At 37.9% G+C, this 57,523-nt stretch carries 55 protein-coding genes, 6 pseudogenes and 1 other annotated feature (2 of these 62 running past the window's edge); of the genes and pseudogenes, 45 read left to right on the top strand and 16 right to left on the bottom strand.

Features of this window, described 5'->3' with window-relative positions; translation table 11 throughout:
- The 8 genes and pseudogenes from hflX to recJ all read left to right on the top strand — a co-directional run.
- On the top strand, positions 1–545 hold the 3' portion of the coding sequence (hflX, locus tag HMPREF1514_RS03535; protein ID WP_037597225.1) for a GTPase HflX. 694 nt of this gene lie to the left of the window's left edge; 545 of the gene's 1,239 nt are visible here — the last part of the coding sequence; the start codon falls outside the window, past its left edge; the stop codon is at positions 543–545.
- Entirely contained in the window at positions 538–1,167 is a 630-nt protein-coding gene (locus HMPREF1514_RS03530) for a cystathionine beta-lyase (RefSeq protein WP_037597223.1), read from the top strand. The genes hflX and HMPREF1514_RS03530 overlap by 8 nt, the downstream gene beginning before the upstream one ends.
- Positions 1,168–1,177: 10 nt before the next feature.
- The gene (gene rnz / locus HMPREF1514_RS03525) at positions 1,178–2,107 is read left to right on the top strand and encodes a ribonuclease Z (RefSeq protein WP_037597222.1); all 930 of its coding nucleotides are present in this window, start codon (positions 1,178–1,180) and stop codon (positions 2,105–2,107) included.
- A 32-nt stretch (positions 2,108–2,139) separates the two neighbouring features.
- Positions 2,140–2,748: pseudogene (locus HMPREF1514_RS03520) on the top strand (histidine phosphatase family protein).
- A 9-nt stretch (positions 2,749–2,757) separates the two neighbouring features.
- Entirely contained in the window at positions 2,758–3,513 is a 756-nt protein-coding gene (locus HMPREF1514_RS03515; RefSeq protein ID WP_037597220.1) for an SDR family NAD(P)-dependent oxidoreductase, read from the top strand.
- A gap of 9 nt (positions 3,514–3,522) precedes the next feature.
- Positions 3,523–4,254: a class I SAM-dependent methyltransferase gene (locus tag HMPREF1514_RS03510; RefSeq protein ID WP_037597218.1), complete on the top strand. Its 732-nt coding sequence runs from the start codon at positions 3,523–3,525 to the stop codon at positions 4,252–4,254.
- Positions 4,238–4,645 carry a GNAT family N-acetyltransferase gene (locus HMPREF1514_RS03505; RefSeq protein WP_037597216.1) on the top strand — a complete coding sequence of 136 codons (408 nt, stop codon included), beginning with the start codon at positions 4,238–4,240 and terminating at the stop codon, positions 4,643–4,645. The genes HMPREF1514_RS03510 and HMPREF1514_RS03505 overlap by 17 nt, the downstream gene beginning before the upstream one ends.
- A 98-nt stretch (positions 4,646–4,743) precedes the next feature.
- Positions 4,744–6,978, top strand: coding sequence for a single-stranded-DNA-specific exonuclease RecJ (gene recJ / locus HMPREF1514_RS03500; RefSeq protein WP_037597214.1), 2,235 nt, complete (start codon positions 4,744–4,746; stop codon positions 6,976–6,978).
- A gap of 146 nt (positions 6,979–7,124) precedes the next feature.
- Here the strand turns inward: recJ and HMPREF1514_RS03495 are convergent, their stop codons facing one another.
- From HMPREF1514_RS03495 to HMPREF1514_RS03485, 3 genes are read right to left on the bottom strand one after another with little or no spacing between them, the layout of a single operon-like run.
- Positions 7,125–7,919 carry an ABC transporter ATP-binding protein gene (locus tag HMPREF1514_RS03495; RefSeq protein WP_037597213.1) on the bottom strand — a complete coding sequence of 265 codons (795 nt, stop codon included), beginning with the start codon at positions 7,917–7,919 and terminating at the stop codon, positions 7,125–7,127.
- A 21-nt stretch (positions 7,920–7,940) separates the two neighbouring features.
- Positions 7,941–8,636 carry an ABC transporter ATP-binding protein gene (locus HMPREF1514_RS03490; RefSeq protein WP_037597212.1) on the bottom strand — a complete coding sequence of 232 codons (696 nt, stop codon included), beginning with the start codon at positions 8,634–8,636 and terminating at the stop codon, positions 7,941–7,943.
- A gap of 3 nt (positions 8,637–8,639) precedes the next feature.
- Entirely contained in the window at positions 8,640–9,005 is a 366-nt protein-coding gene (locus HMPREF1514_RS03485; RefSeq protein ID WP_003069676.1) for a GntR family transcriptional regulator, read from the bottom strand.
- Positions 9,006–9,156: 151 nt separating this feature from the next.
- On the opposite strand from HMPREF1514_RS03485, the gene HMPREF1514_RS03480 reads away from it, so the two are divergent.
- The 4 genes from HMPREF1514_RS03480 to lepB all read left to right on the top strand — a co-directional run bounded on the left by HMPREF1514_RS03480 (position 9,157) and on the right by lepB (position 15,631).
- Positions 9,157–12,258, top strand: coding sequence for a DNA polymerase III subunit alpha (locus HMPREF1514_RS03480; protein ID WP_037597211.1), 3,102 nt, complete (start codon positions 9,157–9,159; stop codon positions 12,256–12,258).
- 82 nt (positions 12,259–12,340) lie between these two features.
- Positions 12,341–13,351, top strand: a complete 1,011-nt coding sequence (gene pfkA, locus HMPREF1514_RS03475; RefSeq protein WP_003069674.1) for a 6-phosphofructokinase — start codon at positions 12,341–12,343, stop codon at positions 13,349–13,351.
- A gap of 59 nt (positions 13,352–13,410) precedes the next feature.
- Positions 13,411–14,913 carry a pyruvate kinase gene (gene pyk, locus HMPREF1514_RS03470; RefSeq protein WP_037597210.1) on the top strand — a complete coding sequence of 501 codons (1,503 nt, stop codon included), beginning with the start codon at positions 13,411–13,413 and terminating at the stop codon, positions 14,911–14,913.
- Between the two features lie 160 nt (positions 14,914–15,073).
- A complete protein-coding gene (gene lepB, locus HMPREF1514_RS03465) occupies positions 15,074–15,631 on the top strand; it encodes a signal peptidase I (protein ID WP_003069538.1) in 558 nt (185 codons plus the stop codon).
- 31 nt (positions 15,632–15,662) lie between these two features.
- Here lepB and HMPREF1514_RS03460 read toward each other — a convergent pair whose 3' ends face one another.
- A complete protein-coding gene (locus HMPREF1514_RS03460; RefSeq protein ID WP_037597209.1) occupies positions 15,663–16,859 on the bottom strand; it encodes a cation diffusion facilitator family transporter in 1,197 nt (398 codons plus the stop codon).
- 151 nt (positions 16,860–17,010) lie between these two features.
- Between HMPREF1514_RS03460 and pcrA the strand changes: the two genes are divergently transcribed.
- From pcrA to radC, 18 genes and pseudogenes are all read left to right on the top strand, one after another.
- The gene (gene pcrA / locus HMPREF1514_RS03455; protein WP_037597208.1) at positions 17,011–19,293 is read left to right on the top strand and encodes a DNA helicase PcrA; all 2,283 of its coding nucleotides are present in this window, start codon (positions 17,011–17,013) and stop codon (positions 19,291–19,293) included.
- A gap of 94 nt (positions 19,294–19,387) precedes the next feature.
- Positions 19,388–19,605, top strand: a pseudogene (locus tag HMPREF1514_RS09640) (IS3 family transposase); the annotation flags it as partial.
- A gap of 166 nt (positions 19,606–19,771) precedes the next feature.
- Complete coding sequence (locus HMPREF1514_RS03450) at positions 19,772–21,046, top strand: DUF2130 domain-containing protein (RefSeq protein ID WP_037597206.1); 1,275 nt, start codon at positions 19,772–19,774, stop codon at positions 21,044–21,046.
- A gap of 9 nt (positions 21,047–21,055) precedes the next feature.
- Positions 21,056–21,499: a GNAT family N-acetyltransferase gene (locus HMPREF1514_RS03445; RefSeq protein WP_037597205.1), complete on the top strand. Its 444-nt coding sequence runs from the start codon at positions 21,056–21,058 to the stop codon at positions 21,497–21,499.
- Positions 21,500–21,531: 32 nt separating this feature from the next.
- Positions 21,532–22,326, top strand: a pseudogene (locus tag HMPREF1514_RS09635) (alpha/beta fold hydrolase).
- Positions 22,327–22,335: 9 nt separating this feature from the next.
- Positions 22,336–23,214 carry a tRNA pseudouridine(55) synthase TruB gene (gene truB / locus HMPREF1514_RS03435; protein ID WP_037597204.1) on the top strand — a complete coding sequence of 293 codons (879 nt, stop codon included), beginning with the start codon at positions 22,336–22,338 and terminating at the stop codon, positions 23,212–23,214.
- A gap of 25 nt (positions 23,215–23,239) precedes the next feature.
- On the top strand, positions 23,240–24,172 hold the full coding sequence (locus HMPREF1514_RS03430) for a bifunctional riboflavin kinase/FAD synthetase (RefSeq protein WP_037597202.1): 933 nt from the start codon (positions 23,240–23,242) through the stop codon (positions 24,170–24,172).
- 121 nt (positions 24,173–24,293) lie between these two features.
- Positions 24,294–24,695, top strand: a complete 402-nt coding sequence (locus HMPREF1514_RS03425; protein ID WP_037591083.1) for a Spx/MgsR family RNA polymerase-binding regulatory protein — start codon at positions 24,294–24,296, stop codon at positions 24,693–24,695.
- Position 24,696: 1 nt separating this feature from the next.
- The gene (locus HMPREF1514_RS03420) at positions 24,697–24,981 is read left to right on the top strand and encodes a UPF0223 family protein (protein ID WP_037597265.1); all 285 of its coding nucleotides are present in this window, start codon (positions 24,697–24,699) and stop codon (positions 24,979–24,981) included.
- Positions 24,965–25,738 carry an inositol monophosphatase family protein gene (locus HMPREF1514_RS03415; protein WP_037597201.1) on the top strand — a complete coding sequence of 258 codons (774 nt, stop codon included), beginning with the start codon at positions 24,965–24,967 and terminating at the stop codon, positions 25,736–25,738. The genes HMPREF1514_RS03420 and HMPREF1514_RS03415 overlap by 17 nt, the downstream gene beginning before the upstream one ends.
- Positions 25,739–27,043 carry an RsmF rRNA methyltransferase first C-terminal domain-containing protein gene (locus HMPREF1514_RS03410; RefSeq protein WP_037597200.1) on the top strand — a complete coding sequence of 435 codons (1,305 nt, stop codon included), beginning with the start codon at positions 25,739–25,741 and terminating at the stop codon, positions 27,041–27,043.
- 106 nt (positions 27,044–27,149) lie between these two features.
- Entirely contained in the window at positions 27,150–28,016 is an 867-nt protein-coding gene (locus HMPREF1514_RS03405; RefSeq protein WP_037597199.1) for a phosphate ABC transporter substrate-binding protein PstS family protein, read from the top strand.
- Positions 28,017–28,036: 20 nt separating this feature from the next.
- Positions 28,037–28,948 (top strand): phosphate ABC transporter permease subunit PstC, encoded by a 912-nt coding sequence (gene pstC / locus HMPREF1514_RS03400; protein ID WP_037597198.1) that lies wholly within the window; start codon positions 28,037–28,039, stop codon positions 28,946–28,948.
- Positions 28,938–29,822 (top strand): phosphate ABC transporter permease PstA, encoded by an 885-nt coding sequence (pstA, locus tag HMPREF1514_RS03395; protein ID WP_003069508.1) that lies wholly within the window; start codon positions 28,938–28,940, stop codon positions 29,820–29,822. The genes pstC and pstA overlap by 11 nt, the downstream gene beginning before the upstream one ends.
- 11 nt (positions 29,823–29,833) lie before the next feature.
- Positions 29,834–30,637, top strand: coding sequence for a phosphate ABC transporter ATP-binding protein PstB (pstB, locus tag HMPREF1514_RS03390; protein ID WP_003069507.1), 804 nt, complete (start codon positions 29,834–29,836; stop codon positions 30,635–30,637).
- Between the two features lie 41 nt (positions 30,638–30,678).
- Positions 30,679–31,437, top strand: coding sequence for a phosphate ABC transporter ATP-binding protein PstB (gene pstB, locus HMPREF1514_RS03385; RefSeq protein WP_006267322.1), 759 nt, complete (start codon positions 30,679–30,681; stop codon positions 31,435–31,437).
- Between the two features lie 80 nt (positions 31,438–31,517).
- Positions 31,518–32,171: a phosphate signaling complex protein PhoU gene (gene phoU / locus HMPREF1514_RS03380; RefSeq protein ID WP_003069505.1), complete on the top strand. Its 654-nt coding sequence runs from the start codon at positions 31,518–31,520 to the stop codon at positions 32,169–32,171.
- 86 nt (positions 32,172–32,257) lie between these two features.
- On the top strand, positions 32,258–32,938 hold the full coding sequence (gene radC / locus HMPREF1514_RS03375) for a RadC family protein (protein WP_037597197.1): 681 nt from the start codon (positions 32,258–32,260) through the stop codon (positions 32,936–32,938).
- On the opposite strand, the gene HMPREF1514_RS03370 is transcribed toward radC, so the two are convergent.
- From HMPREF1514_RS03370 to HMPREF1514_RS03345, 6 genes are all read right to left on the bottom strand, one after another.
- Positions 32,935–33,627 carry a gamma-glutamyl-gamma-aminobutyrate hydrolase family protein gene (locus HMPREF1514_RS03370; RefSeq protein WP_037597196.1) on the bottom strand — a complete coding sequence of 231 codons (693 nt, stop codon included), beginning with the start codon at positions 33,625–33,627 and terminating at the stop codon, positions 32,935–32,937. The two genes, radC and HMPREF1514_RS03370, sit on opposite strands and share 4 nt — an antisense overlap.
- 27 nt (positions 33,628–33,654) lie before the next feature.
- Positions 33,655–34,299, bottom strand: a complete 645-nt coding sequence (locus HMPREF1514_RS03365; RefSeq protein ID WP_037597194.1) for a redox-sensing transcriptional repressor Rex — start codon at positions 34,297–34,299, stop codon at positions 33,655–33,657.
- A gap of 172 nt (positions 34,300–34,471) precedes the next feature.
- Positions 34,472–34,819: a DUF1831 domain-containing protein gene (locus HMPREF1514_RS03360; RefSeq protein WP_003069499.1), complete on the bottom strand. Its 348-nt coding sequence runs from the start codon at positions 34,817–34,819 to the stop codon at positions 34,472–34,474.
- A gap of 4 nt (positions 34,820–34,823) precedes the next feature.
- Positions 34,824–35,939 carry a cysteine desulfurase family protein gene (locus tag HMPREF1514_RS03355; protein ID WP_037597192.1) on the bottom strand — a complete coding sequence of 372 codons (1,116 nt, stop codon included), beginning with the start codon at positions 35,937–35,939 and terminating at the stop codon, positions 34,824–34,826.
- Between the two features lie 9 nt (positions 35,940–35,948).
- Positions 35,949–36,908, bottom strand: a complete 960-nt coding sequence (locus tag HMPREF1514_RS03350; RefSeq protein ID WP_148132049.1) for a ribose-phosphate diphosphokinase — start codon at positions 36,906–36,908, stop codon at positions 35,949–35,951.
- 85 nt (positions 36,909–36,993) lie between these two features.
- Positions 36,994–37,554: a CYTH domain-containing protein gene (locus HMPREF1514_RS03345; RefSeq protein ID WP_037597189.1), complete on the bottom strand. Its 561-nt coding sequence runs from the start codon at positions 37,552–37,554 to the stop codon at positions 36,994–36,996.
- Positions 37,555–37,649: 95 nt separating this feature from the next.
- On the opposite strand from HMPREF1514_RS03345, the gene HMPREF1514_RS03340 reads away from it, so the two are divergent.
- The 5 genes from HMPREF1514_RS03340 to mutY all read left to right on the top strand — a co-directional run bounded on the left by HMPREF1514_RS03340 (position 37,650) and on the right by mutY (position 42,238).
- Positions 37,650–38,321, top strand: a complete 672-nt coding sequence (locus tag HMPREF1514_RS03340; protein ID WP_037597188.1) for a GTP pyrophosphokinase — start codon at positions 37,650–37,652, stop codon at positions 38,319–38,321.
- The gene (locus HMPREF1514_RS03335; protein WP_003069490.1) at positions 38,305–39,123 is read left to right on the top strand and encodes an NAD kinase; all 819 of its coding nucleotides are present in this window, start codon (positions 38,305–38,307) and stop codon (positions 39,121–39,123) included. Before HMPREF1514_RS03340 ends, HMPREF1514_RS03335 begins: the two co-directional genes overlap by 17 nt.
- Entirely contained in the window at positions 39,120–40,016 is an 897-nt protein-coding gene (locus tag HMPREF1514_RS03330) for an RluA family pseudouridine synthase (RefSeq protein ID WP_003069487.1), read from the top strand. Before HMPREF1514_RS03335 ends, HMPREF1514_RS03330 begins: the two co-directional genes overlap by 4 nt.
- A gap of 3 nt (positions 40,017–40,019) precedes the next feature.
- Positions 40,020–40,997 (top strand): phosphate acetyltransferase, encoded by a 978-nt coding sequence (pta, locus tag HMPREF1514_RS03325; protein WP_003069485.1) that lies wholly within the window; start codon positions 40,020–40,022, stop codon positions 40,995–40,997.
- A gap of 71 nt (positions 40,998–41,068) precedes the next feature.
- Positions 41,069–42,238, top strand: coding sequence for an A/G-specific adenine glycosylase (mutY, locus tag HMPREF1514_RS03320; protein WP_037597187.1), 1,170 nt, complete (start codon positions 41,069–41,071; stop codon positions 42,236–42,238).
- Between the two features lie 115 nt (positions 42,239–42,353).
- On the opposite strand, the gene HMPREF1514_RS03315 is transcribed toward mutY, so the two are convergent.
- The 5 genes from HMPREF1514_RS03315 to HMPREF1514_RS03295 form a co-directional block, all read right to left on the bottom strand.
- A complete protein-coding gene (locus HMPREF1514_RS03315) occupies positions 42,354–42,701 on the bottom strand; it encodes a thiol reductase thioredoxin (protein ID WP_037597186.1) in 348 nt (115 codons plus the stop codon).
- A gap of 450 nt (positions 42,702–43,151) precedes the next feature.
- Positions 43,152–44,870: a phospho-sugar mutase gene (locus HMPREF1514_RS03310; protein ID WP_037597185.1), complete on the bottom strand. Its 1,719-nt coding sequence runs from the start codon at positions 44,868–44,870 to the stop codon at positions 43,152–43,154.
- 178 nt (positions 44,871–45,048) lie between these two features.
- Positions 45,049–45,612: an ECF transporter S component gene (locus HMPREF1514_RS03305; protein WP_006270556.1), complete on the bottom strand. Its 564-nt coding sequence runs from the start codon at positions 45,610–45,612 to the stop codon at positions 45,049–45,051.
- Entirely contained in the window at positions 45,596–46,147 is a 552-nt protein-coding gene (gene coaC / locus HMPREF1514_RS03300) for a phosphopantothenoylcysteine decarboxylase (protein WP_003069474.1), read from the bottom strand. The genes HMPREF1514_RS03305 and coaC overlap by 17 nt, the downstream gene beginning before the upstream one ends.
- Positions 46,144–46,836: a phosphopantothenate--cysteine ligase gene (locus tag HMPREF1514_RS03295; RefSeq protein ID WP_037597184.1), complete on the bottom strand. Its 693-nt coding sequence runs from the start codon at positions 46,834–46,836 to the stop codon at positions 46,144–46,146. Before HMPREF1514_RS03295 ends, coaC begins: the two co-directional genes overlap by 4 nt.
- Positions 46,837–46,973: 137 nt before the next feature.
- Here HMPREF1514_RS03295 and HMPREF1514_RS03290 point away from each other — a divergent pair, with 137 nt between their 5' ends.
- The 3 genes and pseudogenes from HMPREF1514_RS03290 to HMPREF1514_RS03280 all read left to right on the top strand — a co-directional run bounded on the left by HMPREF1514_RS03290 (position 46,974) and on the right by HMPREF1514_RS03280 (position 49,928).
- The gene (locus HMPREF1514_RS03290) at positions 46,974–48,644 is read left to right on the top strand and encodes a formate--tetrahydrofolate ligase (protein ID WP_037597183.1); all 1,671 of its coding nucleotides are present in this window, start codon (positions 46,974–46,976) and stop codon (positions 48,642–48,644) included.
- Positions 48,645–48,742: 98 nt separating this feature from the next.
- Positions 48,743–49,270: pseudogene (locus HMPREF1514_RS03285) on the top strand (GNAT family N-acetyltransferase).
- A gap of 4 nt (positions 49,271–49,274) precedes the next feature.
- On the top strand, positions 49,275–49,928 hold the full coding sequence (locus HMPREF1514_RS03280; protein WP_037597263.1) for a DNA alkylation repair protein: 654 nt from the start codon (positions 49,275–49,277) through the stop codon (positions 49,926–49,928).
- An 83-nt stretch (positions 49,929–50,011) separates the two neighbouring features.
- Here the strand turns inward: HMPREF1514_RS03280 and HMPREF1514_RS03275 are convergent, their stop codons facing one another.
- Entirely contained in the window at positions 50,012–50,704 is a 693-nt protein-coding gene (locus tag HMPREF1514_RS03275) for a YoaK family protein (protein WP_003069464.1), read from the bottom strand.
- A gap of 338 nt (positions 50,705–51,042) precedes the next feature.
- Between HMPREF1514_RS03275 and HMPREF1514_RS03270 the strand changes: the two genes are divergently transcribed.
- The 7 genes and pseudogenes from HMPREF1514_RS03270 to rimM form a co-directional block, all read left to right on the top strand.
- On the top strand, positions 51,043–52,119 hold the full coding sequence (locus HMPREF1514_RS03270; protein WP_037597181.1) for an aspartate-semialdehyde dehydrogenase: 1,077 nt from the start codon (positions 51,043–51,045) through the stop codon (positions 52,117–52,119).
- A gap of 58 nt (positions 52,120–52,177) precedes the next feature.
- Positions 52,178–52,363 (top strand): annotated as a pseudogene (locus tag HMPREF1514_RS09130) (dihydrodipicolinate synthase family protein); the annotation flags it as partial.
- An 858-nt stretch (positions 52,364–53,221) separates the two neighbouring features.
- Positions 53,222–53,356 (top strand) — a sequence feature (ribosomal protein L10 leader region).
- 36 nt (positions 53,357–53,392) lie between these two features.
- On the top strand, positions 53,393–53,893 hold the full coding sequence (gene rplJ, locus HMPREF1514_RS03265) for a 50S ribosomal protein L10 (RefSeq protein WP_003029380.1): 501 nt from the start codon (positions 53,393–53,395) through the stop codon (positions 53,891–53,893).
- 71 nt (positions 53,894–53,964) lie between these two features.
- Positions 53,965–54,333 carry a 50S ribosomal protein L7/L12 gene (gene rplL, locus HMPREF1514_RS03260; protein ID WP_003024225.1) on the top strand — a complete coding sequence of 123 codons (369 nt, stop codon included), beginning with the start codon at positions 53,965–53,967 and terminating at the stop codon, positions 54,331–54,333.
- 274 nt (positions 54,334–54,607) lie between these two features.
- Positions 54,608–54,745 (top strand): annotated as a pseudogene (locus tag HMPREF1514_RS09630) (DUF5962 family protein); the annotation flags it as partial.
- A 457-nt stretch (positions 54,746–55,202) separates the two neighbouring features.
- Entirely contained in the window at positions 55,203–56,777 is a 1,575-nt protein-coding gene (locus HMPREF1514_RS03255; protein ID WP_037597179.1) for an ATP-binding cassette domain-containing protein, read from the top strand.
- A 239-nt stretch (positions 56,778–57,016) separates the two neighbouring features.
- Positions 57,017–57,523, top strand: partial view of a ribosome maturation factor RimM gene (gene rimM, locus HMPREF1514_RS03250; protein WP_037597177.1) — the 5' portion only. The gene runs 12 nt beyond the window's last position; the window shows 507 of its 519 coding nt (coding positions 1–507); the start codon lies at positions 57,017–57,019; its stop codon lies off the right edge, out of view.

Raw genomic sequence — 57,523 nt, 5'->3', positions numbered from 1 at the left:
CTTTAGATGCGACAACTAAAGGTGCTAATCTGACGGGGAGGCTGAATGTAACATTAACGGATACGGTTGGTTTTATTCAGGATTTGCCGACTGAGTTAATATCTAGCTTCAAATCAACCTTAGAAGAGAGCAAAAATGTGGATCTTTTGGTTCATGTGATTGATGCCAGTGATCCGAATCATGAGGAACATGAAAAAACGGTCTTGGCAATTATGAAAGACTTGGATATGCTAGATATTCCTCGCTTGACTCTTTATAATAAAGCTGACAAAGCAGGAAATTTTCTTCCAACTTTAACTCCCTGTGTCTTGATTTCGGCAAAGATGGAAAATAGCAGAGCAGTCTTACAAGAAGCTCTGTTGGATAAGATGCGAGAATTATTTGTTCCTTTTTGTATCAAGGTTGGCTCTAGCAAGGCCTATAAGTTGTATGAATTAGAAAGTCTAGCAATTATCGATAAGAGAGAGTATGTGGAAGAAAGTGAAATGATTTCTGGCTATATAGCAGAAAAAAATAAATGGAGACTAGAAGAATTTTATGACTGATTATATCAATTTAGCGCTTAAATACGGTGGCTTTACGAGTTTAGATCGTATTTATCTAGAAAAAGTTTTGGATAAGCTGTCCAATTCGCAAAAGTTGACTTTTATCACACCGCCACCTAGTGTAATCAATGCGTATTTTTCTGAACTCTACCAAAAAAAGAGTCCAGAGGCAGCAACGGATTATTTTTTAGAATTGAGTAAGGAATTATCACTTTTTAACAGCTCTCCTAATTTTGAGGAGGAAAAGCCTTTTATCCGACTGAATCTTTCAGGTAAATCTTATGGTTTTTGTTTTGAAAACGAAGATGGAATTGGATTAATTTTTCCAGAAATTCCAGAGGTGATTGAACCGGATCTACTCTTTGAAATTGCTCAGCTTTTCCCTCATTATCTAGTTTATGAAGATGGAAAAGTTATTCGAATGATACCGGCTGCTCCTGAAAAAATTGTGCAAAAGCAGGCGCTTTCGGCTCTAACTGACTGCTATGAATTGGCGGATGGAAGGATAAAACTGGAAGGCTATAATCAGGAAGAGTTAAGTCAGCTGGCTCAAACCTATTCCGGTCAGCTTTATTATCGTTCTCAGAATCGCTCTGCGATGATTTATATTAATAAAAAATAGAAAGAAAAAGATGCAACTACAATTTTTAGGTACAGGAGCTGGTCAGCCTTCTAAGGCTCGTAATGTTTCTAGTCTGGTTTTGAAACTATTGGATGAAATCAATGAAATTTGGATGTTTGATTGTGGTGAAGGAACCCAGAATCGCATTTTAGAGACGACGATTCGTCCCAGAAAGATTAGAAAGATTTTTATCACTCATTTGCATGGGGATCATATTTTTGGTCTACCGGGTTTTTTGTCCACTCGATCATTTCAAGCTAATGAAGAGCAAACAGATATTGAAATATATGGACCGGTCGGTATTAAAAGTTTTGTCATGACGAGTCTTCATGTGTCAGGGTCGCGCCTGCCTTATCGGATTCATTTTCATGAATTTGACGAAAAACACTTAGGGAAAATTTTAGAAACTGATAAATTTACAGTTTATGCAGAGAAACTAGATCATAGCATTTTTTGTGTGGGTTACCGCATTATGCAGAAAGATTTGGAAGGTACATTGGATGCTGAGAAGCTGAAAGCTGCTGGTCTTCCTTTTGGGCCTCTCTTTGGTAAGGTAAAAAATGGGGAAGACGTAGTGTTAGCAGACGGAACGAAAATTATAGCAGCAGATTATATTTCAGCTCCGCGACCTGGCAAGATCATTACTATTCTGGGAGATACACGTAAAACGCATGCCAGTGTGCGGCTTGCTGTCAATGCAGACGTCTTGGTACATGAGTCCACTTATGGCAAAGGAGATGAGAAAATCGCTCGCAATCACGGCCACTCTACCAATCTACAAGCAGCAGAAGTCGCTAAAGAGGCTGGTGTTAAGCGTCTCCTACTCAACCATATCAGCGCGCGTTTTCTATCAAAGGATATTGGTCAAATGCGTAGAGATGCCAGTTCTGTTTTTGAAAATGTTCACTTGGTCAAGGATTTAGAGGAAGTAGAGATATAAATCTAAATAGAAGAGCAAAATGAAAGGAACGCATGAAAATACTATTTGTAAGACATGGGAAAGATTCTGCTCAACATAGAGGTGGCTGGAGTCAGCTTGATCTTCTTCCTGAGGGAAAAAGGGAAGCAGAAGAGTTGGCGGATTACTTAGTCTGATACAAAGAAGCCTATCACCTTACGAAAATTATTACGAGTGATTTAAAAAGAGCCGAGACTACAGCGGAGATTTTGGCAAGAAAACTTCAGTTGCCAGTAGAAAAAGAAAGTACCTTACGAGAAACGAATAATGGTGATTTAGCAGGAATGTTAAATAGTGATGCTGATCAAAAATTTCCTCATCTCTATTTTAGAAGTCTTGCAATGGACGAGCATTATCCAAATGGAGAAAGCCCGATAGAATTTTATCAACGGATAAAGACATGGTTTCAATTGTTTTTGCAAGAGAATAACGACTCAGCTGAGACACAAATTGTGGTTACACATGGTGGAGTGATAAACATTATCTATCATTTGGTGAACAAGAGAGAGTGGACAAACAAGAGTCGGCTTTTTCTTGTGAAACATTGCAGCATTAGTTTATTGAATACAGAAACGCTTGTTTTTGAGATTGAAAACCAAACGGATTTTTTGAAAGAAAAGTAAGGAGAACACATGCGAACAATCGTTATCACAGGAGCCAGTGGCGGTGTGGCTCAGGAAATGGTGAAGCTGTTGCCAAATGATCAGTTGATTTTAGTAGGACGCAGTCGGGAAAAATTAGTAAAGCTTTATTCAAATCATGCACATTGCGAATTCGTTGAGTTAGATATTACGAATGATCAATCTTTAGAAACCTTTACTAAAGAACTATACAGTAAGTATGCACAGGTAGATGTTCTCGTTAACAATGCTGGTTATGGGATTTTTGAAGAATTTGACAAGATTAGCAACGAGGACATTCATGCCATGTTTGAAGTTAATACCTTTGCTCTTATGAATCTATCTCGTCTCTTTGGGGAGAGAATGAAGCAAGTGGGACGTGGGCATATTGTCAATATTGTTAGTACAGCTGGGTTGATTGCTAGTGCTAAATCTAGTCTCTACTCAGCTACTAAGTTTGCGGCTATCGGTTTTTCCAATGCTTTGCGTTTAGAGTTGATGCCTTACAATGTCTATGTGATGACGGTTAATCCAGGACCGATTAAGACGGCTTTCTTTGACAAAGCTGACCCCGATGGTAGTTATATTAAGGCGGTTGATAAATACATTTTGGAAGCAGATACTGTTGCTAAGCAGATTGTGAACAATTTTGGGAAAAAGAAGCGAGAGTTGATCATGCCTTTCACACTGAAGGCGGCTCACAAGCTCTATACGCTTTTTCCCAACCTTGGTGACAAACTAGCCAGTAAAATGTTCAATTATAAGTAGGAGACGTTTATGGACGTGGCAGCTTACAAGGAATTTTTAAATCAACCATGGGGGAAGCTTTATTATGAGATTCTATTTGCTCAGTTAGCACATATAAAAAATAAAAAGGTATTAGATTTTGGGAGTGGTTTTGGTTTGGTGGCGGATTTTTTGGCACAAAACAATCAGGTAATAGCTATAGAACCAAATGACGAGATGATTGCAGAACGTCAGCAGAATTTCCATTATCAGCAACTACAAGGCAGTCTAGAAATGTTGAAAGATATTCCAAATGCTCATTTTGACCTCATTGTCTGCCATAATGTTCTGGAGTATGTGGATACTCCAGCTCTTTATCTAGCTGAATTTAGCAGATTGTTGAAAAAGGGTGGACAAATTTCGCTCGTTAAGCACAATGAAGTGGGGCGAATTATGCAGACAGTAGTGTTTGTAAATGATACGAATTTAGCGTTAGATTTATTATCAGGGCAGTCTTATCAATCGCATACAATGGGACAAGCAACCTATTATGATTTAGCAGACTTATTACAAAAGGTCACGTCTGAATTGACTGTTCAGAATTATCAAGGAATTCGAATTTTTTATGGCTTGCAAGACAATGCAGTTAAAACAGCAGTCGCTTGGCGGGAAAAGATGTTGAAGATAGAGCTTGCAGTTTGCCAACAGTCTCCTTATCGTGATATTGCTGCTTTTCAACATATTTGGCTGCAAAAAGGATTCAAGAATGATTCATTATGTTGAAAATAAACAAATGGTTGTTGAGGACTTACTTTCGCTTTATCAATCTGTTGGTTGGAGTAACTATACGGATTATCCAGAGCGACTAGAGCAGGCCTTTCAAAATTCTCTTTACACTGTGGCAGCGTATGACAATGACTGTCTTGTCGGTCTTCTTAGAGCAGTAGGAGATGGAGCTTCTGTTCTTTTTATCCAAGACCTACTGGTTCTACAAAATTATCAGAGGCAAGGCATCGGACGTAAACTCTTACAGACTACTTTGGAAGAATGCTCAAATGTTTATCAGATGGAGTTAGTGACAGATCAATCTGATAAGACGCTATCTTTTTATCAAGGCCTCAGATTTCGAAAACTGTCTGATTCAAATTGTACAGGTTTGATTTATGTAGGATAGCCTAAAATGCTATATGTATAAAATTAGAAGTTCAGGCTAGTGAAAGCTAGTCTTTTCGTGTTATAATAAAAGTTATATTGTAAAAGAAAGATGATTTCATGATTACATCAAAATATGATTGGCAGATTGCCACAAATTTTTCAGATGAGGACTTTATTAAAAAAGCTAAAAAACTGGGCTTGGAGACTTCGGTAGCTAATCTAGTCTACCAGAGAGGTATCCAGACAGAAGAAGCATTGCGAGACTTTCTAGAGCCTAGTTTAGACCAGCTGTATGATCCTTATGAATTGCATGATATGGATAAGGCAGTGACGCGCATTCGTCAAGCGATTGAAAATGATGAACAAATCTTGATTTATGGAGATTACGATGCGGATGGAATGACTTCAGCTTCCATTGTTAAAGAAGCGTTAGAGCAACTTGGAGCAGAGTGTCAGGTCTATCTGCCCAATCGATTTACAGACGGTTATGGTCCTAACGCGAGCGTTTATAAGTATTTTATTGATAATCAGGGTATTTCCCTCTTCATTACAGTGGATAATGGAGTTGCAGGATTGGAAGCTATTGAACTAGCTCAGTCTATGGGAGTGGATGTGATTGTGACGGATCACCACTCTATGCCGGAAATACTTCCTGATGCTTATGCAATTGTTCACCCGGAACATCCAGAAGCTGATTATCCTTTTAAGCACTTAGCTGGCTGCGGCGTGGCTTTTAAGCTAGCAACTGCCCTTTTAGAGGAAGTTCAAGTAGAGTTGCTGGATTTAGTAGCTATTGGGACTATCGCAGATATGGTCAGCTTGACAGGGGAAAATCGGATTTTGGTCAAATATGGCTTGTCTGTTTTGAAAAACACCCAGCGCATCGGTTTGCAGGAACTTTTCAAAATAGCAGGTATACAGTCTGACGAGCTGAACGAAGAAACAGTCGGTTTTCAAATAGCCCCTAGACTCAATGCTCTAGGTCGATTGGATGATCCCAATCCTGCTATTGAACTTCTGACCGGTTTTGATGAAGAAGAAGCGCGTGACATTGCCCTGATGATTAATCAGAAAAATGACGAACGCAAGGAGATGGTGCAGCATATCTATGATGAAGCTAAGTTTATGATTGATCCTAAGAAGCCTGTTCAGGTTCTAGCTGGCAAGGGGTGGAATCCAGGTGTTTTGGGAATTGTAGCAGGGCGACTTTTAGAAGAGTTGCATCAGCCGATCATTGTGCTGAATATTGAAAATGGTTTAGCCAAAGGTAGTGCTCGCAGCATTGAAGCAGTTGATATTTTTGAAGCTCTAGATCCTCACCGAGAGTTATTTGTAGCTTTTGGTGGGCATGCAGGGGCAGCTGGCATGACTCTTGATGTCAGTCGATTAGAAGAACTCAGTCAGGTTTTGACAGCCTATATTGAAAATAATCAGCTGGATTTGTCAACTAAGAATGAACTCTTTTTGGATGAAGAATTAGCTTTGTCAGATCTGACATTAGAGACCATCAAAAACTTTGAAAAGTTAGCTCCTTTCGGCATGGACAATAAAAAGCCTATTTTCTATTTGAAAGATTTTAAGGTTGAAAATGTCCGCACTATGGGGATGGGGAATGCGCACCTTAAGCTGAAAATTTCTCAGGCTAGCGCAGTTCTTGAAGTAGTGGCTTTTGGTCTAGGTGAGCTTGCGACAGAATTTTCTCAAACTAAAAATTTAGAGTTAGCAGTGACTCTGTCGGTCAACAAGTGGAATGGTCAGACTAGCCTCCAGCTTATGCTGATGGATGCGAGGGTCGATGGAATTCAGCTTTTTAATATCCGAGGTAAAAATGCTCGGTTGCCTGAAAATGTTCCTGTTTTACGTTTTTCAGGAGAAATTCCTGATTTGAAAAAGAGCAGAGCAGTTGTAGTGTATGACTTACCTGAGCACCTAAATCAGCTCAAAGCAATTATTCAACAGGGCAATTTTGAAGCAATTTACTTTAAAAATGAGATTGTTCAGCCCTATTATTTGACAGGTTTCGGAACAAGAGAGCAGTTTGCTAAACTCTATAAAACGATTTATCAGTTTCCAGAGTTTGATATACGCTACAAATTGAAAGAACTAGCCGCTTATCTCAAAATTGATCCCATCCTACTCATTAAGATGATTCAAATTTTTGAAGAGTTAGGCTTTGTGACGATTCAAGATGGGGTTATGCAGGTAAATAAAAACGCAGAAAAAAAAGCTATTGAAAGTAGCCATATTTATCAGGAGCTTAAAATAACTGTCAAGGAGCAGGAACTTATGGCTCTAGGAACGGTACAGGAAATTTATGATTATCTGATAGAAAAAGATGAATGTTCAAACTAGAAGTTAGATGAACCATTTATTTTGAGGAGTTAGCCTTTGTAGTCAAGCTATGAAATGGGCTATGAAGCTTTGAGTAATGAAAAAGTCATGAGTAAGATGAACTCATGACTTTATTTTTTGTGAGTATTGCTATTAGATGGTATTATCTACTGTAAATTTACTTTATGTTTGAGGATATAATAAGTTCCAGCATAGTAAATCAGACCTAAAAGAAGAGATACGACTATCTCACCAAAACTACTTAAAGTATTAAGTGATGGGAAAGCCGAAACGCTCAAATTAGCGACGATAAGCAGAGAAAAATGAATTCCAAAATAAGTTAGAAAGGCTATTGCAGCGCGGTGATCTTGGAAGAGTTGACCGATAGAGATAGAAAGATAAATCAATAGGATATTTGGGATAAGGACTACAAGATAGTATCCAAATGATTTCAAGGCTTCACCAGTCATTTCCCAAAAGTGTTTACCAAGTAATCGAACAACTGTTTCAATTTCAGATTGTGTATGAAAAGCAGTTCCCACAATAAGGGCAATGATGAAAAAACTAAGAAATAATGCAATGGTACTAAGAATCGTCCATATAATAGCGCCGAGTAATTTTGAAAGGATAATTTGGTGTTCATTAACTGGTAAGGTGAGCGTTAGGTATCCTTCTCTTTCATAAACACTATTTTTAAAACGACGAATAATCAGAAAGAGTGTTGAAATTGCAAGTGCTACAAGGAGACCTGAGAAAATCAGCATTGTAAAACCGAAGAAAGTACTTGTCATACTCCCTGCTTCATTAGTAGAAGACTGCAAACGGTCGAAAAAGTTCCTTCCATTTGCAAAATGTCTTAGCCAAAGTCCAATACTAATAGATAGAAAGAGTACGATTCCATATAATCCTAAATACCACTTATTTACATTTTTAAATTCATATTTTAATAAATTCCAAAACATAGTTAATCTCCTTCATTTATCTTAAGCTTTAAATTCTTGTCGGAAGAGTTGGTCAATGGATCCACCAGACTCATAACGAATATCATCTACATTGCCTTGCCGAACGACCTTGCCATTATCAATAAAGATAATTTCATCTAAGATTGGTTCAATATCTGAAATCAAATGTGTTGAAATGAGAACAGAAGCACTAGGTGAATAATTGTTGATAATCGTCTGTAAAATGTAGTCTCGTGCTGCTGGATCAACTCCTCCAATTGGTTCATCAAGAACATAAAGTTTGGCTTGGCGGCTCATGACCAAAATCAACTGAACTTTTTCTTTGTTTCCTTTGGATAATTTTTTGAATGCTAGATTTTCGTCAATGTGAAGATCTTGTAACAAGGCTTGAGCACGCTCCATCTCAAAATCTGCATAGAAAGATTGAAAGTACTGCAAAGCATCTTTGACTTTCATTTTTTCATTCAGGTAGGTCGTATCTGGTAAATAAGATACGATTTTTTTGGTTTCTGGTGACGGTTGAAGCCCATTGATGAGAACTTTCCCATCATTTGGCTGGAGCAAACCATTGATAAGTTTAATTATAGTTGTCTTTCCAGAGCCATTTGGACCGAGCAAGCCGATAATTTTTCCAGCTTCGATTTCAAAATTGATGTGTTCTAAAGCAAGTGTGCTGCCGTAGGATTTTGAGACATTTTCAAATGCAAGTAAGACCATTTCCTAAACTCCTTTTATATAATCTTCAACAATTGTTGGTAATTCTTCTTTCTGATAACCAAAATGAATCATACCATTTACAAATTTCTCCACTTCCTCCTTAGAAAGTTTTTGTCTGGTTTTTAAAATCAAGTCATGATTATCAGTGACAAAACGTCCTGCTGTGCGTTGAGAATAGACAAAACCATCTTTTTCCAAGTCAGATAAAGCTCGTTGGATAGTATTTGGATTCACACCGGCTTCTGCAGCTAATTCTCTAACGGCAGGTAATTTCTCACCAGCTTGTAGCTGGTTGGAGATGATTTGCAATTTAATCTTATCCATAATCTGTAAATAAATGGGAAGATTGTTATCAAAAGTCCAACTCATGATTTCTCCTTTTTGTATCTTTGTACTAATTAAACAATACAATATTTTTGAAAAAATAGCAAGTTTTTAGAAAAAAATTCTGTATTTTTTCTTCAGCAAGCAAAATAGAAATTTAGTATAATAGAAAAGAGAAGAAACAAAGGAGAATGCCGTGGTTGCTCAATTAGATACGAAAACTGTTTATACATTTATGGATAGTTTGATTTCTATAAAGAAATATGTGAAAACAGCTAAAGCATTAGGATATCAAACTCTAGGGATGATGGATATTGACAATCTCTATGGAGCTTATCATTTCATGGAAATTGCGACTGCGCAAAAAATTCAGCCGATTTTAGGTATAGAAATGACCTTGGATTATGCAGGGGTTCCTCTTAATCTCCGTTTTCTAGCTCTTGATAGTCAAGGGTATCGCAATTTAATGAAACTTTCTACATTAAAAATGATAGGAAAGAGCAAGTGGGAAGAGTTGCAGCATTTATTGGAAGGGATAGCGATTATTGTTCCTGTATTTGATGGAATTCGAGACTTGGATTTGGGAAAAGATTTTTATATAGGTGTATTTCCAGATACTCCTCAACAAGATTTCATGCATAAAACTTTACCCTTGCATACGGTTCGTTACTTTGATACTGGAGATTTAGAAACATTGCAGATGCTACGGGCCATTCGGGAAAACAGTAGTTTGCGAGAAGTTGGACATTTGCCAAGCAATGAGTATTTATTATCGTCTAAGCAGTTTACACAGGCTTTTCAGAAAAATTTTCCAGAGAGTCTGGATAACCTGGAGCAGTTAGTCGCAGGTGTACATTATGAAATTAATACAGAGTTAAAATTACCGCGTTTTAATCCAGAACGACCGGCAGTAGAAGAGCTACGAGAACGAGCTGAGGCTGGATTAAAAGCAAAAAAATTATGGACAGAAGCGTATCAAGAACGCTTGAATCAAGAATTAGCTATCATTCATCAAATGGGTTTCGATGATTATTTTTTGATTGTCTGGGATTTGCTGCGCTTTGGTCGCAGTCAGGGTTATTATATGGGCATGGGTCGTGGATCTGCAGTTGGAAGCCTAGTTGCCTATGCTCTTGAAATTACAGGGATTGATCCTGTTGAGAAAAATCTAATTTTTGAGCGATTTTTAAATCTGGAACGTTATACTATGCCTGATATTGATATTGATATTCCCGATGTCTATCGTCCAGAATTTATCCGCTATGTCCGCGATCGTTACGGGACGATGCATACAGCGCAAATCGTGACCTATTCTACTTTTGGGGCTAAGCAAGCAATTCGTGACGTTTTTAAACGCTACGGGGTGCCAGAATATGAATTGACCAACATTACTCGTAAAATCAGTTTTCGTGACACATTGACTTCAGCTTATGAAAAAAATATGTCTTTTCGTCAGATTATTAACAGTAAACTGGAGTATCAAAAAGCTTTTGAAATTGCGAAAAAAATTGAAGGAAATCCACGTCAGACCTCGATTCATGCGGCAGGTGTGGTGATGAGTGATAATGATCTGACAGAACACATTCCACTTAAATATGGGGAAGATATGTACATCACGCAATATGATGCACATGGGGTTGAAAGCAATGGCCTGCTCAAAATGGACTTTCTTGGCTTGCGCAACCTGACCTTTGTTCAACGAATGAAAGAAGCAGTTTTGGAGAAGTATGGTGTTGCTATTAACATTGCAAAGATTGATCTGGAGGATACTATAACCTTGCAGCTTTTTGCAGCGGGCAGAACCAAGGGTATTTTTCAATTTGAGCAAGCGGGCGCTATTAACCTTTTGAAGCGTGTTCAGCCTGTGCAATTCGAAGAAATCGTCGCCACTACATCACTCAACCGTCCGGGAGCTAGTGATTATATTGATAATTTTGTAAAAAGAAAGCACGGACAAGAAAAGGTAGAAATGCTGGATTCAAGTTTGGAAGATATTTTAGCTCCAACTTACGGTATTATGCTGTATCAAGAACAGGTAATGCAGGTTGCTCAGCGTTTTGCTGGTTTTAGCTTAGGCAAAGCCGATATTTTGCGGAGAGCTATGGGGAAAAAAGATGCTACTGAAATGCATCGAATGGAAGCAGAATTTGTTATAGGAGCACTTGATCTTGGACATTCTGAAATCAAAGCAAAAGAAGTGTTTGCGGTTATGGAAAAGTTTGTAGGTTACGGATTTAATCGCAGCCACGCTTATGCATACTCCGCCCTTGCTTTTCAGTTGGCATATTTCAAAGCGCACTATCCTGATATTTTCTTTGATATTATGCTGAATTATTCAAGCAGTGATTACATCACAGATGCGTTAGAGTTCGACTTTCAAGTCGCTTCTTTAAATATCAATAACATTCCTTATCGAGATAAATTCCAAGACAAGCAGATATATTTAGGCTTGAAAAACATTAAAGGATTGCCACGCGATGTTGCTTATTGGATTATTGAAAATCGTCCGTTTTCAAATGTAGAAGACTTCGTTTTGAAATTACCAACACAATATCATAAGGTTCAGTTACTAACCCCCTTAGTACAAATCGGCTTATTTGATGTATTTGAAAAAAATCGTCAAAAAATCCTGCAAAATCTTCCCAATTTGTTTGTCTTTGCAGATGAATTAGGCAGTCTTTTTGCAGATACAAATTATAGTTGGACAGAAGCGGAGAATTATACAGAAGCAGAGAAATTTGAGCTAGAAAAGGAAATTATCGGTGTTGGTTTGAGCGAGCATCCTTTGGTAAAGCTTGCAAAAGCTGCTACTCAATCCTTTACTCCTATTCAAGAGTTAGTTGAAAACACTCATGCGACGATTTTAGTAGAAATTTTGTCCATTCGCGTCATTCGTACCAAAACGGGTGAAAATATGGCGTTCTTACAAGTAAGTGATACTAAAAGAAAAATGGAAGTGACAGTGTTTCCAGATACCTTTAAACAGTTCGGCAAAGGTTTGCATAAAAAAGGTTTCTATTATCTGACTGGTCGGATTCAGAAACGAGAGAATCGTTTGCAGATGATTTTAAACCATTTGCAGGAAGCTAACACAGAACGTTTTTGGATACAAGTAGAAAATCATGAAAGTGATGCAGAAATATCCGCTATTTTACAGCAATTTCGAGGAGATATTCCAGTCGTTATCCGTTATGAAAATGAAAGAAAGACAGTAGCAATTCCTCAATATCGTGTTCAAAAATCAGATAAATTACAAGAAGAATTGAAAAAAATAACCATGAAAACGATTTATCAATAAAAAATTAGGAAAAAAGAAGAATTTTGATTTTGATTGTGGTATAATCAAGGGTGAATGTAAAAAGAAAAAGGAGCACAAACGAATGAAACGTATTGCTGTTTTAACTAGTGGTGGAGACGCCCCTGGTATGAATGCTGCTATCCGTGCAGTTGTTCGTAAAGCAATTTCAGAAGGAATGGAAGTTTACGGTATCTATGACGGTTATGCCGGTATGGTTGCTGGTGAAATTTATCCGCTTGATGCTGCATCAGTTGGAGATATTATTTCACGTGGTGGTACTTTCCTTCACTCAGCTCGTTATCCAGAATTTGCCCAATTAGAAGGACAATTAAAAGGAATTGAGCAACTTAAAAAACATGGTATTGAAGGAGTTGTGGTTATCGGTGGAGACGGTTCTTATCATGGCGCTATGCGATTGACAGAACATGGCTTCCCAGCTGTCGGACTTCCTGGCACGATTGACAATGATATCGTTGGTACAGATTTTACAATCGGTTTTGACACAGCTGTTACAACTGCGATGGATGCCATTGATAAGATTCGCGATACCTCATCTAGTCACCGTCGTACTTTTGTTGTTGAAGTAATGGGACGTAACGCTGGAGACATCGCTCTCTGGGCTGGTATTGCGACAGGTGCTGATGAAATCATCGTTCCTGAAGAAGACTTCAAAATCGAAGATATCGTTGCAAGTATTAAACGTGGCTATGAAGAAGGTAAGAAACATAATATTATTGTTCTTGCAGAGGGTGTTATGTCGGCCGATGAATTTGGTAAGAAGTTGAAAGAAGCTGGTGATGTGAGCGATCTTCGTGTGACGGAACTTGGACATATTCAACGTGGTGGTTCCCCAACTGCTCGTGACCGTGTTCTTGCTTCTCGTATGGGTGCTCATGCCGTTACCCTTCTTAAGAAGGGTATTGGTGGTGTTGCGGTTGGTATTCGTAATGAACAAATGGTTGAAAATCCAATCCTTGGTACAGCAGAAGAGGGTGCTTTATTTAGTTTAACAGAAGACGGTAAGATTATTGTTAATAATCCACATAAAGCTGATCTTGATCTTGCTAAATTAAACCGTAGCATTTCAATGTAATTTTAATTTGTTATTCTGGTCATAAAGACCATTTAAATAAAAAGGAGTGTTCATATATCATGAATAAACGTGTAAAAATCGTTGCAACTTTAGGTCCTGCGGTAGAAATCCGTGGTGGTAAAAGATTTGGTGAAGATGGCTATTGGAGCGAAAAATTAGATGTTGAAGCATCGGCTCAAAATATTGCAAAATTAATCCAAGCTGGTGCAAATACATTCCGTTTCAACTTCTCGCATGGTGATCATGCAGAACAAGGTGATCGTATGGCTACTGTTCACCGTGCAGAAGAAATTGCTGGTCAAAAAGTTGGTTATCTTCTTGATACAAAAGGACCTGAAATTCGTACAGAATTATTTGAAGGTGATGCTAAAGAATACTCTTACAAAACGGGTGAACAAATCCGTGTTGCAACGAAACAAGGTATCAAATCAACTCGCGAAGTTATTGCTTTGAACGTAGCAGGTGCACTTGACATCTTTGATGACGTTGAAGTTGGAAAACAAGTTCTTGTTGATGATGGTAAACTTGGTCTGCGCGTTATTGCAAAAGATCCTGCTACACGTGAATTTGAAGTAGAGGTTGAAAATGATGGAATTATCGCAAAACAAAAAGGTGTGAATATTCCAAATACAAAAATTCCTTTCCCAGCGCTTGCTGAACGCGACAATGATGATATTCGTTTCGGTTTGGAACAAGGAATCAACTTTATCGCTATTTCATTCGTACGTACTGCAAAAGATGTTAATGAAGTTCGTGCAATCTGTGAAGAAACTGGTAATGGACATGTGAAATTGTTCGCTAAAATCGAAAACCAACAAGGTATTGAAAACTTGGATGAAATCCTTGAAGTAGCTGATGGTATCATGATTGCTCGTGGTGACATGGGTATTGAAGTTCCATTTGAAATGGTTCCAGTTTACCAAAAAATGATTATCACAAAAGTCAATGCAGCTGGTAAAATTGCGATTACCGCAACAAACATGCTTGAAACAATGACTGAAAAACCGCGTGCTACTCGTTCAGAAGTATCAGACGTGTTTAACGCTGTTATTGACGGAACAGATGCAACAATGCTTTCAGGTGAATCTGCAAATGGTAAATACCCACTTGAATCTGTAACAACTATGGCTACAATTGATAAAAACGCTCAAACTCTATTGAATGAATATGGACGTTTGTCATCAGTTGACTATGCTCGTAGTTCTAAAACAGAAGTTGTTGCTTCAGCAGTGAAAGATGCTACAAACTCAATGGATATTAAATTGGTCGTTACAATCACTGAAACAGGTAACACTGCACGATTGATTTCTAAATATCGTCCTGACGCTGATATCTTAGCAGTAACATTTGATGAATTGACACAACGCTCATTGATGTTAAACTGGGGTGTTATTCCAGTTGTAACTGAAAAACCTGCTTCTACTGACGACATGTTTGAAGTTGCAGAAAAAGTTGCTCTTTCAACAGGATTAGTAGAATCAGGTGACAACATTGTGATTGTAGCCGGTGTCCCAGTTGGAACTGGTGGAACAAACACTATGCGTATCCGCACAGTTCGTTAATTTGTATTACTAAAAGAAAAGAAGCTTATCAATCAACGTTTTTCTAGTTTGATTGGTAGGTTTTTTAGTTGCAGATAAAAATAGGAATAGCAATTTACTTTTTCCGCCTTTGTTTATTTTCTGAAAACATGATATAATAAATAAAAGAAGAGGAGAGAGAATGGTAAAGAGAGATTTAATTAGGAACATTATTATTTTATCCGTCATTGTAATAATTATCGCTTGTTTGCGAATTTTTATTTTTACACCATATGGCATTACCGCAAAAGATGCGAATCATTTTTTGAAAGACAGAGATATTGTTATTGCCAATAAGAACAAAAAAATCAAAAGAGATGATTTTGTATTGTATGAGGTGGATGGAAAAGAATATGTCGGACGTGTCGTTGGTTTAGGAAATGACTCTGTCGTTTATATGGATGATGTACTGTACTTAAATAATAAAATTAAGTCAGAAGATTATTTAACGAAAGATAAGGAAAAATATTTAGCGAAGGCTACTAATACAGGCTATTTCACTCATGACTTTACTATTCAGACATTAACAAAATCAAATACAAATATAATTCCAGCAAAATCTTATTTGATCTTAAATGATAATCGACAAAATATGGAAGATAGTCGGAAATTTGGTTTGATTGCAGAGAAACAAATTAAGGGAGTTATCTCTTTTAGAGTGCTCCCCTTGGATCAATTTGGTTTTATTAAAATGAAGTAGCATTAAGTGTTAAAAAAGCGAAACTGAAAATTTATATTTCAGTTTCGCTTTTTCGTGTTTCCTGATGAAAAACATTTTGCCATGTTTCGTGACGACGCCAAAGACTGGTATGGATAATTCCATCTTCTTCATAACAAATTAATTTTGTTTTTTGACTGATAGAAGTTAAATGGAAATTTTTAATAGGAGATTGCTTTCCTTTTTCGATTTGAAATTCTTTTTTGTTCATTTGGTAGCCATCTTGGGAAATGTAAACAAATTCAGGAGCTAGTAAGTCCTCTAATTGGCTTCCCTGCTCGACTAATTGTTCTCTCATAAATAATTTTCGATAAACATTGTCCAAAATTTCATCCTCTGGGATAGGTGCGGGCTCAATGTGGATGTCAATATCAAAAACTCCAAATCGATCTTTGAGCATAAATTCAACTTGATCGGCAATTTCATGACTTTCATAGACAGATAAGTCGGGATTCATTTCTAAAATGAGGTCAAGATAGATGTTACTACCATAAGTACGACCTCTTTGAGATTTAACACGGGAAATTTTAGGGATTTCTAAAATGGCTTCTTTGTATTCTTTTAAAAGATTTTCATCAAAACCGTCTGATAGACTAAAAGAGGATTCCATAAAAATTTCGTAAGCCGTTTTAAGAATGAAAAAGGTGATAATGATGGCAACAAGTTTATCCACGATCGGGAAATTTAAGGCACTTGCGATGATTGCAATCGTTGTACCAAGAGAAGTGATAGCATCAGATAAATTATCTTTGGCAGCAGCATCAAGCGCTTTAGAATGTGCTTTTTTTGCTAAGGATTTATTATAAAAGTAAACACCGGTCATAATTAAAGCGGAGACCATTCCAACTAACGCACCCAAAGGATCAATGATTGTTTCTTGGCGAGAGATAATTTTTTGAACGGTATCAATCAGAACATCAAAGCCAACAAAAAACATGATAAGAGAAGTGACAAGACTAGCCAAGTCTTCAATTTTCCAGTGACCAAATTTGTGATCCGTGTCAGCCGGTTTGCGTGCCATACGAAGCCCTATCAAAACGGCAATATTAGCCACAATATCTGAAACATTGTTAAAACCATCGGCTGTCAAACTGGAGGATTGTAAGGTAGAGCCAGTAATAATTTTAGCAATTGATAAGATGATGTAGGTTACAATAGCTAAAATAGCACCGCGCTCTGCGAGTTTAAGATTTTTTGCTGGATTATTCATGAGTTTTCCTTTCAGAAAGTTTATTATAACGCTTTTTACGTGATTTTTCAAACTTTTATAGGACGAAATGGTGTGAAGACTTCTCTTTCTAGTTTAGCTTATGAGTTATTTTTGTTATAATAGAACCATTGACTTTGAAAGAGGAAAAAAGATGAATCCCTTATTAACAGGTATGAATGACCGTCAAATGGAGGCAGTTCAAACAACGGAAGGTCCTTTGCTGATTATGGCAGGAGCTGGGTCTGGAAAAACACGTGTTTTAACCCACCGTATTGCCTATTTGATTGATGAAAAGTTAGTCAATCCTTGGAATATCTTGGCAATCACCTTTACCAATAAGGCTGCTCGAGAAATGAAGGAGCGGGCATTTTCCTTAAATCCCGCAACAGAAGATTGTTTAATTGCGACTTTTCACTCGATGTGCGTGCGGATTTTGCGTAGGGAAGCTGACCATATCGGCTATAACCGCAATTTTACGATTGTCGATCCTAGTGAGCAGCGGACTTTGATGAAGCGTATTCTCAAAACACTCAATTTAGATCCTAAAAAGTGGAATGAGCGCGCCATTCTGGGCACCATTTCCAATGCCAAGAACGACCTGATTGATGAGGTGGCCTATGAGAATATGGCTGGTGATATGTATACAGAAATTGTGGCTAAGTGCTATACAGCCTATCAAAAGGAACTGCGCCAGTCAGAGGCTATGGACTTTGATGATTTGATCATGCTGACTCTGCGACTTTTTGACAACAATTCTGATGTTTTAACCTACTACCAGCAGCGCTACCAGTATATCCATGTCGATGAGTATCAGGATACCAACCACGCCCAGTACCAGCTGGTAAAATTGTTAGCTTCTCGCTTTAAAAATATCTGTGTAGTTGGGGATGCTGACCAGTCTATCTATGGCTGGCGGGGAGCCGATATGCAGAATATCCTGGATTTTGAGAAGGATTATCCGGAGGCCAAGGTGGTCCTGCTGGAAGAAAATTACCGCTCGACCAAGATCATTCTGCAGGCTGCCAATGATGTTATCAAAAATAATCGTAACCGCCGTCCCAAAAATCTTTGGACTCAGAATGAAGATGGCGAAGAAATTGTCTACTATCGAGCTAATGACGAGCAGGATGAAGCTCTCTTTGTTGCTCGGACCATTGTTCAGCTGACCCGAGAAGGCTACAGTCATAAGGATTTTGCAGTTCTTTACCGGACCAATGCTCAATCACGGACGGTGGAAGAAGCCCTGCTCAAGGCTAATATTCCTTATACTATGGTGGGGGGCACCAAATTCTATAGCCGTAAGGAAATACGGGATGTCATTAGCTATCTAAATCTCATTGCCAACACCAGTGATAATATCAGCTATGAGCGGGTGGTGAATGAGCCCAAGCGTGGTGTTGGGCCGGGAACAGTAGAGAAGATTCGGAATTTTGCAGCCAGTCAAAATGTGTCTCTTTTAGAAGCCTCCTCACAGATTATGCTTTCACCTGTCAAGGGGAAAGCCGCTCAGGCAGTTTTTGACTTTGCTAATCTCATTTTGAATCTGCGCGAACGATTGGATGAGTTGACGGTGACAGAATTGGTGGAAATAGTTCTTGAAAAGACGGGTTATACTGAGCAATTAGTAGCTCAAGGGACGCTGGAAAGTCAGGCTCGGATCGAAAACATTGAGGAGTTCCTATCTGTAACCAAGAATTTTGACGAGAATCCTGACAATCTTGTTGATGAATCCGGCCTAGACAAGCTTAGCCGCTTCCTCAATGACCTAGCTTTGATTGCAGATACAGATGATAACGCTCAGGAAAACTCAGAAGTGACACTTATGACGCTACATGCTGCCAAGGGGTTAGAATTTCCAGTTGTTTTCATTATTGGTATGGAAGAAAATGTCTTCCCACTTAGTCGTGCGGCAGAAGATGAAGATGAGCTAGAGGAAGAGCGCCGATTAGCCTATGTCGGAATTACTCGTGCTGAAAAAGTCTTGTTCCTAACCAATGCTAGTTCACGGCTACTTTACGGGAAAACTAATTACAATCGGCCAACTCGTTTTCTCAATGAAATTAGCTCAAGCTTGTTGGATTATCAAGGATTAGCTCGACCGGTCAATACGTCTTTTAAAGCCTCCTATGTAAATGGAAAAACTATCCAGTTTGGTCAAGGAATGAGTCTCGCGCAAGCATTACAAGAACGAAAACGACAAGCAGCACCAAGTAGTATTGCCTCAAGTCAGTTGCCGTTCGGTAAGAATGTGGAAGCGACTCAGCCAGATCTTGATTGGGCTATCGGTGACATTGCGCATCATAAAAAATGGGGAGACGGAACTGTATTGGAAGTATCAGGTAGCGGTAGTAGCCAAGAATTGAAAATCAATTTTCCGGAGATTGGATTAAAGAAACTTCTGGCCAGTATTGCCCCTATTGAGAAGAAGTCATGAGTAACATTTTGATTGAACTTAGATAGACAAATTTAGCTTTCATGGGTTTAGGAAAAACCAAAAAAGGCGATAGAACTGGTTCAGAAAGATATATCGTTCTAGTTATTACTACAAGGTAGTTGAACCAGTTTTAGAAACAGATCTAGAGATGAAAGTGAAAAATATTTTTTGGAAAACAAGGCTCGATTTGGAGCTAGAAAAATCAAACAGGTGCTTAAAGCCGAAAGATTTCAGCTATCACGTCGTCGAATCCGCCGAATCATGAAACGATTAAACCTCGTTTGTGTGTCTCAAAAAATGACCTTTAAGCCTTAAGCCCCATTTAAATATGAGGCTTTTTTTCTGCAATGAAAAAAGCCCTCTGATCTCTACAGTGGATTTACTTACTACAGAAATGATAGAGGCGAAGTTTACTGTTTTTCATTTGTATTTAAGAATGATATAATAAAATGTAGAAATTTCTTGAATGAGGTGTCTTATGAACGAAATCAAATGTCCCAACTGTGGGGCAGTCTTTATAGTCAATGAAAGTCAGTACAGCGAGCTTCTGGCTCAGGTGCGAACGGCGGAGTTTGACAAAGAGATCCATGTTCGAATTGAGCAGGCGTTAGCTCTGGAAAAACAAAAGGCACAGAATGAGCAACAGCAAACATTAAGCCAGAAAGAATCTGAAATCCAAGAACTCAAGGCGACTATTTCCAATTTTGAATCACAAAAAGAACTGATAAAAAAGGATACAGAGCGGGTGCTGTCTGAAAAACTCATTAATAAAGACAAGGAGTTGCTGGACTTGCAGTCGCAACTGGATCGTATGAAGTTGGAACACCAAAATGAATTACAAGCTTCGCTGACAACCATTGAAAAAGAACGTGACCAGATTCAAAACCAGCTTTTGTTGCAAGAGAAAGAAAATGAATTATCTCTTGCATCTATTAAACAAAATTACGAAGCTCAGCTAAAGGCAGCCAATGAACAGGTGGAATTTTACAAGAACTTTAAAGCACAACAATCTACTAAAGCCATTGGAGAGAGTTTAGAACACTACGCTGAAAACGAATTTAACAAAGTTCGCAGCTTTGCTTTTCCTAATGCTTACTTTGAGAAGGATAATAAAATTTCTGAACGAGGATCCAAAGGGGATTTCATTTTCCGTGAGTGTGATGAAAACGGAGTAGAAATCATTTCTATTATGTTTGAAATGAAAAATGAAGCGGACGGTACGGAGAAGAAGCATAAAAACGCTGATTTTTACAAAGAATTGGATAAGGACCGCAGGGAAAAGAAATGTGAGTATGCTGTTTTGGTAAGCATGCTGGAATCAGACAACGACTATTTCAATACCGGTATTGTCGATGTTAGCCATGAATATGAGAAGATGTACGTGGTGCGGCCACAATTTTTCATTCAGTTGATTGGACTTTTGCGCAATGCTGCGCTCAATTCTCTCAAATACAAGCAGGAGCTGGCTCTGGTTCGCGAGCAGAATATTGACATTACCCACTTTGAAGACGATTTAGAAACCTTTAAAGTAGCCTTTGCTAAAAATTATAATTCAGCTTCTAAGAATTTTAACAAGGCGATTGAAGAAATTGACAAGGCTATTAAACGAATGGAAGCAGTCAAACAAGCACTTCAGACGTCAGACAATCAACTGCGCTTAGCTAACAACAAACTGGACGATGTCTCAGTCAAAAAACTGACCCGCAAAAATCCTACCATGAAAGCCAAGTTTGAAGCCTTGAAGGAAGACTAGAAGGATCCTATGCAGATACGTAAAGCAACCATAAAAGATGCTGAAGCCTTACTGTCTCTATACGAAGACTTGGGCTATCCAACGACCGTATTTAATCTGGCTCGGTGTTTAGAAATAATTCTCTCTCAGCCGCATTATAGCTATCTTTTAGCTGAAAGAAACGGAGAGATTTTAGGTTTCTTAGGTTATGCAAAGCTCTTCTTTTTTGAAGTAGCTGGCTCTTACTATCGTATTTTGGCTTTGTCTGTTGCAAAAGAGGTAAGGCGACAGGGAATTGCTAATAAGCTCATCAATAAGTTGAAAAAACAAGCGGTAAAAGAAGGAATTAAGGTACTGGCTCTAAACAGTGGATTAACTGCTGAACGAAATGCTGCACATCGGTTTTATCAGGCAGTTGGATTTGAAAAAGTGACTGCCGGCTTTGCTTTGTATTTAAAAAGTCAACACAGATAAATCATGAGAAAAATAGTAGAGGAAACAAAGTAATGTCTACAGCAAAAGGGCGGATCTTATATTTTAACGAAAAAAGTATCGATTATGTAACTTTTGGAAAGGGCAAGGAAACTCTCGTTATGATACCCGGTTTGGGAGATGGACTAAACACAGTCAAGGGAATGGCACAGAGTTTATCTTTTGTTTATCGACATCTAGGGAAAAAGTATCAAGTATATATTCAGCCGTATCAATGAATTACCCAAAAAATATTCTACAAAAGATATGGCTGCAGATATAGCGAAAGCTATGAATGCTTTAAGCATTGAATCGGCTTTTGTATTGGGGGGCACAAGGTGGAATGATTGCTCAGCATTTAACCTTAGACTTTCCAGAAAAGGTGAAAAAATTGGTGTTAGCAGTGATGGCAGACCAATCCACTAGTTTACTTGAAAAACGAGTTAAAAATTGGTTATTACTAGCGAGAGAAGGAATTATACAGAATCGATGTTGGATATAGCTCGCGTTTCTTATACAAGCAAGAGCTATTCCTACCTTCGCTATCTTTATTGGTTTTGAGCCAGCTTGGGAAAATAAAAGATCAACATCGTTTGTCAATACAAGCGCAGTCTTGTTTAGAACATCGCTCGAATTTGTTAGAGAGTACAATATGTCCAACACTTATTATTGATGCAGCTGATGATCAAGTTATCGGACTGGATACCTCGTGTGAGCTGGAGCAAACCATTCCAAAGAGTCGCTTGGAAATTTTAGAAGACTGTGGACATGCTCTTTATGAGAAAAATAAGGAATTTAATCAATTGTTGCTAGGATTTTTAGCAGAATAAAGGAATCAAATGGACGGAATTATCAATTTAAAAAAGGAAGCGGGGATGACCTCGCACGATGCGGTTTTTAAGCTGCGCAAGATTTTACAAACTAAGAAAATCGGTCACGGAGGAACATTGGATCCAGATGTGGTGGGGGTTTTGCCTATTGCAGTCGGGAAAGCCACGCGATTGGTAGAATTTATGCAGGACGAAGGTAAAATCTATGAAGGAGAAGTCACTTTAGGTTTTTCAACAACAACTGAAGATGCGAGCGGTGAGGTGCTTGCAAAGACTCCTGTATTGGCTCCCTTGGATGCAAAATTGGTAGATGAGGCTATCGCTAGTTTGACAGGTCTCATTACTCAGATTCCTCCCATGTACTCGGCTGTCAAGGTGAATGGACGAAAACTCTACGAGTATGCTCGAACTGGAGAAGCAGTAGAGAAACCGAAGCGACAAGTGACAATTTACAGCTTTGAGCGGACTACCCCCATTTCTTATGAAAATCAGACAGCCCGATTTAACTTTCGAGTTAGATGTAGCAAAGGCACTTATATCCGCACGTTGGCAGTTGATTTGGGAGTAAAATTGGGATATGCTTCTCACATGTCTCAATTGACTCGGACTTCTGCAGCTGGTATGCTTTTGGAGGAAGCCTTGACCTTGGATGAAATAGCAGAGCAGGTAACAGTAGGGGATTTCTCCTTTCTCCAACCACTCGAATTGGGTATAGGGGATTTGGTTAAGATAGACCTTACAAAAGAACAGGCAGAGGATGTGCGATTTGGTCGATTTATTGATGTAAATTCAAATGAAACTCAAGTAGCTGGATTTTTTCAAGGGAAATTGCTTGCTATTCTAGAAAAGCGTAACAAAGAATATAAACCTAGAAAAGTATTTCTTTAACATTTTGTGATAAAATAGATAAGTGATGAAAACGATTAGAATTAAAAATGAGCAAAACATTCAACAAATTGAACATACAGTATTAGTGCTAGGATATTTTGACGGATTACATAAAGGTCATCAAGCACTGTTTGCTGAGGCGAGAAAGATTGCAGCAGCAAAGGATTTGAAAATTGCAGTGCTGACTTTCCCAGAATCTCCCAAATTAGCCTTTGTACGGTATCAGCCTTCGCTAATGCTTCATTTGACAAGCCCAGAAGAGCGCTTACAACAATTAGAAAATCTTGGCGTAGATTATCTTTATTTGGTTGATTTCACTAGTCAGTTTGCTCGCAATACGGCTGAACAATTTTTTACAAAATACATCTCGCGTTTGAAAGCAAAAACAGTCATTGCAGGTTTTGATTATCATTTTGGTTCTGATCGACGCAGTGCGGAAGATTTGGAGAAACTGTTTGAAGGACAAGTTATCATAGTTCCTTCTGTAAATTTCAATGGAGTAAAAATTAGCTCAACTCGCATTCGAGAGACGGTACTGGCAGGAAATGTCGCAGAGAGCAATCAATTGCTGGGCTATTCGCTATCCACTAGTGGAATTGTTGTTCATGGCAATGCAAGAGGGCGAACGATTGGCTATCCAACAGCAAATCTTGCTCCGCTGGATCGAGTTATTTTACCAGCAGATGGTGTCTATGTGGTCGATGTAGAGCATGACGGACAGATGTATCGCGGAATGGCTAGCGTCGGGAAAAATGTCACTTTTGAAGGTGATGAACTTCGTTTTGAAGCCAATATTTTTGATTTTTCACAAGATATTTATGGTGATACTATTCGTATTTTTTGGTTGGATAAAATTCGAGATATGGTTAAATTCGATAATGTGGACGAACTAGTCAAGCAATTGCAAGCCGATAAGGAAATCGCAAGATATTGGTCTCCTAAAAATGAAAACCACTAAATCATGTATTAAGCTTCTTGTTTTTCCTAAAAAAATAGGAGAAAATTTGTAAAAATGCCTAGTAATCTTACATAAAATTTAGTATAATGATAACAGTTACAAATAATAAGAAGAGAAATGCATGGTTACACTATTTTTATCACCGAGTTGTACAAGTTGTCGCAAGGCGCGTGCATGGCTATCCAATCATGAAGTTCCTTTTGAGGAGCACAATATCATGACGAGTCCTTTATCTGCTCCAGAATTACAACATATCCTTTCTCTGACAGAGAATGGAACAGATGACATCATTTCAACTCGTTCAAAAATTTTTCAAAAATTAAATTTAGATGTTGAGAATTTATCAATTTCTGAATTACTTCGTTTAATCGAAGAAAATCCAAGTCTTTTGCGTCGCCCGATTATTTTAGAAGGTAAACGAATGCAAATTGGATTTAACGAAGATGAAATCCGTGCGTTTTTACCTCGCGGATATAGAAAACAGGAATTGCGCGATGCAACTCTAAGAGCTGAGATTGAATAATATGAATAAAAACTATCGTTACCCACTAGACATGTCGTGGAGCACTGAAGAGCTTGCTTCAGTGCTTTCTTTTTTGAATGATGTTGAGCAGGCTTATGAAGCGAAAATAGCAGCAGAGAAGATATTGGCGTCCTATCAACTCTTCAAAAAAATTGTTCCAAGCAAAGCTGAAGAAAAGCGGATTGGACGTGAATTTGAAATAGCAAGTGGCTATTCCTTATATCGAGCTGTTCAAGCTGCAAAACAAAAGGAGAAAGGAATGTTTTCTCTTGGAAAAGAAATTTAATTTTGCCAAACAAATTGTTCTGAATGTAGCTTCTTACATCAAAGAGCATTTGGATGATCAATTAGAAATCGAAACCAAATCCAGTCCGTCTGATTTGGTAACTCAAATGGACAAGGAAGTTCAGGATAATTTAGTAACCTGGATTTTAGAAGCTTATCCTACGGATCACATTTTAGCTGAGGAAAATGGACTGCGTCATTCTATTTCGGATGGCAATGTTTGGGTTATTGATCCTATTGATGGTACAAATAATTTTGTCGCACAAAAAGCTGATTTTGCTGTTGTATTAGCTTATTTTGAAAATGGGATTGGTCAATTTGGTGTCATTTATGATGTGATAGGAGACAAGTTGTACCATGGTGGTGGTCAATTTGATGTCTATTGCAATGAGCAGAAATTGTCCCCTTACCAAGATCGTCCCTTGAATCAATTTTTAATGGCATCAAATGCTGGTATTTTTGAGCGCAATGATTGGGGAATTGCTGATTTGGCGAAAGAAACCTTAGGAGTTCGAGTGTATGGAAGTGCTGCAATCAGCTTTAGTAAGGTTTTGTCAGGTCAACTTTTGACTTATATTTCCTATATTTGCCCTTGGGATTATGCCGCAGCTTCCATTATGGGAGATAAATTAGGATATACGACAGTGACATTTGATGGTAAGCAGCCTGATTTTGAAAGTCATCAGGGGATTATGATGATTCCAATGATGAAATTAGACGAAATTAAAAAATACATATATCGAAAGCGAGAGGATTAGATGCATTTTCCAAAAGGATTTAAAGAAAAATACTACAATCTTTTGGGAGAGGAGGCTCCCTCTTTTTTTCTAACTTTTGATGAGGAGCCGGTTTCCGCTTTTCGAGTAAATCCACTAAAAGAACATCAAAAACATTTTCTAAATCCTATCTCCAACACGAACTGGGGTTATTATGGCAAGATTTCTGGAAAATCAATAGAGCATGTTACAGGCTTGGTGTATTCTCAAGAACCTGCTGCGCAAATGGTTGCTCAAATTGCAGCACCGCGTCAAGATATGAAAGTGCTTGATTTGGCTGCAGCGCCGGGTGGTAAATCCACTCATTTGTTGTCATACTTGAATAATACAGGTGTGCTTGTTTCCAATGAAATCAATTCAAAACGTTCGAAGGTTTTAGTAGAAAATATTGAGCGTTTTGGAGCGAGAAATGTAGTGGTGACGAATGAATCTGCTGATAGGTTAAGCCAAGTTTTTCAGGGTTATTTTGATTTGATTGTCTTAGATGCACCTTGCTCTGGTGAAGGAATGTTTAGAAAGCAGCCGGAAGCAATGGAATATTGGAGTGAATCTTATCCGACTCAGTGTGCGCAGGTTCAGCGTGAGATATTGGAAAATACGGTAAAGATGTTGGCGACGAATGGCGAACTCATTTATTCCACTTGTACTTGGTCGCCAGAGGAAAACGAACAGATAGTGGATTGGTTGTTAGAAAATTATCCACTTGAATTAGTCGAAATTCCTAAAATCAATGGGATGATTGCAGGTATTAACTTTCCAGAAACTGCACGTATGTATCCTCACCGTTTCAAAGGTGAAGGTCAATTTGTTGCAAAATTTCGCCTTTGTAGTAAGCAATCAGCAAAAAAATTAAAAGTAAAAAAGTGCCATCTGACATCTGAGCAGAAGATGTTGTGGCAAGAGTTTCAAAGAGAACATCTAGCTATAGATCTGACTGGAGAATTACAGACTTTCGGTGATCATTTGTATCTGTTACCACTAGGGCTGCCAGATATGTCGAAATTAAAAATTGCTAGAAATGGCTTATATCTGGGAGTCTTTAAGAAAAAACGTTTTGAACCAAGTTTTGCTTTGGGCCTTGCTTTAAAATCAAACGAGGTGAAGCGAGTAATTGAAATTGATGAGGAGCAATTTAAAAAATATGTTGCTGGTGAAATAGTAAATCTCGATCAAAAATATGGAAATGGTTGGTACCAGATAATCGTTCAAGGCAATGGTCTAGGATTTGCAAAAGTAACTGGAAATACTCTGAAAAATTATTTTCCAAAAGGCCTCAGATTTCAATAAAAAATCTTTCCAAAATCATCTATATATGTTATAGTGAGATGAGATGCAAAGAAGTTAGAAAAATCATATATCAACAAGCGTTTTCGTATCTTAAAAGGAGATTATTTTGGTAAAGCATAAAAAAATACTTTTGTTTATTACTCTTATGTTTTGTAGTATCAATTTGTCAGCTTGTGCTTCCTGGATTAACCGTGGTGAATCAATAACAGCTGTAGGCTCAACTGCTTTGCAGCCTTTGATTGAAGCGGTTGTAGACAAATATACTGAAGAAAACCCGAAAAAAATTGTCAATGTGCAAGGTGGTGGATCAGGTACAGGATTATCACAAGTTCAATCAGGTGCAGTAGATATTGGAAATAGTGATTTGTTTGCAGAAGAAAAAGACGGAATCAAGGCTAAAACTTTGGTGGATCACCAAGTTGCTGTAGCGGGTACGGCGATTATTGCAAATAAAGGAATTAAGGTAAATAATTTATCAACAGATCAACTACGCAAAATTTTTACTGGTGAATATACGAACTGGAAACAAGTTGGCGGGCAGGATTTGGAAATTACAATTATCAATCGTGCGGTCGGTTCTGGTAGCCGTGCTGTTTTTGATAGTATTATTATGAAGGGCAAGGAAGCCAAGCAGGCGCAGGAGCAAGATTCTAACGGGATGGTCAAAACGATTGTGTCGCAGACTCCAGGTGCTATTTCTTACTTAGCTTTTTCTTATGTTGATACGAGTGTAAAAAGTTTAAATTTGAATGGCTATAAGCCCACAAAGAAAAATGTAACACTTAATAATTGGCCACTTTGGTCTTACGAACATATGTACACTAAGGGAGAACCCAATAAACTTGCTAAGAAATTTCTGGATTATATAATGACATCAGAAGTACAAAATAATATTGTGGGAAAAATGGGCTATATTCCTATCAATGATATGAAAGTGACTCGTAGTCTTGATGGAACAATTAGCTCAAAGTAACAGAAAGAGTATAGAATAACATGAACGAAGTAGCAAAAAAGATGCTGACAAAGTCAAAGAATTCTCGTTTGGAATCTTTTGGAAAAACCATTACCTTTCTTTGTATGAGTTTAATTGTCTTTGTCGTTGCAATGATTTTATTGTTTGTAGCAGAGAAAGGTCTTTCGACCTTCTTTGTTAATAAAGTAAATATCTTCAGTTTTCTTTTCGGAGCAACATGGAATCCATCTGGTAAGGAGTTTGGCGCTCTACCGATGATTCTTGGCTCTTTCCTCGTAACTCTTCTATCAGCGTTATTGGCGACACCATTTGCAATTGGAGCGGCTGTTTTTATGACGGAGGTTTCTCCTAAAGGTTCAAAAATTCTCCAACCGGCTATCGAACTTTTAGTCGGAATCCCATCGGTTGTATATGGTTTTATCGGCTTACAGGTTGTCGTTCCCTTTGTTCGTATTATGTTTGGTGGGACAGGTTTTGGAATTTTATCGGGGATTTTTGTTCTCTTTGTCATGATTTTACCGACGGTGACTTTTATGACAACAGATAGTTTACGGGCTGTACCGCGACATTATCGAGAAGCCAGTATGGCTATGGGAGCGACTCGCTGGCAAACTATTTGGCGCGTGACGTTAAAAGCAGCTCGATCCGGTATTTTTACAGCTATTGTCTTTGGAATGGCTCGTGCTTTTGGTGAGGCATTGGCGATTCAAATGGTTGTAGGAAATTCAGCTGTTATCCCAACCTCTTTGACGACACCTGCTGCAACTTTGACTTCTGTCTTAACAATGGGAATTGGCAATACTGTTATGGGAACCGTTAATAACAATGTCCTTTGGTCACTCGCTCTGGTTTTACTTTTGATGAGCTTAGCTTTCAATACTGTGATTAAGTTGATTACAAAGGAAAGAGGTAAGAAGAACTATGCACGCTAAAAAAATAGATAAATTGGCTACAGGTGTCCTCTATACCATTGCAGGAATCATTGTGAGCATTCTTGCCTCTTTAATTCTTTACATTCTAGTAAGAGGATTACCTCATGTCTCTTGGAAATTCTTGACTGGACAATCGTCTTCCTATCAAGCGGGTGGAGGAATTGGAATTCAGCTTTATAATTCGTTATTTCTGTTAGTTATTACTTTAATTATTTCCATTCCGTTATCAATGGGAGCAGGAATTTACTTATCTGAATATGCTAAGAAAGGGTTGGTAACAGATTTTGTCAGAACTTGTATTGAAATTTTATCATCTTTGCCTTCCGTTGTTGTCGGTCTCTTTGGATATTTGATTTTTGTTATTCAATTCCAATATGGTTTTTCAATCATTTCTGGTGCTCTGGCTTTAACTGTATTTAATTTGCCACAAATGACACGTAGTGTAGAAGATAGCTTACAGCATGTGCATCATACACAGCGTGAAGCGGGACTTGCTCTTGGCATTTCTCGTTGGGAAACAATTATTCATGTTGTAGTTCCAGAAGCATTACCAAGTATTGTGACAGGAGTTGTATTAGCTTCTGGACGAATTTTTGGTGAAGCAGCTGCACTTATCTATACAGCAGGTCAATCCGCCCCAGCCCTTGACTGGTCAAATTGGAACATTTTTAGTGTAACCAGCCCAATCTCTATTTTTCGTCAGGCTGAAACATTGGCTGTTCATATTTGGAAAGTCAATAGTGAAGGAACGATTCCTGATGCTGTGGAAGTGTCAGCTGGATCAGCAGCGGTACTTCTCATCTTTATTTTAATTTTCAACCTCGGTGCTCGTAAACTTGGAAGTTATCTGCATAAAAAATTAACATCTGCCTAAAAGGAGAAGAAATGACAGAGTATAACTGGAATGAAAAACATATTGTTACTTTTCCTGAAGAAGAAGTTGTGTTATCAACAAAAAATTTGCATGTTTACTATGGTAAAAATGAATCCATTAAAGGGGTTGATATGCAGTTTCAGAAAAATAAAATTACAGCTCTTATAGGACCTTCGGGTTCTGGGAAATCAACCTATCTTCGTAGCTTGAATCGAATGAATGATACGATTGACATCGCCAAAGTTACTGGTGAAATCTGGTATGAAGGGATTGATATCAATCGCTCAGACATCAATGTTTATGAAATGCGTAAGCATATCGGAATGGTTTTTCAAAGGCCAAATCCATTTGCCAAATCCATTTATCGTAATATTACTTTTGCGCATGAACGTGCTGGTGTCAAAGATAGGAAGATTTTAGATGAAATTGTTGAAACATCTCTAAAGCAGGCAGCTCTTTGGGAACAGGTAAAGGATGATCTTCATAAATCTGCTTTGATGTTATCAGGCGGTCAGCAGCAACGTCTCTGTATTGCTCGCGCTATTTCCGTGAAGCCAGAAATACTTTTAATGGATGAACCTGCTTCTGCGCTCGATCCAATTGCAACAGCGCAGTTAGAAGAAACAATGTTAGAGTTGAAGAAGAACTATACGATTATCATAGTAACTCACAGTATGCAACAGGCGGCACGTGCTAGTGACTATACTGGTTTCTTCTATCTTGGTGATTTAATCGAATATGATGAAACTGCCAAGATTTTCCAAAATGCTAAGTTGCAGTCTACCAATGATTATGTGTCTGGCCATTTTGGATAAGAAACTGTGATTAATTTAGAATTTATTAAAGGATTATCAGAATGACAGAACCTATTTTACAAATTAAGGACTTGTCGGTTTATTATAACAAAAAGAAAGCTCTCAATAGTGTATCATTAGATGTATTGCCTCATGAGATTACAGCTTTGATTGGTCCTTCTGGATCAGGAAAGTCAACCCTTTTAAAAGCAATCAATCGGATGGGAGATTTGAATCCAGAGGTTACAACGACAGGTACTGTAATTTACAATGGACATAATATTTATAGTCCGAGGACAGATACGGTAGAGCTTCGAAAAGAAATTGGAATGGTTTTTCAACAGCCCAATCCATTTCCAATGACGATTTATGAAAATGTTGTTTATGGTCTGCGAATCAATGGTGTTAGAGACAAAGAGGTGTTAGACGAAGTTGTTGAATCTTCACTCAAGAGTGCATCTATTTGGGATGAGGTGAAAGATCGTTTATATGATTCAGCCATTGGCTTGTCAGGTGGTCAGCAGCAACGTGTCTGTGTGGCGCGTGTCTTGGCAACGAGTCCAAAAATTATTCTTTTAGATGAGCCGACATCAGCACTTGATCCCGTTTCTGCCGGAAAAATTGAAGAAACACTGCATGGACTGAAAGATAAATATACGATGTTACTGGTGACGCGTTCGATGCAGCAAGCTAGCCGTATTTCAGACAAGACAGCGTTCTTCCTGGGTGGAGATTTAATTGAATTTAATACTACAAAAGAAATGTTTCTCAGTCCAATTCATAAAGAAACAGAAGATTACATTACAGGAAAATTTGGCTAGAAAGATGGATGCTACTTTTTGTTAGTTCAGCCAATCACGAGGAATATTAATCCTCTTTATATCTGACGAAAGGAAATTTTATGCTTAGAGTACAATTTGAAGAAGATTTAGCAAAACTTCATAACCAATTTTACGCGATGGGAAATGAAGTGTTATCACAGATTAACCGCACAGTTCGTGCATTTGTGACCCACGATCGTGAATTGGCAAAAGAGGTTATTGAAGAAGACGCAGAGGTCAATGAATATGAAGTAAAGTTGGAGAAAAAGTCTTTAGAAATCATTGCTTTGCAGCAGCCTGTTTCACAAGATTTACGAACCGTTATTACAGTTTTGAAGGCAAGTAGTGATGTGGAAAGAATGGGGGATCATGCTGTTTCCATTGCACAAGCGACGATCCGTATGAAAGGAGAAGTTCGCATCCAATCTGTTGAAGAAGAAATCAGCAAGATGGGGCGTGATGTTAAGAACTTTGTGGAAGCAGCACTTGAACTTTATCTTAATGGTGATGTGGATAAGGCTTATGAAGTTGCAGCTATGGATGAGAAAATTAATCAGTATTTTGATGATATTCGAGATTTGGCAACGCAAGAAATTAAGGCAAATCCAGATTTGATTGTTACAGGCCGTGATTATTTCCAAGTTATTTCATATCTGGAACGTATTGGTGATTATGCTAAAAATATCTGCGAATGGGTTGTTTACTTTGAAACAGGTAAAATCGTTGAAATGTAAATACTAACTGAAAAAATTTGAGAATAATTTCTCAGATTTTTTATTTTCTTCTTCCTTTTCCGAATAAGGATATGAGGAGGTTTTTTATGTATAGTATTTCATTTCAGGAAGATTCTTTATTGCCAAGAGAACGTTTGGTAGCAGAAGGTGCAGAACAATTGAGCAATCAAGAATTGTTATCCATTCTTATCCGCACTGGCAATAAAAAAGAAACTGTTTTTCAAGTTTCCCAACGAATTTTATCAACAATTTCTAGTTTAAATGATTTGCGTAATATGACACTACAAGAATTACAATCAATTTCTGGAATTGGGCGTATCAAGGCTATTGAATTGCAAGCCATGATTGAGTTGGGACAGCGAATTAATAAAGCAGAATTGATTATGCAAGAGCAAATTTTAAGTAGTCAAAAGTTAGCGAAAAAAATGCAACAGGAATTGGGGCATAAAAAACAGGAACATCTTGTTGCTTTATATCTAGACACTCAAAATAAAATCATTCATCAACAGACTATTTTTATCGGCAGTGTGTCACGTAGCATTGCGGAGCCGCGAGAAATTCTGCATTATGCCGTGAGGCATATGGCGACATCCGTTATTTTGGTGCACAATCATCCGTCAGGAGCTGTATTACCAAGCAGAAACGACGATGAAGTGACCAAACATGTAAAAGAAGCGTGTGAGCTAATGGGCTTCATCTTACTGGATCATCTCATCGTCGCTGAGAAAGATTATTATAGCTATCGAGAAGAAACGGAATTGATTTAGAGTTTATTGACAACATAGTCAAAGAGTAACCGATCTTTAGGACGTGTTTCAAATAAGAATTCTGGATGCCATTGAACTCCCAGATAAGCGATTTCATCAGTTGTAGTAATGGCTTCAATGGTATTATCTTTTGGATCATGGGCGATGACTTCGACATTTTCTGCTAAATCTTTAATACTTTGATGATGGAAAGAATTTATATGAGATACTTCACCATAAATCTTTTCCAAAACAGAACCAGGTTTGGTAACTAATTTTTGAGTAGTATACTCTGCAGAACTGTCTTGCCAATGATGTTCAATATCTTGATAAAGAGTTCCGCCCATTGCGACATTAAACAATTGTGTACCGCGGCAAACAGTAAAAATTGGTTTTTGCTGTTGGACCGCTTCATGGATTAAGGATAATTCAAACACATCACGCTCCAAATGATAATCATCACTATCAATCATTTTTTCTTCACCATAGAATTGTGGTGATACATTTTGTCCACCTGTTAGGATAAGTTTATCAATCATCTTGATGTAATGCTGAGCCATGTCTGCATCTCCAATTGGCAATATGACAGGAATTCCACCAACTTCTTTTACGCCTTCCACAAATCCTTTAGCAGCATAGCTCATGATGGCAAATTCGTCTTCAGGGTTGGGTCTTTCATTTCCAGTAATTCCGATAATGGGTTTCTTCATAAATAAATATCTGCTCTTTCTAATTATTTAATACCCTTTTTTCATAAAGTAGAGGAGTGTTTGCAGCTCACTTGTCAAGTCAACATATTGAACAACAACATCTTTTGGAACGGTTAAGTGAACCGGTGAGAAACTGAGAATACCTTTTACGCCAGCTTCTACAAGGATAGTTGCCACTTCTTGAGCTCTTGTACTTGGAACCGTCAAAATGGCGGTCTTTACATCTACATTTTTTAGTTTATCATTTACTTGTGAAATGCCATAAATAGGAATCCCGTCATTTGTAATCGTTCCAACTTCTGGATGATCATCTGTGTCAAATGCCATAACAATCTTCATTTTATTACGTTCATGGAAGCGGTAGTGGAGTAATGCGTGTCCCATATTACCGATACCGACTAACATCACATTGGTAATAGAATGATCATGAAGTAAATCAGCAAAAAAATTCATGAGTTTTTTTACATCATAACCATACCCACGACGACCTAATTCACCAAAGTAAGAAAAATCACGACGAACAGTTGCAGAATCAATCCCGATAGCATCTGCAATTTGTTTTGAATTGGCTTTTTCAATTTTTTCAGAATTAAATCGTTTAAAAATCCGATAATAAAGAGAGAGCCTTTTAGCAGTTGCGCGTGGAATGGTTGTATTTTTTTCAGATTTCACAAAATCACATCCTTTCAAAGACTATTTTATAGAAAGTTTGTGAAAAAATCAACTTATTTGATGGAAATAAAAAAGGAGTAGGACAAAAACCAAAACTTTCGATTTGTCACCCTACTCTATTTTTTATCTTTTTACAGTTCTAAAATGAACTGTTGAGCTATAGCTATTTTACTTAATGTTCTTGTTTGGTGAAAATACCACGTTCAACCAAACTATCCATTAGAAAATAAAATTTTTCTTGAATGATCTGATTGGTTTCTGATTTGAAAATGTTAACCAAGCGAAGACCAGATTTGTCTGTAATATTGATTTTCACACCTGAGAGCTCTTTGTTGATAATGATTTTTAACAAAAAACCATCACCACTATTTGGAACACTTTCTAATAAACGTGTTAATTCATAATTTCCAACTTTTGTTTCAGAAAAAGTGTTATCGCGCAAAGTAAATTTTTTTACGTTTTCTCCAAGAGAGTAGCTGTATGGGCAATCTTTTAAGTGAATAGTGGTCTGAAAAGCCATCTATTTATCCTCCTAAAATTTCTTTTAATATTGTGGTAAATTGGTGAACTTCTTCTGAAGTATTTTGTTCTGAAAAGCTAATGCGGATAGATTCCTTTAATCGCTCTGAATCACTACCATACAAAGCTTCAAGAACGTGACTTGGTTCAACTGTACCTGCTGTACAAGCAGATCCGGTTGAAATAGAAATTCCTGCCAAGTCTAAACGCATTAGTAATAAGTCATTAGCCTGTTTAGGAAAGCCAAGATTTATTACATAGGGAAGTGTATGAGAATCATTATTGACATAGTAGTCTATTCCGTCCAGTTCAGCGAGAAGCTGTTTTTTTAAGCTTTCCACATGACTTATATTTTCTGGATAGCCCTTAAGATTTTCTTTTAAAGCTGCAATCATTCCAGCTATAGCTGCTAAATTTTCAGTACCTGCACGTCTTTTATCTTCTTGATCTCCGCCATGTAAAAATTTATCAAATTTCATCTGATTGGCATACAAGAAACCAATGCCTTTAGGACCATGAAATTTATGAGCTGATGCACTCATAAAATCAATTCCTAGTTCTTCAGGATACACAGGTAATTTGCCCATAATTTGTACTGCATCCACATGATAAGCAGCGGGATGATGTTTCAAAACTTCAGCAATTTCTTTGATTGGAAGCAGGTAGCCAGTTTCATTGTTGGCATACATAGTGGAGACAAGTATAGTATCCTCTCTAAGAGCTTCTTTTATTTGCTGAGCTGTGATTTCTCCATTTTGGGGTTGGATATAAGTCGCTTCAAAGCCAAACTTATCTACCAGATATTCAATAGTTGCAAGCACAGAATGATGTTCGATAGCGGTGGTGATGATGTGCTTTCCTTGGTCTTGATGGGTTAAGGCATACCCTTTTATGGCTGTATTGTTACTTTCTGTCCCACCTGATGTAAAGATGATATGTTGACTTTTAGTATGAAGTAGGTCAGCAAGTTCTTGTCGGGCTTTGCGAAGAATTTTACTAGCAGCTCTGCCGTGGTTATGGATACTAGATGGATTGCCAAAGGTATTTTCCATAACCTGTGTCATAGCAGTCATAGCAGTCTTTGACATAGGAGTTGTTGCTGCATTATCGAAATAAATCAAGATTTCTCCTTATTTCTTTTTATTGTAAGCAAACAGTGGACTGACTGGTTTTCTTTTATGGATACGAACGATTGCGTCTCCAATTAGCTCGCTTGCAGTAATGTATTGAACATTTTTCGGAGTTTTTTCTTTCGTTGCAACTGAGTCAGTAACCAGGATTTCTTTGATAGGAGAGTTATCTAACTTTTCAGCGGCTCCCTCAACAAACAAACCATGACTAGAAACTGCATAAATTTCTGTTGCACCTTCGCGTTCAACAATTTTTGAGGCTTCAGCAAATGTACGACCAGTATTTAAAATATCATCAATAAGGATAGCTTTTTTCCCAGCTACATCTCCGATAATATAGCCTTCGTTACGGTGGGTATCGTCTTGAGCGTAGTCGATAATCGCAATCGGAGCATCTAAATGCTCTGCTAAGCTTCTAGCACGTTTAACACCAGAATTTTTTGGACTAACCACAACAACATCTTCACCAGACAAGCCCTTTTCACAGTAATGTTTGGCAAAGAGAGGGACAGTGTAAAGGTTATCAACGGGGATATCAAAGAAACCTTGAACTTGAACAGCATGCAAATCAAGGGTCAGAACACGATCAACTCCTGCCTTTACCAACATATTTGCTACCAGTTTTGCCGTAATTGGTTCACGAGGAGCAGCAGTGCGATCCTGGCGCGCATAGCCAAAATATGGCATCACGACATTGACAGAGTTAGCGCTAGCGCGATTGCAGGCATCCACCATGATGAGAAGTTCCATCAAATGATTATTGACAGGGAAACTCGTTGACTGAATGATAAATACATCAAAACCACGTACACTTTCTTCGATGTTAACTTGAATTTCACCATCTGAAAATTGACGTGAGGATAGTTTTCCAAGAGATACGCCAGCAGCTTGAGCAATTTTTTCGGCGATATCGTGATTGGAATTTAGTGCAAACAACTTCATCTGTGCTTTATCCGTCAGTATATCCATCATAACTTATATAAGACTCCTTTTTGATTTCTACACTCCATTTTATCAAAAAATAAGCAAAATTTCAGCTTTTTATTCATAAGTTTTGAGCAAATCTTGCAACTTTAGGTTTTGCATATTTATAATGGATATGATGAGCTTGTAAAAAGTAATTGAATTGTTCTTTTCCAATTTCAGCATCAGTCACTTCCAGCTCTAATTCGTAGTCTGTTTTGTCAAAATAATGATTTTCATCAAGTGCCATCAAGCCAATAGTAGTTTCTTTTTCATAGCGAATAGTTGTCAAGCTCCCTAGAACCTTTAATTTCTCGAGGTTGATAGCAGCTTGAGTCAGCAGGGTGCGTATTTTTCCTTCAGGTAGCACACATGTATTGATGAAAGTGTGAGACTCTTCTAAAGTGAGAAATTGATTGTATTCCATATTACCGACCTGCTGCGGAATTTTCAAAGTTAATTCGGCACGAGTTTCAAAAGTACGAATCCGAAGTGCCATTTTTGCATCTCGAATTGAAAAGTCGGCTGTGTCAATATAGTAGTTCATCTGCTTGGTAGCTTTTATCTCTGAAAACAGTGGTAACAGCTGTTGGTACTCATTTTTTGTCAGAAGCGTTTTGTATTCAATTTCCAAATGATTCATTTTCCAATCCTTTTCTTTTGTTTGAAAGCGATTTATGTTATAATAAGTATTGTGTTTATTTTATAAAAAATTAAGTAAAATGACAAGGTGAGTGTATGCAATTAGAGTGGGAAGAGTTTCTGGATCCTTATATTCAAGCGGTTGGTGAATTAAAGATCAAATTGCGTGGGATTCGTAAACAGTATCGAAAACAAAAAAAGCATTCTCCGATTGAGTTTGTGACAGGTCGTGTAAAACCGATAGAAAGTATCAAAGAAAAAATGGCTTTGCGCGGGATTAAAGAGGAAAATCTAGCGCAAGATATGCAAGATATAGCAGGTTTGCGGGTCATGGTTCAATTTGTGGATGATGTGGAAGAAGTTTTGGATGTTTTGCGAAAGCGGCATGATATGCGGATTGTTCAAGAGCGAGACTATATTAAAAACCGTAAGGCTAGTGGATATCGAAGTTATCATGTCATTATTGAATACCCGGTTGATACCATTGATGGCAACAAAACAGTTTTTGCAGAGATTCAAATCCGCACTTTGTCCATGAACTTTTGGGCAACAATTGAACATTCGCTGAATTATAAATATAAGGGTGAATTTCCAGATGAAATTAAGAAACGTCTGGAGATTACCGCAAAAATCGCCTATCAATTGGACGAAGAAATGGGGAAAATTCGTGATGATATTCAAGAAGCGCAAGCTTTATTTGACCCAATCAGTCGCAAATTGAATGACGGCGTAGGAAATAGTGACGATACAGATGAAGAATACAGATAAAAGAATAGGAATTATCAGTAATCGCAGACGGCAAAGCCAAGAAATTTGTCGCCAATTAAAACAAAAATTAAAGCAAAATCATTTTATTTTGAATGATAATAATCCTGACATTGTCATTTCAATCGGTGGCGACGGGATGCTTTTATCAGCTTTTCATAAGTATGAAGAGCAGTTGGATAAAGTTCGTTTTGTCGGTGTCCATACGGGACATTTGGGCTTTTATACGGATTATCGAGATTTTGAATTGGACAAATTAATTAATAACTTAAAATTAGATACTGGTGCGAAAGTGTCCTATCCGATTTTAAATGTTAAAATTTTCCATGGAAATAATGAAATTTGTATAAAGCGTGCATTAAACGAAGCGACAATCAAGCGTTCTGGACGAACAATGGTCGCCGATGTTATTATCAATCAAGTCCATTTTGAGCGCTTTCGTGGTGATGGCATTTCAGTATCAACTCCGACAGGAAGTACAGCTTACAATAAATCGTTAGGCGGAGCTGTTCTGCATCCAACGATTGAAGCTCTTCAGATTGCAGAAGTTGCAAGCTTAAATAATCGTGTGTTTCGAACCCTGGGCTCCTCAATTATCGTTCCTAAGAAAGATAAAATTGAAATCGTGCCGACTTGGAATGACCGACATGCGATTTCGATTGACAATCAGAATTTTATGATAAACAATATTTCTAAAATTGAATTTCAAATTGATCAACATAAGATTAACTTTCTTGCTACACCGAGTCATACGAGTTTCTGGAATCGTGTAAAAGATGCTTTTATTGGCGAGGTGGAGGAATGAGGTTTGAATTTACCGCAGATGAACATGTTAAAGTTAAGACCTTTTTAAAAAAGCACGAAATTTCCAAAAGTTTACTCGCAAAAATTAAGTTTTCTGGTGGAGATATTCACGTAAATGGTAAGAAGCAAAATGCCATTTATTTGTTAGATATTGGCGACAAAGTTGCCATCGATATTCCAGCTGAAGAAAGTTTTAGCAGTCTACGAGCAGTAGAAAGAGAATTAGAAATTGTCTATGAAGATGAACATTTTCTAATTTTGAATAAGCCATCTGGTATAGCAAGCATTCCTAGTGTGAATCATTCTAATACAATGGCAAATTTTGTAAAAGCTTATTACATTTCTAATCATTATGAAAATCAACAGATTCATATTGTGACACGTTTGGATAAAGATACAAGTGGTCTGATGCTGTTTGCAAAACATGGTTATGCTCATGCAAGACTGGACAAGCAGTTGCAAAAGAAAATCATTGAGAAACATTATTATGCTTTGGTCAAGGGTTCTGAACCGTTAAAGCCAGAAGGAGACATTGTTGCTCCCATCGCGCGAGAAGATAGCAGTATTATTACACGCTGTGTAGCGAAAAATGGGAAATATGCTCATACGAGCTATAAGGTTCTAGCGCAATATGGTGATGTTTATCTTGTCGATATTCATCTTCACACAGGACGGACACACCAGATTAGGGTACATTTTTCTTATATTGGCTTTCCGTTATTAGGAGATGATTTGTATGGTGGCAGCTTGACAGATGGCATGACACGACAAGCTCTTCATTGCCATTCATTGCGTTTTTACAATCCATTTCATGAGGAAGTTGTGAATAAATCGAGTCCTCTTCCGGAAGATTTCCAAGCAGTGATTCAAAAATTAAGCAATAAAAAGGAGTAAAACATGAAAATTTTTGAAACGATTCGTGAAGCACTTCAAGACAAAGAAGTAAAAATTGTTCTACCAGAAGGTGAAGAACCACGTATTCTTCAAGCGACAAAACGTTTGGTAAATGAAACAAGTATTACACCTGTTTTGTTAGGAAATCCTGAAAAAATTCGGATTTATCTTGAGATTGAAAGTGTGACAGATGGTTATGAGGTTATTGATCCTCAAAATTGTTCTTGCTTTGAAGAAATGGTGGCAGCTTTCGTTGAACGCCGTAAAGGAAAAATCACAGAAGACGAAGCTCGGAAACTCTTGAAAGAGGATGTCAATTATTTTGGTGTCATGCTCGTTTATCTTGGAAAAGTACAAGGGATGGTTTCTGGTGCAGTTCATTCTACTGCAAGCACAGTTCGCCCAGCCCTTCAAATTATTAAAACCCTTCCTTGGGTTTCTCGTACATCTGGTGCTTTTCTCATGGTTCGTGACGATGAACGTTATGTTTTCAGTGATTGTGCCATCAATATTGATCCAGACGCTAAAACATTAGCAGAAATTGCCATTAACTCAGCATTAACTGCACAAATCTTTGGTATTGATCCGAAAGTAGCGATGCTTAGTTATTCAACTAAAGGATCTGGATTTGGTGAAAAGGTTGATAAAGTCGTTGAAGCCACAAAACTAGCGCAGGAAATGCGACCTGACCTTGCCATTGATGGAGAATTACAATTTGACGCAGCTTTTGTACCTAAAACAGCAGAATTAAAGGCTCCTGGCAGCAATGTAGCTGGACAAGCGACTGTTTTCGTCTTTCCTAGTATCGAAGCTGGAAATATCAGCTATAAAATGGCAGAGCGTCTTGGCGGTTTTTCAGCAGTTGGTCCTATTTTGCAAGGGTTGAATCATCCAGTAAATGATCTTTCACGAGGATGTAATGCTGACGATGTTTATAAATTGACGTTAATTACTGCCAGCCAAGTAGTTGGTCATTATTAGATTAGAAGAATGACAAAGAATCCAGAGTTCACTTTCTGGGTTCTTGTTTTATTTTATGATATACTAAATTCATGTTAGATTTGAAGAAATACGGAATTGAAATGTGGGAGGATGAAAAAATTACATCCTTTCGCCAAAAGTTACTAATGTGGTATGATGAAAATAAACGTGATCTGCCTTGGCGGAGAAGCAACAATCCTTATCATATCTGGATTTCAGAAATTATGCTTCAGCAAACACGGGTAGACATGGTCATTCCTTACTATGAGCGCTTTTTGGATTGGTTTCCGACAGTCAAAGATTTGGCAATCGCACCAGAAGAACGCTTATTAAAAGCATGGGAGGGACTAGGATATTATTCGCGAGTGCGCAATATGCAAGAGGCGGCTCAGCAGATTGTGGCAGAGTTTGAGGGTGAGTTTCCTCACACTTACGAAGGAATTTTCAGTCTTAAAGGGATTGGTCCTTATACAGCAGGCGCTATCGCTAGTATTGCTTTTGGATTGCCAGAGCCAGCTGTTGATGGGAATGTGATGCGAGTTTTGAGTCGTTTGTTTGAGGTGAATTTAGACATTGGTATTCCAGCCAATCGGAAAGTTTTTCAAACTATGATGGAAATGTTGATCGATCCCGAAAGGCCAGGAGATTTTAACCAAGCTCTGATGGATTTGGGTTCAGATATTGAAGCACCGGTGAATCCTCGACCAGAAGATAGCCCTGTAAAGGAATTTAGTGCTGCTTACTTACATGGAACCATGGAGAAGTACCCTATCAAAGCTCCTAAGAAAAAACCAGTTCCAGTTTATTTATATGGTTTGATTATCCAAGATGCTCAAGGACAGTTTCTTTTGGAAAAAAATGAGACTAGCGGCCTTTTGGCCGGATTTTGGCATTTTCCTTTAATTGAAGTAGGTGAATTTCCTGATGATGAACAGTTATCGCTTTTTGAAATAGCTGAAAATCAAGTTTCATTTGACTTATCTCCCAAAGAAAGCTTTGAACAGGATTATGATGTAGTAGTGGATTGGCAGTCAGTACACTTCCCACAGATTCAGCATGTATTTAGTCATCGCAAGTGGCAGATCCGTTTACTTTATGGTCAGGTAGTAAATGCTACGGAAATGCCTAAACAGGAACAAGTTTTATGGTTGCATCCTGATGAATTTGACAACTATCCATTTGCTAAACCTCAGCAAAAGATGTGGCAAGCCTTTCAAAAAGGAAAATTAAAAGGAAATTAAATATTAAGAGACAGGGACGATATGATCCCTGCCTCGTTTGGTGATAGTAAAAAGTTACTGCTTAGTTAGTTTATAATATACTTTGAGGCTGGAAATTTTAATTCCAGCTTCATTTTTATAAGTGAGCGAATGTCTTGATTTCGTCAGCCGTCATAGAAGAGTCACAACGGACAGTCACCTGACCATTCTCTGTGTGTAAAAATCCTGGCACAGTTGGGATTCCATATTCGGAACGAAAAGCTTGGAGTTCTTCCAGTTCACTAGGTTCCTCACTGTTGATAAAGAAAATGTGTGCTTGGGTTTCAGCGACAACACTAGCTAGCGTAGTGGCGAATTTACGACAGTAAGGACATGTTTTTCGACCAATGAAAAATGTAGCTGTTTCCTTGTTTGCAATAGCTTTTCGAGCACGATTAACAGTAGTCATTTCTAAAACTTTGATATCTTGTGCAAATTTTTTCATAAAATAACCTCATTTCTTTTGCTCATTCCAGTATGCCATAAATATAAAAATAATGCAGAGATTTGAAATGAAAAGTAAAATATTGAAAGATGAATGAGACAAAGCGACAGCCTACTAGACTGTTGGAAGTTGTAAATAGAGAAAAGATTATTTTCTTTGGAATTATATACCTGTTTACACAATCACAAAGTTTAGTTGTAAAATTTACAAAAATCTTATTTTAAAATACTCCATATTGTGATTGGTGTAAACTACTATATAGTTCCCTTATTTTTTATTAGTCATTCTTTTTAAGTTTGAAAAGCGAATGGCATTTGTGGCTTGCAAAGCAGATTCAAAGCACTGTTCTTTATTATAAAAGCAGTCGAGTCTGAGACATGATCGTCCCAGACTCGAAATTTGAAGATTATAGAAGTGAGATTCCGAAACCAAAGGCTTCAGTTTTTCTGCTTATTGTACAAAGTCGTTGATTTCTGCTTCAATTGTATCAATTTTTGCTTGAGCGTCTTGGCTGGAATTCCCAACAACGGCAATATAGAATTTGATTTTTGGTTCTGTTCCTGAAGGACGTACAGCAATCCATGAACCATCAGTAAGCGTATATTTTAATACATCACTAGGGGGTGTTGTAAGGGCAGTGACTGTTCCATCAGTAGTAGTGGCAGTCTGAGCTTTGAAATCTTCTGTGACTGCAATAGCAGTAGCATTGAATTCTTTTGGTGCATTATCACGGAACTTACTCATTATTGCCTTGATTTGTTCAGCGCCATCAACGCCAGACAAGGTGACTGAAATTGTCTTTTCAGCATAATAACCATATTCTTTGTAGATTTCTTCGATTCCGTCTGCAAGAGTCAAGCCGCGAGAACGATAATAGGCAGCCAATTCTGCAACAACTAATACCGCTTGGATCGCATCTTTGTCACGTACAAATGGTTTAATCAAGTAGCCAAAGCTTTCTTCAAAGCCCATCATATAAGTGTGATTGTGTTTTTCTTCAAATTCTTGGATCTTTTCAGCGATAAATTTGAAACCAGTTAAGACGTTGAACATGGTTGCGCCGTAGCTTTCAGCAATCTTGGCTACAAGATCGGTAGATACAATAGATTTGCAAAGTGCTGCATTTGCAGGAAGTGTTCCAGCTGTCTTGTGAGCTTCCAAGATGTACTTAGCCATAATTGCACCAATTTGATTTCCTGAAAGATTGCGATAGCTACCATCTTTTTGGAGAACTTCAACACCAACACGGTCAGCATCTGGGTCTGTTGCGACAAGGACGTCCGCACCAACTTTGCGTCCCAATTCTTCAGCGAGAGAGAAAGCCGCCTGGTTTTCTGGGTTTGGTGATTTGACAGTAGAAAAGTCTGGATCTGGCACACATTGAGCTTCAACAACCTGAACAGAATCAAAACCAGCTTGGGCAAATGCTCGACGTGCTAACATTTCACCTGTACCGTGAAGCGGAGTGTAGACGATCTTCATGTCTTTGCCGTATTCTTTAATCAATTGTTGGTTGATGTTGACGTCTTTAACTTCCTTGAGATATTCGGCATCAATAGTTTCACCAATAACTTCAATCAAACCAGAAGCTTTTTCGGCTTCAACATCAGTTACTTCAATAGTAAATGGATTTTCAATGGCACGAATATAAGCTGTTAGAGCATCAGCATCATGAGGTGGCATTTGACCACCATCTTCGCCATAAACTTTATAGCCATTAAATGGAGCAGGGTTGTGGCTGGCTGTAATCATAATCCCGGCAAAAGCTTTTAAGTGACGAACTGCAAATGATAATTCTGGTGTCGGACGGAGACTTTCAAATACGTAAGATTTAATGCCATGTTTTGCTAAAACCGCAGCAGATTCAAAGGCAAACTCTGGTGAGAAATGGCGAGAGTCATAAGCAATAGCGACACCGCGTTTTTTGAAATCCTCACCTTTTTCATCAATCAAACGTGCTAAACCTTCAGTTGCCTGACGAACGACATAAATATTGATACGATTTGTACCTGCACCAATCAAGCCACGCATACCAGCGGTACCAAATTCAAGATTTGTATAAAAAGCATCTTCTTTTGTCTTTTCGTCCATCGAATCCAATTCTTTACGAAGGTAGTCTGGAAGTTCTGTAAAATTAAACCATTTTTTGAAATTATCTTGATAAGTCATTGTGAAGTCTCCTTTTATCAAATTTGGAAAGTTTATGAAAACATCTGAAAAATAGCAGCTAATTTTCTTTCCTTAGCGGAATGATGAACATTTTATTTTTCTTAGAATTCTAAACTTTTTATTATTTAACCGTTTTCATTATAGCATTTTTTCATAAAAAAATCACGTTTTCACGTGATTATTTTCTAACTTTTTCAAGTGCTGGGATAATGGTAACCGTCAAAACCGCAGAAATAATCATTTCAGCAATAGAATTGGTTGAAATGACAGAGGCAAGCAGCAACTGAATGTTTCCGTTATACACTTTGGAGAATAGTAGGAAAATCCCTCCTAAAACAAATATGGTATTTGTCAATGAACCAACTGTTCCTGCTAATATAAGTCCAGTCTTATTTTTAAGATATTTATAAACAAAATAAGGTGTGACTCCGATTAAAATTCGCGGAACGAGAGCGATGATAAGCGAATAAATATTCCCATTAGGAACAAATGGACTAAATAGATGACTTGTTGGCAAGAGGACAATTGTATTTGTAACTAAACTAATAATTCCCATTAAAGCACCTAAAAGTGCGCCAACTTTTGGTCCATAAAGGATACTAGCAATAATAACAGGAATATGAACAATCGTTGGTTTAATCGGGACGGGGAATAGGTTGAATATCACCGAACTCAATAGATGAATGACGAGCATAATAGCAAAAAAGATAGCAATTTGAGCAATATTAGATTGTTTTTTCATAAATCATTTCCTTTACTTTTTTTATAATCGTTTCTACAGAAGCAAGGGCGCCGATTCCGTGGTCACCACAAGCTAGGACAGTTTCTTTAGGCTGAATAATTTGCCAGCCGTATTTTTCTAGTTTAGATAGATTTTCTTGTGTGATTGGATTTTCATACATTTTTGTATTCATAGCAGGAGATAGCACTTTTTTGACTGTTATAGGCAAAGCGAGAGCAGTGCTTGTTATCATATTGTCTGCAAAGCCACTGGCTAATTTAGCGATGGTATTGGCAGAAGCGGGTGCCACTAAGAAGAGATCTGTTTGCTTAGCGATTTCAATGTGATTGACCTTGTTTGGCGCAGGCTCTTTCATGACATCTGAGTGAACTAGATTTTTTGACAAAACTTGCAAAGTCAAAGGTGTAATAAATTCAGTTGCAGCCTGTGTCATCAGTACCGTAACCGCAAAGTCTTCTTTAGTCAATTGACTAGTCAAGTCAGCAGCTTTATAGGCGGCAATACTTCCCGTGACAGCTAATGTGATATGTTTCATAGATTGTCCTTTGCATGAATATGTGTAAGCAATAGTTGAGCAATTTCTTCTTTAGTGGTTGCTTCTATTACAGAATCTTGTTTAACTAAGTAAGCATGATGTTGATGATTGGAAATATGATCCAAGTCATTTGCCACAATTATTTCAGCTTGATTTTTTATAAGGCTGGCACGAGCAACTGCCAATAATTTTTCCTTAGAAACATCAACTAAGAGTTTAAAACCAATTAGACGGATATTGGGATTCCATTTTTTTACTTGGCTGATAATTTTCGGCGTTTGTTTGAGGAAGAGAACCTGATAATCATCTTGTGATGAAATCTTCCCTTGGACGTTTGTTTTGTTCAAAAACTCTGTTAAATCCTGCGAAGCAGTGATTTGGTCAAATCCTGCCATATAAATAGGAGTATAGTCAGAAACGGCCATTGAATGAATTAAAACATCATGAGTTTTGACCAAAGGCTGCATTGTTGCCAGCAAATCTTGTACATTTTTAATAATTTGAATGGTTAAGTTCGGATGAGAAGCGGGTTTGACAGCACTCTGTGTAGTGACTAAGGTGACCTTATCGCCTCGTGCCAAAAAACTTTCCGCAATAAGTGCACTGAGTTTTCCTGTCGAGTGATTTGTAATAGAACGAACTTGATCAATTTTCTCGCTCGTTCCGCCAGAAGTAATCAATAGTTTCATAACTAAATTTTACACAAAAAAAGTTAATTCGTAAATAAAAAAGACTTTTCCGAACGTTTTTGAGAAGTTTAGCTTTAAAAGAATTTGTTTTCTTTATTTTTTGGTATAATAATCTTATCAAAACTGGAGGATTCCAAATGAAAACGGATATAGAAATTGCTCAGAGTGTTGACTTGCAGCCCATTGCTGATGTGGTGGAAAAAGTTGGAATTGATTATGATGATTTAGAACTTTATGGCAAATACAAAGCTAAATTGTCTTTTGATAAGATTCAGAAATTGCAAAAGAGTCCAGTTGGTAAGTTGATTTTGGTAACAGCGATTAATCCGACATCTGCCGGAGAAGGGAAATCGACAATTACCATTGGTTTAGCAGATGCTCTTAACAAAATCGGAAAGAAAACCATGATTGCGATTCGAGAACCGTCTCTTGGGCCAGTTATGGGAATTAAAGGCGGAGCTGCTGGAGGGGGTTATGCACAGGTTCTACCAATGGAGGACATCAACCTGCATTTTACAGGAGATATGCATGCGATTACTACCGCTAACAATGCTCTTTCTGCTCTGATTGACAATCATCTTCATCAAGGAAATGATTTAAGAATTGACCAACGGCGTATCATTTGGAAGCGCGTGGTAGATTTGAACGACCGTGCTTTGCGGCACGTTACTGTCGGTCTGGGGAGCCCAGTTAATGGAATTCCACGGGAAGATGGTTTTGATATTACGGTTGCATCTGAAATAATGGCTATTCTCTGCTTATCGACAAGTATTGAAGACTTGAAAGAACGTTTAGCTAGTATCGTTATTGGTTATCGTCATGATCGGACGCCTGTTTATGTTCGAGATTTGGAAGTAGAGGGAGCTCTTGCTCTTATTTTGAAAGATGCTATAAAGCCGAATCTAGTACAGACTATTTATGGAACTCCTGCATTTGTTCACGGCGGACCGTTTGCCAATATCGCTCATGGCTGTAATTCTGTTCTGGCGACAACAACAGCTCTGCATTTGGCGGACTACACAGTGACTGAAGCTGGTTTTGGCGCGGATCTAGGGGCTGAGAAATTCCTAGATATCAAGACACCAAACTTACCAACTTCACCGGATGCTGTCGTTATCGTAGCAACACTCCGTGCTCTTAAGATGAACGGAGGTGTAGCCAAGGATGCCTTGACCGAAGAAAATGTAGAAGCAGTGCGGGCTGGATTTGCCAACCTCAAACGTCATGTGGAAAATATCCGTAAATTTGGCATTCCAGCTGTTGTAGCAATCAATGAGTTTGTTTCTGATACAGAAGCTGAAATTGCTGAGCTGAAAGTACTTTGTGCTCAAATTGATGTACCTGTGGAATTAGCTAGTGTCTGGGCAGATGGTGCTGACGGTGGACTGGCTCTTGCGGAAGTTGTGGTCAAAACGATTGAAACGAGACCCGCCAAATACACTCGACTCTATGATAATAATCTGACAGTTGAAGAAAAAATCGAGAAAATTGTCAAGGAAATCTATCGTGGAACAAAAATTAATTTTGAAAAGAAAGCAAAAATTCAAATTTCTCAAATTGTCAAGAACGGCTGGGATAAGCTGCCAATTTGTATGGCCAAGACCCAGTACAGTTTTTCAGATAATCCAAATCTTCTGGGAGCGCCAGAAAACTTTGAAATCACTATCCGCGAAGTAGTTCCAAAATTGGGTGCAGGTTTTATTGTCGCCCTAACTGGTGATGTTATGACGATGCCCGGCTTGCCAAAACGACCTGCAGCACTCAACATGGACGTAGCAGCAGATGGTACAGTGATTGGACTGTTTTAAATAACAAGGTTCGCAAGAGCCTTTTATTTTTGAATTTGGTAAACTATGTATAGTTGTATAGGCTTAAATAAAAAGGTTGGAAGGAAAGAGTCGTTAGGATGAACATTAGATTAGCTCATAAATCTGATGTTGCATCCCTTGTAGCGCTCTACGCTCTTTATGTAGAAATACTGCTATTACATTTGAATGCCAGATTCCCAGCGCCGAAGAATTTACCGATCGTATTGAAAAGACTTTGAAAAAATATCCTTATCTAGTGGCAGAGGAAAATGGGGAAATTTTCGGTTATGCATATGTTTCGACTTATGATAATCGAGAGGCCTACAATTGGGCGGCTGAATTGTCAGTTTATGTAGCTAGTGAGAGTCGTGGTCGTGGGGAGGCAGCTCCCTCTATGATGATTATTGAACAGCAAGGCATTGTCCATTTTCTAGCTTGTATTGCCCTGCTGAATGATGCCAGTATTTCTTTCCATAAAAAACGTAGTTACCAGCAAGTGGATCATTTTCCCAAAATTGGTTACAAATTTGGTCAATGGCACGATAACAACGTGGTTGCAGAAGAGTTTGGGTAAACCAGCAGAACCGATTAAATTATTTAAAGATATGGGGCTTGAAAATGAATAGTGATATGAAAGCAGAAGATATTTTTCAAGATTTAAAAGAAGTAGCTAACAGTGATGATGCGGTTCACATGAAGGTGTATATGAAAAATCAGTTTGAATTTTTAGGAGTAAAGACACCTATTAGGCGGCAAATTTCTAAAATAGTTTTTAAGAAAAGTCACAAGTCTACGATAGATTGGAAATTTATCAATCAGGCTTGGGAAAATCCCTATCGTGAAATGCAATATGTGGTGCTGGATTATTTACAACTAAAACAAAAATCTTTGACCTCAAATGATTTGCCAAAGGTAAAGAAATTGGCACAAATAAAGCCTTGGTGGGACACGATTGACTTTTTGTGTCGCTCGGTAGGTTATATTTGTTTACACTATCCTGAGACAAAGAAAATAGTATTGGGTTGGAGTACGGATGAGGACATTTGGTTGCGCCGATTGGCTATCGAACACCAATTACTTCAAAAAGAGCAAACGGATGTTCTGCTGCTGGAGCAAATCCTTCTCAATAATCTGGGGCAGACAGAGTTTTTTATCAATAAAGCCATTGGCTGGGCGCTACGTGATTATTCAAAGACTAACCCTGATTGGGTGCGGGATTTTATCCAAACGCATAAAGAAGGTCTGACATCTCTCAGTATCAGGGAAGGAAGTAAGTACTTGTAAAGGTATATAAAGTCTCGATTTATTGATGAATGCTTTTGATAATAGTAAAACGCCCTAAATTATGTTTAGAGCGTTGCGTAATGTTAAATATTCTTTTGTTCTAAATGATGGATACGATTATATCTAGTATAATGGACGATAATAATGGTTAAAATAGCAGTGACTGTCCAGATAGCATATTGATGAATGAAGCGTGTGAGAACTCCAGTGAAAATAGCTCCTCCGATGAAACTGGCAACAATCATAGAGTAATTAACAGCCTGCCTTTGAATAATATGTCTACGCTCTTTAAAACGAATATACTCGTACCAAGCAGTGACCATTTTCCGATAATTTCCTGAGGTCATCATAATCATGTAGGGGTGAGACTCGACTTTTGAGCCTGTATAAGTTAACATGACCATTCCTGTAGAGGTTGCAAATAATATCACCCAGATAAAATAATGAGAGTGAAAGAACGGAAAGAGGAAAGTGATGAGAGTTAACGGTAAGATTCCCCAAGTACGCCAATGTGAACTTTGAGCCTGTTCTTTAAGTAGAATACCAAGGATAAAACCAAAAGTAAAGAAGACAAGTGAAAGAATGCGATAAGCCGTCTTTACGGTTGGACCATCCCAGTCGGCTACAATTAAAAGAATATTCCCTGTTTGGGTTGCGATTAGCGTACTAAATTGCATATGCGAGAAAACATCAAGGCAGCCACCTACAGCACCAAGTAAGAGAGCCATTATTCTCGTATCCTGAGGCATAAGGACAGGCTGTTTTGTTGTATCCATAATTTTTTATCCTCCTAAAATTATTTTACTCTTTTAAAATGTTAATTTCAAACGTGGAAGGAGCTGAGAATGTAATAGTTTTTCTTGACATAATTTGATAAGTATAGTAAGATTGGTTCATGCGATGAGTCGATAGGTGACGTAAGTCACATATTGAGCATGGGAGGTCATATACGCAGGAGCGGACCTTGATGAGTTGTGTGAACCTGCTCATCACACATAAGTGCCCTTAATCCCTACTTTTTAGTAGGGATTTTTTGTAAGTCTTTTCAATTCTTTAGAAAAGTAGTATAATACAAGCAATACACAAATTTTTTGAAAATTCAGAGAGGTATGTGATGGGATACACAGTTGCTGTGGTGGGTGCTACAGGTGCCGTTGGAGCTCAAATGATTAAAATGTTGGAAGAATCAAGTCTTCCAATTGAAAAAGTACGCTATTTGGCTTCAGTACGTTCAGCGGGGAAGAAACTGTCATTTAAAGATCAAGAAGTGGTGATTGAAGAAACAACTGAGGAAGCTTTTATTGGTGTTGATATTGCTCTCTTTTCAGCAGGTGGTTCAATCTCTGCTAAATACGCTCCTTATGCAGTAAAAGCAGGTGCAGTTGTAGTAGATAACACCTCTTATTTTCGGCAAAATCCTGATGTTCCATTAGTAGTTCCAGAAGTGAATGCGCATGCACTTGATAATCATAAGGGAATTATTGCTTGTCCAAATTGTTCAACAATCCAAATGATGATTGCGCTTGAGCCAGTTCGCCAGAAATGGGGGGTGGAGCGCATTATCGTATCTACCTATCAGGCTGTGTCTGGAGCTGGTATGGGAGCTATTCTAGAAACGCAACGGGAACTACGTGAAGTTTTAAACGATGGTATAATGCCAAAAGATTTGAAAGCAGAAATTCTTCCGGCAGGTGCTGACAAAAAGCACTATCCGATTGCCTTTAATGCTCTTCCTCAAATTGATGTCTTTACGGACAATGATTACACTTACGAAGAGATGAAGATGACCAATGAAACCAAAAAAATCATGGAAGATCCAACAATTGCAGTTTCTGCAACTTGTGTACGTATTCCAGTTCTTTCAGCGCACTCAGAGTCTGTCTATATCGAGACAAAAGAAGTAGCGCCTATCGCAGAAGTCAAGGCAGCTATCGCAGACTTCCCAGGAGCAGTATTAGAGGACGATGTTAGCCGTCAAATTTACCCTCAGGCTGTCAATGCTGTCGGAAAACGCGAGACATTCGTTGGACGGATTCGCAAAGATCTGGATAGTGAAAAAGGTATCCATATGTGGGTGGTTTCAGACAACCTGCTTAAAGGTGCTGCTTGGAACTCTGTTCAAATTGTTGAAACCCTGCATGAGCGTGGCTTAGTGCGTCCGACAGCGGAAGTTGTTTTTAAGATGAATTGAAGGATGAGATAGCATTCATATCATTGTATTTTGCAAGCTAGTTGGATGAGGACAAACTAAAAAGGCTGATCAGATTCAACGTCAGTTATTACCCAAAATAGAAGCTCTCTTTTCCGTAACAAACCCAGCTCCACTTAAAACTGTGCTAAATTATCAAGGCTTTGCAGTCGGCTCACTCCGCCTCCCACTGGTTGCTTGTACAGAGCAAGAAAAAGCCGTTATTCTTTCATTTTTTGAAGATTGAAGGAAGCATTTTAGGCTTGTAAAATGTTGGGAGCATTTACGATGAACTAGTGAATTTTTTATTACGGAGGACTTTAGCATTTAAATCTGCAAAAAGAAATGTTTGAAAAGACAAAACTAGGCTGAATGGAAACACTGATATTACAAGATTGTCATATTTTTTGTTATGACGAGATAAGGGTGGGATATTTAGTACAATAAAAATGGATAAATTGAAAGTTGATGAGAAGTTGGAACATATGAAGAAAAGAAAATTAAGAATCAATTCCATTGAAATTATAGTGATTTTAGGATTGTTAATTTGGCTACTCACAATATTTTTAAGAAAATATTATTCAATTAATTCAGTTGTTCCTATCTTTTGTGTGGAGGAGCATGGATTGCAACAGCTATGCTAAAACAGCCTTTTAGTGCAACATTCAGTGAAAATAAAGTCTCAATTATTGAATTTTCTAAAAAGACACTTATGTATAGTGGTTGTACTGATGTCTTTTATTAATGAGCTATTACCATTGATTAATACTAGTGCAGTATTTGACGTATACGATGTGCTTGCTACTGTATTAGCGGAAATCATAGCTTTTAGCATACCTGTCATTCTAAAAGAAAAGACTTTAATAGATTATCGTTGATTTTGGGAAGATTAAAAAACCAGTGTCGAACTGAACAAGGAATAAAAACACATCAGACAGACGGTAGAAATGAAACATTCTATCGTCTTTTCGTATTAGCCTTTACCATTTTCTCTTTTTTTCCAATAATTTAATAAATCTGCTAACTAAAAAGAATAGATTTTCGTTCTAATTATAAAAAATATTAAAAACTCTTGCAATCTTTTTTTTCTTATGTTACAATTATTAATGGTTTGAAAAAACTGCCTAAGACAGTAGGGGAGCTCGACTCATAAAAATCCTACCGAGGACAAAACGGATCATATAAAAGAAACGTATTGTACTTTCGTGTCTAGGTTTGGGCGCGTTTTTCTTTTGGAAAATCCCCAAGCAAAATAATTACGGAGGTGAAACACTAAATGAGTGAAGCAAGTATTGCAAAAAAAGCGGAACTAGTTGATGTAGTTGCTGAAAAAATGAAAGCAGCTGCAAGTATCGTTGTTGTTGATGCTCGTGGTCTTACAGTTGAACAAGACACAGTTCTTCGTCGTAATCTTCGTGGAAGCGAAGTTGAGTATAAAGTTATCAAAAACTCAATCTTACGTCGTGCAGCTGAAAAAGCTGGACTTGAAGGCCTTGCTGATGCTTTTGTTGGACCATCTGCTGTTGCATTTTCAAATGAAGATGTTGTAGCACCAGCAAAAATCATCAATGATTTTACTAAAGAAGCTGATGCACTTGAAATTAAAGGTGGAGCTATTGAAGGTGCTGTTGCATCTAAAGAAGAAATTGTTGCTCTTGCAACTCTTCCAAACCGCGAAGGACTTCTATCTATGCTACTATCTGTACTTCAAGCGCCAGTTCGCAACGTTGCTCTCGCAGTCAAAGCGGTTGCAGACAACAAAGAAGAAGCGGCTTAATGTTAAGTTGCGCGTAGCCTATGCTACAAACTAATAATAAAATAACGAAAATATATTTGGAGGAAATAACAATGGCATTGAACATTGAAAATATTATTGCTGAAATTAAAGAAGCTTCAATCCTTGAATTGAACGATCTTGTAAAAGCTATCGAAGAAGAATTTGGTGTAACTGCAGCTGCTCCTGTAGCTGTAGCTGCTGCTGGCGCTGGTGAAGCTGCTGCTGCAAAAGATTCATTTGACGTGGAATTGACTGCAGCAGGCGACAAGAAAGTTGGCGTTATCAAAGCTGTTCGTGAAATCACAGGTCTTGGTCTTAAAGAAGCTAAAGAACTTGTTGATGGAGCACCAACTGTTGTTAAAGAAGGTGTTGCAACTGCAGAAGCTGAAGAAATCAAAACTAAATTGGAAGAAGCTGGAGCTTCAGTTACTCTTAAATAAGAAGCACATAGCAATTTGAGAGTGGAATCCCGATTTACCAGTCTTTGATTGCGATAAGCAAATGAAAAAAACAGGTTAAATCATTTGATTCCCTGCTAAAAATCCCTGTCAAAATTTGTTTGGCAGGGATTTTTGTTTTTTTAAAGAATTATTTATCTCAAGCGAGAACTGTTTTCATAATTCTCGCTTTTTTGCGTTTAAGGAGGAAGCATGCAGAAGGAAATACAATCGTCATGTTACATCGTGATTTCCTATCTAGTCCGACAAATGGGGATACCAAGTTTATAAGGAACTCAAAGAACATTACGAGGAAGTGACTGGGGGACTCTTCTCGAAGAGAGAAATCACTAGTCAACTAGAAATTGCCCTCCAAGAGCACCGTGAAGTAGACTTTGAAGACCATGAAAGAGAAAGATTATCTGATTCTTCCTCTCATTCCCATGGCTGTGAGAGTGATTGCCTTGATTCTTTGGTGACCCCTAATCCTAGCAAGTGGGCTATTCTTGATGGATTAGCCTGTGCTATCCTTTTACAGAGGTCTACGGATTCTATCTTCTCTTTAAAGAACCCGAGCTTTATACAGCTTTTAGTAGATTGACAAGGAGACAAATGAAAGAGTGGGGGATATTTATGAGGAGTTTAATTTATATCAACTTGCTTAGGAAATTATTAAAAATTGGAACTTTTGTAATCTTCTGATTTGTACTTGAATCATTATTTTAATAGATGTATAATGTGTTTAAAGAAAAACAAAGAACTTCCTAAGAGACCGGAAACTATAACCAATCAATGCAATATTTGCAGTTAATAGATTAGAAACGATAATATGGAGAGGAGTGCTAGCCTCTCTATTTTTCCAGGAGGACATTATGAATAAAATTTTTCACTATCTGGATAAGAAAACGAAATTTTATACTGTCATCGGGGCACTGGCAAATGGAGGATTGGCTCTTGCTCAACCTTTAGTAGTATCTCGAGCTTTGTCCTTAAACCAAGGAGAACTAACCTATTTTAAGATAGTGCAATTTGCTCTTTTTGGTTTTACAGTCTACTTTGTCTTGTATAGCTTGATGCTCTTTTGCAATCACACGCATAACGTATTTCGACGTGAGATTCAGATGAATATGAGAGCAGATTTATTTGGTAAGTTAATGACAAATAAGGATTATAGTGAAGATGAAAAAATCACCATGCTCACACAGGATATGGAGTATTTGGGGGATAATTATTTAGAAAAGTACATTAACATAATTTGCTGGGGATTTGTTGCTTTACTAACAGCAATTTATATTATTACGCAAAATCTGTTACTGGGGAGTATTTTTGTCTTCTTTACTATCTTACGCCCTATTCCTCAATATTTAATGAACAAAAGGCTCAAACATACTGGTGACGATATGGCTCAAGGCAGAGTGGAGGTTCATAATCAGGTATCTGACAGCATCCGAGGGGCGCAGACTCTGCTTATGAATCAAGCGATTCTGGAAAATAGACAAAAATTATGGAATGTAAATTGGAAATATCAACGAGCTATCCAAAACTTTTGCTTCACCCATAATATCGTCTTCTTTTGTAATGGCTTTATGGTATTTCTGAGTCAGGTTTTACCGCTTGTGTTAGGTTTCTTCTTTGCCATGAATGGTCATAGGGTATCTGTCGCTAGTCTTGTCGCCATGTATATCGCAGCTGGTCAGTTGGTGAGTCCTATCCAGACAATCATGTATGATACAGTAGATATCCAAGGGGCAAAAACGACTGCGGACAAGATTTATGGAGTATTAGACAGTAAAGATGATAAACAACTGGCGAAAGATGATATGCAAGAACTTCGTGCCCTGCACATCCAAAATTTAAGTAAATCTTATGGTAGCAGACAGCTTTTTACCCATCTGAATTTGGACATCCAAACTGGTCAGAAAGTTTTAATCAAGGGACCGAGTGGCTGTGGGAAATCGACCTTGTTTCGGATAATTATTGGTGAGGAGCAGGCTGATGAAGGTCAGATTACTGGTGTGACAACAACTAATAACTATACATCTCATTTTGTATCTAGTGTTGGAATCATTAGCCAGCATCCTTTTCTTTTTAATGACACGATTCGATATAATTTGACTTTGGGACAATCCTTTTCTGATGATGAGTTGTGGACTGTTTTAAAACAAGTCAAGCTCGACAATGAATTAACAGAGGGGTTGGACTTTGTTGTCAGTAACAATGGTGACAATATTTCGGGTGGTCAGAGGGTTCGGATTGAACTGGCAAGATTTCTCTTGCGTAAAAAGGCTGTTCTATTAGCAGATGAGGTAACGGCTGCCTTGGACGAGAAAAACAGTCAGATGGTGCGTGAGCTATTATTTTCTCTACCTGTTATGATGCTAGAAATTGCTCATCATATTGACGATGAAAGTAGATATAATCAAATTATAGATTTAGGAAAATATTGAGCTATTTTTGATAGCTCTTTTTTTGTGATAGAAGCTCCAAGCTATATATAATACGCTTGAGCTAATTTATAGAAAGTATAGGGAAACTCCCCTTATAGTTTTAGTGAATTTTTGTTTTTTCATTGTCCACTATAAGGGGAGTATATCACATCACGGCGTGGGTGGGGTTATTTGTTTTCTTGAGAATTCCCTTTATTCATGATAAAATAAATAAGATAATACTAGTACTTGGAGAGAAAATGAACTATTATAATGTTGGAAAGATTGTGAATACGCAAGGTTTGCAAGGGGAAATGCGTGTACTATCGGTGACGGATTTTGCAGAGGAACGTTTTAAAAAGGGAAGTATGTTGGCCCTTTTTGATAAGAAAGATAATTTTGTCATGAATGTGGAAATTGCTAGTCATCGTAAGATGAAAAATTTTGATATTATCAAATTCAAAGGGATGTACCATATCAATGACATTGAAAAATATCGTGATTTTACTTTGAAAGTGGCTGAAGAAGATTTATCGGATTTAGATGAAGGTGAATTTTACTATCATGAAATTATTGGCTTGAATGTTTATGAACGGGATATTTTTATTGGAACAATTAAAGAAATTTTGCAGCCCGGTGCTAATGATGTCTGGGTGGTAAAGCGCAAAGGCAAGCGTGATTTACTATTGCCTTATATTCCGCCTGTTGTATTGAATATTGATCTTGAAAATAGTCGAGTAGATGTGGAAATTCCGGAAGGACTGGAC

It is taken from the genome of Streptococcus sp. AS20 (assembly GCF_000524255.1).
Classification (GTDB): domain Bacteria; phylum Bacillota; class Bacilli; order Lactobacillales; family Streptococcaceae; genus Streptococcus; species Streptococcus constellatus.
Note: the sequence above shows the minus strand (reverse complement) of the source record. Positions and strands in the feature narration are given on the sequence as shown.

What these genes read in the sequence shown, in the direction of transcription:
- rnz (WP_037597222.1), top strand. Translation starts at nt 1,178, where the DNA reads ATGCAACTACAATTTTTAGGTACAGGAGCTGGTCAGCCTTCTAAGGCT.
- radC (WP_037597197.1), top strand. Translation starts at nt 32,258, where the DNA reads ATGTATAGTATTTCATTTCAGGAAGATTCTTTATTGCCAAGAGAACGT.
- HMPREF1514_RS03310 (WP_037597185.1), bottom strand. Translation starts at nt 44,870, where the DNA reads ATGACTTATCAAGATAATTTCAAAAAATGGTTTAATTTTACAGAACTT.
- HMPREF1514_RS03270 (WP_037597181.1), top strand. Translation starts at nt 51,043, where the DNA reads ATGGGATACACAGTTGCTGTGGTGGGTGCTACAGGTGCCGTTGGAGCT.
- HMPREF1514_RS03445 (WP_037597205.1), top strand. Translation starts at nt 21,056, where the DNA reads ATGCAGATACGTAAAGCAACCATAAAAGATGCTGAAGCCTTACTGTCT.
- HMPREF1514_RS03530 (WP_037597223.1), top strand. Translation starts at nt 538, where the DNA reads ATGACTGATTATATCAATTTAGCGCTTAAATACGGTGGCTTTACGAGT.
- rplL (WP_003024225.1), top strand. Translation starts at nt 53,965, where the DNA reads ATGGCATTGAACATTGAAAATATTATTGCTGAAATTAAAGAAGCTTCA.
- pcrA (WP_037597208.1), top strand. Translation starts at nt 17,011, where the DNA reads ATGAATCCCTTATTAACAGGTATGAATGACCGTCAAATGGAGGCAGTT.
- HMPREF1514_RS03515 (WP_037597220.1), top strand. Translation starts at nt 2,758, where the DNA reads ATGCGAACAATCGTTATCACAGGAGCCAGTGGCGGTGTGGCTCAGGAA.
- HMPREF1514_RS03275 (WP_003069464.1), bottom strand. Translation starts at nt 50,704, where the DNA reads ATGGATACAACAAAACAGCCTGTCCTTATGCCTCAGGATACGAGAATA.
- HMPREF1514_RS03295 (WP_037597184.1), bottom strand. Translation starts at nt 46,836, where the DNA reads ATGAAACTATTGATTACTTCTGGCGGAACGAGCGAGAAAATTGATCAA.
- pyk (WP_037597210.1), top strand. Translation starts at nt 13,411, where the DNA reads ATGAATAAACGTGTAAAAATCGTTGCAACTTTAGGTCCTGCGGTAGAA.
- HMPREF1514_RS03290 (WP_037597183.1), top strand. Translation starts at nt 46,974, where the DNA reads ATGAAAACGGATATAGAAATTGCTCAGAGTGTTGACTTGCAGCCCATT.
- HMPREF1514_RS03280 (WP_037597263.1), top strand. Translation starts at nt 49,275, where the DNA reads ATGAAAGCAGAAGATATTTTTCAAGATTTAAAAGAAGTAGCTAACAGT.
- HMPREF1514_RS03315 (WP_037597186.1), bottom strand. Translation starts at nt 42,701, where the DNA reads ATGAAAAAATTTGCACAAGATATCAAAGTTTTAGAAATGACTACTGTT.
- HMPREF1514_RS03305 (WP_006270556.1), bottom strand. Translation starts at nt 45,612, where the DNA reads ATGAAAAAACAATCTAATATTGCTCAAATTGCTATCTTTTTTGCTATT.
- pstB (WP_003069507.1), top strand. Translation starts at nt 29,834, where the DNA reads ATGACAGAGTATAACTGGAATGAAAAACATATTGTTACTTTTCCTGAA.
- pfkA (WP_003069674.1), top strand. Translation starts at nt 12,341, where the DNA reads ATGAAACGTATTGCTGTTTTAACTAGTGGTGGAGACGCCCCTGGTATG.
- HMPREF1514_RS03495 (WP_037597213.1), bottom strand. Translation starts at nt 7,919, where the DNA reads ATGTTTTGGAATTTATTAAAATATGAATTTAAAAATGTAAATAAGTGG.
- rplJ (WP_003029380.1), top strand. Translation starts at nt 53,393, where the DNA reads ATGAGTGAAGCAAGTATTGCAAAAAAAGCGGAACTAGTTGATGTAGTT.
- lepB (WP_003069538.1), top strand. Translation starts at nt 15,074, where the DNA reads ATGGTAAAGAGAGATTTAATTAGGAACATTATTATTTTATCCGTCATT.
- HMPREF1514_RS03510 (WP_037597218.1), top strand. Translation starts at nt 3,523, where the DNA reads ATGGACGTGGCAGCTTACAAGGAATTTTTAAATCAACCATGGGGGAAG.
- HMPREF1514_RS03505 (WP_037597216.1), top strand. Translation starts at nt 4,238, where the DNA reads ATGATTCATTATGTTGAAAATAAACAAATGGTTGTTGAGGACTTACTT.
- HMPREF1514_RS03255 (WP_037597179.1), top strand. Translation starts at nt 55,203, where the DNA reads ATGAATAAAATTTTTCACTATCTGGATAAGAAAACGAAATTTTATACT.
- HMPREF1514_RS03425 (WP_037591083.1), top strand. Translation starts at nt 24,294, where the DNA reads ATGGTTACACTATTTTTATCACCGAGTTGTACAAGTTGTCGCAAGGCG.
- HMPREF1514_RS03370 (WP_037597196.1), bottom strand. Translation starts at nt 33,627, where the DNA reads ATGAAGAAACCCATTATCGGAATTACTGGAAATGAAAGACCCAACCCT.
- recJ (WP_037597214.1), top strand. Translation starts at nt 4,744, where the DNA reads ATGATTACATCAAAATATGATTGGCAGATTGCCACAAATTTTTCAGAT.
- mutY (WP_037597187.1), top strand. Translation starts at nt 41,069, where the DNA reads ATGTTAGATTTGAAGAAATACGGAATTGAAATGTGGGAGGATGAAAAA.
- truB (WP_037597204.1), top strand. Translation starts at nt 22,336, where the DNA reads ATGGACGGAATTATCAATTTAAAAAAGGAAGCGGGGATGACCTCGCAC.
- HMPREF1514_RS03450 (WP_037597206.1), top strand. Translation starts at nt 19,772, where the DNA reads ATGAACGAAATCAAATGTCCCAACTGTGGGGCAGTCTTTATAGTCAAT.
- HMPREF1514_RS03485 (WP_003069676.1), bottom strand. Translation starts at nt 9,005, where the DNA reads ATGAGTTGGACTTTTGATAACAATCTTCCCATTTATTTACAGATTATG.
- coaC (WP_003069474.1), bottom strand. Translation starts at nt 46,147, where the DNA reads ATGAAACATATCACATTAGCTGTCACGGGAAGTATTGCCGCCTATAAA.
- HMPREF1514_RS03340 (WP_037597188.1), top strand. Translation starts at nt 37,650, where the DNA reads ATGCAATTAGAGTGGGAAGAGTTTCTGGATCCTTATATTCAAGCGGTT.
- HMPREF1514_RS03460 (WP_037597209.1), bottom strand. Translation starts at nt 16,859, where the DNA reads ATGAATAATCCAGCAAAAAATCTTAAACTCGCAGAGCGCGGTGCTATT.
- HMPREF1514_RS03490 (WP_037597212.1), bottom strand. Translation starts at nt 8,636, where the DNA reads ATGGTCTTACTTGCATTTGAAAATGTCTCAAAATCCTACGGCAGCACA.
- pstA (WP_003069508.1), top strand. Translation starts at nt 28,938, where the DNA reads ATGCACGCTAAAAAAATAGATAAATTGGCTACAGGTGTCCTCTATACC.
- HMPREF1514_RS03335 (WP_003069490.1), top strand. Translation starts at nt 38,305, where the DNA reads ATGAAGAATACAGATAAAAGAATAGGAATTATCAGTAATCGCAGACGG.
- pta (WP_003069485.1), top strand. Translation starts at nt 40,020, where the DNA reads ATGAAAATTTTTGAAACGATTCGTGAAGCACTTCAAGACAAAGAAGTA.
- HMPREF1514_RS03410 (WP_037597200.1), top strand. Translation starts at nt 25,739, where the DNA reads ATGCATTTTCCAAAAGGATTTAAAGAAAAATACTACAATCTTTTGGGA.
- pstB (WP_006267322.1), top strand. Translation starts at nt 30,679, where the DNA reads ATGACAGAACCTATTTTACAAATTAAGGACTTGTCGGTTTATTATAAC.
- HMPREF1514_RS03360 (WP_003069499.1), bottom strand. Translation starts at nt 34,819, where the DNA reads ATGGCTTTTCAGACCACTATTCACTTAAAAGATTGCCCATACAGCTAC.
- HMPREF1514_RS03430 (WP_037597202.1), top strand. Translation starts at nt 23,240, where the DNA reads ATGAAAACGATTAGAATTAAAAATGAGCAAAACATTCAACAAATTGAA.
- HMPREF1514_RS03420 (WP_037597265.1), top strand. Translation starts at nt 24,697, where the DNA reads ATGAATAAAAACTATCGTTACCCACTAGACATGTCGTGGAGCACTGAA.
- HMPREF1514_RS03345 (WP_037597189.1), bottom strand. Translation starts at nt 37,554, where the DNA reads ATGAATCATTTGGAAATTGAATACAAAACGCTTCTGACAAAAAATGAG.
- HMPREF1514_RS03330 (WP_003069487.1), top strand. Translation starts at nt 39,120, where the DNA reads ATGAGGTTTGAATTTACCGCAGATGAACATGTTAAAGTTAAGACCTTT.
- phoU (WP_003069505.1), top strand. Translation starts at nt 31,518, where the DNA reads ATGCTTAGAGTACAATTTGAAGAAGATTTAGCAAAACTTCATAACCAA.
- pstC (WP_037597198.1), top strand. Translation starts at nt 28,037, where the DNA reads ATGAACGAAGTAGCAAAAAAGATGCTGACAAAGTCAAAGAATTCTCGT.